Raw genomic sequence first — 43,643 nt, forward strand, 5'->3', positions numbered from 1 at the left:
CCAAGGTGGTCACAATACCTCTGGTGCTGTTGGCCATACCTTCAGTATTTCTTGGCTATTTCACCATCAGCCCAATGCTCTTCGGTGACTGGTTCAAGGATGCACTCTATGTACTGCCAGAACACGATACCCTGGCGGTGATCGGGAAAGATTTTCATGGTGCATTCGGTTTTGTGATTCATGGTATGCAGGGATGGCCTTTTATCCTGGCGATGAGTGGCCTGGCAGTGGCCTTCTACTTGTACATGATCAATCCCTCTCTGGCCGAGAAGATCAAAACCATCTTTGCACCCATCCACAAGATGCTGGATAAAAAATATTGGTTCGATGAGGTCTATCAGATCGTGTTCGCTGCCGGCAGCCGGGGACTGGGTAAGATCCTCTGGTTAGTTGGTGACCGCGGCCTGATCGACGGTCTGGCAGTGAATGGTTCGGCTTACTCCGTGGGTTGGCTGGCATCTGTCGTACGTCATGTACAGACCGGCTACCTCTATCACTACGCTATTGCCATGATTCTAGGTCTGCTATTGCTGCTGACCTGGTTTGTTTTTGTTTAAAGGACGTTGAGCATGATTGCCGATTGGCCCATCCTAAGTCTTACGGTCTGGCTGCCTATAGTAGGTGGCTTTATGGTACTCGCCAGTGGCGACCGGGAGGCGAATGCCACCAAGTGGACCGCATTGACCATTGCCATTTTGACCTTCATTGTCAGTCTGCCTCTCTGGTTTGCTTTTGATAGCACCACTGCTGATATGCAGTTTGTTGAACGTGTGCCCTGGATACCTGGTTTCAATATCGAGTACTACATGGGTGTTGATGGCATCTCCATGCCGTTGATCGTTCTCACTACCTTTATCACCCCACTGGTGGTGATTGCCGGCTGGGAAGTGATTCAATACCGTCCCTCTCAGTACATGGCCGCCTTCCTGATTATGGAAGGGGTGATGGTCGGTGTCTTCTCCGCCCTTGATGCGATGCTCTTCTATGTCTTTTGGGAAGCGATGCTGATTCCGATGTTCCTGATCATTGGTGTCTGGGGTGGACCAAACCGGGTCTACGCTACCATCAAGTTTTTCCTATACACATTCTTCGGCTCTGTATTCATGTTGGTCGCTCTGATCTATATGTACTTCCAGTCGGGCAGTTTCGACATTCTGGGTTTCCACACTCTAAAGCTGGGTCTGACCGAGCAGATTCTGATCTTTGTCGCTTTTCTGATGGCGTTTGCAGTCAAGGTACCCATGTGGCCTGTTCATACCTGGTTGCCTGATGCCCATGTAGAGGCGCCAACTGGGGGTTCAGTAATCCTGGCGGCGATCATGCTGAAGATTGGTGGTTACGGTTTTCTCCGTTTCAGTCTACCGATTACCCCTGATGCCAGCCATTCCCTGGATTGGTTGATTATCAGCATGTCCCTCATTGCGGTGGTCTACATTGGCTTTGTGGCGTTGATCCAGCAGGATATGAAGAAGCTGATTGCTTACTCTTCCATCGCCCATATGGGCTTTGTCACCCTTGGTTTCTTCATCGTCTTTATGATCACTCAGAATAATGAAGGCAGTGGTGCAGTATTGGGTATCGAGGGAGGTATGGTGCAGATGGTCTCCCATGGCTTCATCTCTGCCGCCATGTTCCTCTGTGTCGGAGTACTCTACGACCGCTTGCACAGTCGGGAGATCAACGACTATGGTGGGGTAGTACACACCATGCCGATATTCGCCGGTTTCATGGTCTTTTTCGCCATGGCCAATGCAGGGCTACCAGGTACTTCCGGTTTCGTCGGCGAGTTTATGGTGATTCTGGCCAGTTTCCGTGCAGACTTCTGGTATGCCTTCCTTGCAGCGACAACGCTGATTATAGGTGCAGCTTATACCCTATGGATGGTCAAGCGGGTGGTCTTTGGTGATGTAGCCTCAGAGGGCGTGGCATCACTACAAGATATGAACAGACGTGAATTCATTGTGTTGGGCACCCTGGCAGTGGCTGTGCTGCTGTTGGGCTTATGGCCAGCACCCCTGGTTGAAGTGATGGATGCTTCTGTCAACAACCTGATTCAGCATATTGCTGTTTCCAAGTTATAACCTGACGGAGCCCGACTCGGTAGCGAAATCATGCAATTTGATGCAACACAACTGATACCGGTATTACCGGAAATATCCTTGCTGACCCTGGCCTGTCTGGTGCTCGTGGTTGACCTCTTTCTGCGGCAAGAGCAGCGTATCATCAGCTACATCATCAGCCAGATTGGTCTACTGGTTATCGTGGCCATCACCCTGGCGGTTGCCAGTCCAGTGACTCAGATCGTCTTCGATGGCAGCTATATTCGCGACCCGATGAGCGATGTGCTGAAAGTGGGCATCTATTTGGTGACCTTTATGACATTTCTCTACGCCAAGGACTATCTGCGCGAACGAGACCTGTTTAAAGGAGAGTTCTACACCCTGGGTCTGTTCGCTGTTCTGGGGATGAGCATCATGACCTCCGCCAACAGCTTTCTCACCATCTATCTTGGCTTGGAACTACTTGCACTCTGCCTCTATGCTCTGGTGGCGTTCAATCGGGATTCTGCCCATGGTGCCGAGGCAGCGATGAAATATTTCGTTCTGGGTGCCCTGGCCTCGGGAATGCTGCTCTACGGTATCTCGATGATCTATGGCGCCACCGGCACACTCCAATTCGATGAGTTGGCCAAAGTGGTCGACAAAGGCGATATGAACCAGATCGTGATGATCTTCGGTATCGTTTTTCTGGTCATCGGGCTCTCCTTCAAGCTGGGCGCAGTTCCCTTCCATATGTGGGTACCAGATGTCTATCACGGTGCGCCGACTGCAGTGGTCGCCTTTCTCGGCAGCGCACCCAAAATTGCTGCGTTTGCCCTCGCAATGCGTCTGCTTGTAGATGGCCTGGCCGACTTGAATGGTGGTTGGGAGGGGTGGCAAGGGATGCTGATCATTCTCGCCGTACTCTCAATGGGTGTTGGTAACCTGGTTGCCATTGCACAGAGCAACATCAAACGAATGCTTGCCTACTCCACCATCTCTCATGTCGGTTTTATCATGCTCGGCATATTGGCGGGGACTAACGAAGGTTATACCGCAGCAATGTTCTACACCCTGGTCTATGCGCTGATGTCTGCCGGTGCTTTCGGCATTATCATAGCCCTTAGCCGCAAGGGATTCGAAGCCGATAACATTGATGATTTGAAAGGCCTGAATCAGCGCAATCCCTGGTTTGCCGGCATGATGCTGCTGCTTATGTTCTCCATGGCAGGCGTGCCGCCCACGGTGGGATTCTTTGCCAAGCTGTTTGTGCTTGATGCAGTGGTCTCCGTGGATCTGACCTGGCTGGCCCTGGTCGGTGTTGCCTTCTCAATTATCGGTGCCTTCTACTACATCCGCATCGTCAAACTGATCTATTTTGATCAGCCAGTTGATGAAACCCCACTCTCAATAGGGGTGGATACCCAGGTTATGCTCTCCATAAATGGCCTATCCATGTTGGTTCTAGGCCTATTTCCAGCCGGACTGCTGACAATTTGCGCCAATGCCATAGGCGGCTAAGCCCGCCTCCCTGGTCTGTGTAGCCTGGATGAAGCGAAGCGGAATCCGGGATAGGTAACCCCAATACACAGCGACTGTGCTATCCCTTTCACACCCAGCCAGCAAGCCTCTGCCTCGTGGGAACATCGGAGCATCGGAGGGACAACCGCACCATCTTCCCGGATTCCGTTGCACTCCATCCAGGCTACATTGTTAAGCGGTCTGTGTAGCCTGGATGGAGCGAAGCGGAATCCGGGATAGGTAACCCCAATACACAGCGACTGTGCTATCACTTTCACACCCAGCCTACAAGCCTCTCCCTCGTGGGAGCACCGGGGGTACAACCGCACCATCTTCCCGGATTCCGTTGCACTCCATCCAGGCTACATTGCTGTTGACAATCTGCGCCAATGCAATTGATGGACGAATCTCATTCCAGCTGTTTTTTTGTAATAGAACGGGTCTGTTTTTTATTTAAAAACGAATTAAATGTTTTACCTTAAATATATTCTGTAAAGGGGTTGTCATCTAAGCCCATCACAGGTAGTATGCCCCTCCTTGATGCGGGGTGGAGCAGTCTGGTAGCTCGTCGGGCTCATAACCCGAAGGTCGTTGGTTCAAATCCAGCCCCCGCTACCAATCAAAATATTAAAGCCAGGTACTTACGAGTCCCTGGCTTTTTTATTTCTGTCGATCTCTTGCCAGTAGCCAAGCTTACCAATCGGGAAAACCCTCGAACCTAGAAAACTTGCCCAGGTATACAGCAAAACAAGCTCTACCCATGGGTATCCTTATCGGATATCTCGCAATACTTCAGGTAGTGCCCACTAGCCTCGCGATGGGCTTATTTTGTGTTATCAATTGCAAAATCTTCATGAAGCTTGCTCCAATGGGCTTTTAAACCATCTTTATGGGCATCCTCCATCGGTAGTGCTTTGAGTGTTTCAGGCCAAAGTTCCCTTGCCTTATTCAGCGTGTCATCCAAGTGTGGCTTTATTACCCGCCATGGAATGCCTGATTTATCTGCCCACATCTGGAAGTGCGCCATTGATACGACATACCATTCCTTTGTTTTACTGAGATTGAGCGCATACTGGGTTTCATTTTCGATATAGACGTTGGTTGTCACGATATCGTAAGCAGGAGAAAGCCGTGGCGTAATCTTATCGGCGTAAAGAAAGCTCCAGTTCTTTAGATGTGCATCGCCATTCGCCAGCAGAATATTCACCAGTAACCGCCTTGCGAACTGTTGCGCATCGGCCAGCCCGTCGCCAGAAAAGTGATAAATGACTTTGCCGATATTCTCGTAATTAGCGGAAGTGTATTTTTCGTGCGGGTACTTCACCAGAATTTGAGCAAAGTCTTCCATGTGAATACGTTGATCGTCTTCACGATCAAATCGCTTGATGGCAAAGGCTTGCTTTTCATCGGGTAAGTTAATTTGTGGCAGGTTATCGAGCTTATCCAGCTCAACAAGTTTGATCTCAGGAATATCAACACCAACCATCCCCGCCAGCGACATGGCAGTGTATTCGTTCAGTGGTACAAATTTGTGTTTGGTTGATGGCGTTTTAATAATCCAGTCACCCAGCACATCACCTTTGGATAAGTTATAGCGCCCATCCTTTTCCTTCATGGAAAACTTCATTTGCACACCAGCCAAGGAAAACCTGTTTTCTTGAGTGACTTTATCGAATTTTACGGCCTTGGCTTTTCCGTGCGTGTTTAGCACAGAATCTGGAATATCTTTAGGATCCATAGGCGTGGCTTCGATTGCCCCGGGCAAATCTTCGCCAAGATACGAGAGAAGGTGAAATTCGTTATCAACGTGCACCTTCAGGCCTTGTGCGATCAGCTCACGTAATGATCCCTCTGGCAACAAGTTTGAAAGCACTGGAAACAGCCGTTGATTCCGTGCCCATGGTTCAGCCATGAGCTTGGCTGCATTCGGGAACGAGGGGTGAGTAATCAGGCTGAATGTCGGGCGATCAGGATCGTTCTTAAATGAGTCTGCAATGCTCAATACATTGCGGCCATTTTTAAACCCTGCGAGATAACCGATCAGCACGCCATGAATTGAGAGCTGTAGAACATTTACTTCATCATTGCTATCTGTGCTCATTCATTTTCTTCCAGCAACCCCTGCCATGGATCATCGGCCAGTGGGTTACTTTGTTCTTTTCCCGTCTGGCTTGGCTTGGTTGGTGCCCCAGTTGATGGCAGGTTATCGTCGGACAGCACCGCCAGCACAGCATTCAATTTTTCCTGAGGTATCAGCAGTAATTCACTTTTAAGCCCCTTGGCAACAAGTTCAAGGGTATCAAGGCGTGGGTTGCCTTTGGATTCCAAACGCTGATATTGCTGACGCGATATACCAACGCGCAGCATCATATCGTGCTGCTTGAGTTCCAATGCGATACGGCGTTTTTTGATCTGTTCGAGTAGTGAATTCATAATGAAACGTATATGTTGCTATTTACCATTAAGAAACATATTAGTTTCTTTATTTGGTATTGGCAATATATAAGTAGCTTTTTGGTGTGGAAAGCGGTTTTATCATTAAAAGAAGCATATATGTCCTTGTGCTCACTGGCGTCCATGTTGCCGCGCAGGTCGTCGCAAGCTCGAAGCAGCAGGCTTTCGAGTTGGGAGAGTGTGAGTTTAGACATGGTTACTGCTTGTTCCTCTTGTTTTCGGTTGGGTTAAAGTCATAACTCACTGACTCCGATAGCCGTCGATAAAGGCATTGAGTCTTGCCTCGTGTTCTTCGAACTGGTTGCTGTTTTCGCAGCTTTCCCTGACCAGTTCCCTCAGGGGGTAATTCGTGATTTCTTCGCTGAATAGCTGTTGAAGATGTGCGTCCGTTTCTGGAGACGCGATAGCACGAACATCACGGCCCAATAAAAAGGCAGAGCCCTGTTCCAGCACCCAGTCATACTCTTCCATCATGTCCTCCATGCCATAGATCTCGTCTTTGGCATCTGGAATCTCCTGGTAGTTGGAGCAGAGGTACAAGAGATCCTTAGCATCATTCGGCCGTTTTTCACGCTCCCGCTCTGTCCAGGAGACCAGTTTCAACAGGGCTAACCCGACTGGGGATACCACTGGAATGACAGTAGCAGGAGAATCATTGATCCTGACTTGCAGCGCATTCTCGTGGGCCTCATTGAAGCCAAGAATGTTCATCACCACATCACCCTTGGGGGGCCAGGCGACGGCCCTACCGTCGTTCGATATCGGGCCGAAGGGGACTAGGTCAATCCAGCCGCCTTGGGCAGTGTTTAGTCTGTGTAAAGTTCTTGTTTCTGAAAAGCCAGCTTGCAATAGTTCGGCCTTCAACGATTCAAAGGCTGCCCAATCAGGTATTTGAATTGCGAAATCGAGGTCCTGGGTTGCACGGCTGATCCTCGCCCCATAGTAGTGATGCAACACCAGGTCCCTACCGGACGCGCCGATGACGAACAGCGGGATAGCCAGGCGCTGAGCTGCGTCCACAACCGACTGAAGAACAGCAAGGGTGTTGGGATCAATTTTGTTGGTTATGTCGAGCGATGTACTCGTCATAAATCATCCCCGCTGCTTCGATATTACGTGGGTCTGCTGTTGCGATTAGATCAGCGTATGCCAGTATTGGCGGTACCAACCCAGGCTTTGCTATGTCCATAAAGGGTAAGGTCGCATCCCGCCAGAATGGCTGGTAGATCTCAACTCTGCCATCTTCGTTAAACATGGCTTCATTAGCTGCCCTCAGCCTTGTTTTGGCTATAAACTTGGCCTTTGCCTCTTTGGGGAGATAAAGCGTGGCGATAGCAGGTTTTAGGTATTGGGTATAGTGCGCTGCAGCTATCTCTCCTCCCCAGTAGCCATGGAACTTCTGTATATCCAACTTCTTCCACCAGTACGGATCATCCGCAATGAAATCGCCAATGTGTACCTTTGGGCGTAGCTTTTCCGGATAAGTCTCTACCCAACGGTCAAGCAGACGCTTGTAATCGGTGAGTTCACGTCCTTTTTTGTTTCCATATTCGAATATATATCGAGCAGCTTTTAATCCCTGGATGACCCAGCCCACTGTTCCTACGGCAACACCTGCCGTTTCAGCTATCTCCCGATAGGGTGCAGCCACTAATTCTGGTCGGCACAGAAAAGCGAATACAACCTTTAAGCCAGTTCGATCAAAGGCGCGATTGGTGTCACCCTTAGGGCCTACCTCCTGCTTCGGTTTTCGTTTCCCTGTCACCAGAACATATACAGGCGGCATATCTATATAGGCATTTCCGACCGTGTCGATGAACTGTATACCCTGTTCACGCAACTTTTCCGCCATTATGGGATTGACATAGTCGGCGACTAATACGCCCCTCATTGGTAAGGCCTGAACCTGATTTATCAGAGCTCCGAGATTGGCCTGTGGCGCCCAGCGCTTGACCTCAGCAGCCAACCGCTCATTTTGGCCTTCAAGCGTCAGTACCGCATCAAGCATGTGCCGGTCCTGTTTTACCTGAAGTTCGTCTATATGCAGTTTTAGGCCAGTTTCTTGTCCGACAGCATAAATCGCTCGGTTTAATATGTTGGTTTCTGCCTGGCTTTTGTCGCGGTTGTACATGATTATTTCTATAAATCAATAATATACAGTTTTAAATAATGAACAGGAAGTCAATGAAACTAACATACGTACATAATTATAGATTGTACATTATTAATGTACAAGCGATTATTGTGAACGAGTATAGGAAGAATAAACACCCTCTTTCCTCAAGTTCAGCCGTTGTTGACCGCGAATGACGCGCAGTTTAGCCGGTCAGTGGCCCTGAATCCGGCTCGGATTACCACTGAGTCCAGCGAAAGTTCACCTGTTTTCCCCAGCAATCGGTGTTCATCCAGCTATCCGGCATGACCAATCCCTGCCATGGCTGAATTACCGCAGCATCTTGATCGGAACCGTTGGCTTTTGGGATCAGAATAACAGAATAACCGCAATAACCGAGACGCAATAACCGATAACCGAGACATCCATTCTTAGCCGCGCCTGGAACCTCATCACAAGCAAATACTGGCATATATAGAAAAGCATGGCAGTATCAGGCAACGCGAATACGGCAACATATCTTCTCGCAGTCTAGCTTCCAGGAAGCTGGATTTTGATAAGCTGGTTAAGCTAAACCTTATAAAGGCGGAAGGCACGGGACGTGGAACGTATTATGTGCTTTCCACCAGTTATGCGGGCGCCCGACCCAGAGAAGATTCGTGATCTGATACTGCATCCCTATATTGTGCGTTATACCGTGCTATCAGACTCACTACTGATTCTTCGGATCTGGCATCACAAGGTAGAGCGGGAAGATGAGTCAACAACCTGAGTCCGAACCAGATTGGCTGATGATATCAGCCCTTCAGTACTACGCCTACTGTCCGCGCCAGTTTGCGCTGATCCACATCGAACAGGCGTGGGCCGAGAACCAGTTTACCGCTCATGGCAGGTTGCTGCATGAGCGGGTCGATAGCTATGAATCGGAGCAGAGGGGCGATGTGAGTTATGAACGCAGTATCTCTGCGCTCAAGCTCTCTGTCTGGAGGAGATGCGGGAGATCCGTATCGATAGTGGCGCTTTGTGGTAATGGCAGATGAGGAAACGGGTAGCCGTCCCATTCGATGAGGTCTTGCGCGCAGCTACGCAGCAGACCGTCGAGGCGGCGCGTGCCCTGATGGCATCGGGTAAAACCCTAATACTAAGGAGTAGGGCTAGATCCCTATGTGGGTTTTCTGCATCAGGATAGCCCCGGGCGCCTCAGTCTCGCGTTGGATCTGCTGGAGGAGTTTCGCGCTCCCTGGGCAGATCGATTCGTTATTACTCTGATCAACCGTGAACAGATTGCTGTTCAACCCCGACCAACCCTAACGTGGATTGGATGCGCGCCAACCTCATCGCGATTGGATGGTGAACAGGACATCAACCACCCTGGACCTCTGTGTACCCACCTTTCTTTTCTTATGTGTACGGAAATGTGCTGTATAAAGATTTGAATCGCTGCTTATGTTGCATAAGCACATTGTATTGAATGAAAGGTGGTGGATATGACTACATCACGTATAGACATGCGCATTGACGATGAGATCAAGGCGGCGGCGGAGAAGGCAGCGGCGCTTTTAGGTACCAAAAGCCTGACGGAATATATCGTGCGTCTGATAGAAAAAGATGCCCGGCGGGTCATTACCTGCCCATGAAAACCGTGGCTGAGCTGTTTTCCTGATATAGCAGGCTGTTTTTTGCACTAAAATTTAGTTTTTGGCGCGCCTAAGGGCTTATTTCCAGAATCCCTTTCCAGGATGGCGCTCCTCAATGCTCAGACGCAGGGAAAATAGCGTGTGAAGCCAGCCCCCGCTACCAATCAAAAAACAAAAAAGCCAATTGCAGTGATTTCCTGCTGCTTTTGCAACCTCTAATATCGTAATCCGTCTATCATCCAGAATTCCTTCTTTGCCATCATTTCGATTATTTTTTTAATAACATCGTTTGCAAGGCAAGAGGATCAACTACCATCTGGAAATATACATTAGCATTAACAGACGCCTTTTTTCGCAAGTCACACGTTGGTTATTCAGTATCATTTCTGTCGACTTCTTCAATATAAAGCCTGGCATTCTCGATAATTCTCTCAACCCTATCGATTGGGATAGGGCGATTGCCGGATGGCGCCATAATCCTGGCTAGCTCTTCTGGTTCGCGCCGAATAAGTTCAGTTGCGTCGACAATATTTGCAGCACCAAGCCGTAACGCAAAGGTCTCTCCTACGCCACTTATCTCATTAACAGGATACCGTTCGGGTTGACGTCCAGTGTTATCAGGTGGATTTTGGAATTGTGCGTTTGAACAGAGCGGATTTATGTTGCAGCGGCAGTGTTCTTCACAGCTCACAATACCGTTAACATCAACAGAGATAATGGCCAAGGGAGCTTGGTGGTGATCGATTCCATGTGGTGTAACGGCAGCCGGTATGCTGAGGCCATCTGGGCCTATCTCACTAGGCCACAAAACATCACCAATTGTTGAGCGAGCCGGGATAAGCCAAAAGTCACCTGTCTGGTATGTACCGCCAGATTCGAAGTAGACCTGCACCCCATCCTCCAGGTCTATCCATTTAGCCGGCTCGAGAGGAATTGCGTCTGATCCCTGATCCCATCTGCGAAGGATCGGATGGGTGGTGCTCTGTTCATCGAAAACGGGTAGAAACGTACCTTCAGGCACCTCAATAGTGACAGTGACCCCGACGCGATCGACAGTCAATACGCGGAAAAGTCCGTAGGAGATTGAGCGCAAGACCGACACGTCATCGACGATCTCTACCCAGTCTCCCTCCTTGATACTGCGCCGATCATCCGGCCCCAACGACTCCAGGGTCAGCATGCTTCCCTGCAGGGACCTTATACCGAATACCACCGAGCCGTTATCACGCGACCATTTATAACTTGCACTCCCACTGGCTGCATTTTCACTTCCATCATCATGGATTTCAACACGATAGAGTTGGTTTTCCGCGCCACGAAAACGCGCTTCCGGCGGTATTATGCAGGGATCGTCAGGGGCTACTTCAACTCGTGCCCTGGCTCTCAGGCAAGGCGCTTCTCTCTCTGGCAGCAGGGAACTTTCAAGTTCAGGACAGCTGATTAAATACAGTAAGTCTTCAGGTATCTCCACAGTTTTTACCTGGCAGATAACCTGGGCACGGCTTGCCGTATCGGGTCCGCCTAATGCCGGTTCGCGAATATGGTTGGCCTGAAGGTGGTTCAAGTGTCGCTCCCAGACATCGAGGTATACAAGATAGGATGTATCCCCGGTCAACCTTGCTTCATCTTCTACAAAAAGCGGAAAATCGGGCTGACTTGTGTATGTTAAGGGTTCAGGACTCTCACCAGCAGGGCAAAAGAAATGGGGTTCGTTCTCACAAAGAATGCCATCCACATAGTAGTGACCATAGGCTATCTCGAAATCGTAGGAGTAGTCGTCACTGCAGCTAATAGAGAACCCATTACCTGGCCCACCGTGATGTCCAATCAGGTCTGAGGCAAGCGTTCTGATGTAGTGCAACAGGATTGAAGTTTGTTCATTCCAGTCGGCATCAATCAGAACACGGCCTTGCTGCATCAGCACGCGGGCGAAGTGATGGCGTTGTTCGAATGTATTGCGGCTGAAGTCGCCTTTCATGGTTCCTTCTCCTAATTTGAAAAGATGATTTCAATGTCCATACCCGCCGGCACAAACTCCTCGAGCCTGGTCTCCAGGTTACTCCTACGCTGAGGTTGGAACAGGTCGTGGAATACGCCCATCTCGGATTCATCGTCCGCGCCCTGGGTGATTTCACTGCAACAGTCGAGCACCAACTGGGCGTAGCCCGGGTTTCCGTAGCGAGTACTTGTAAAACGAGGCTTGACCCGCACGCGGGCTCGTTCGACCAGACTGGCGATGTAATCCTGACCGTCATCCAGCCAGGTGTAGGCAGTGATGGCGGCCCCCACTTCGGGAGGAGCACACTCGCCAATGACCTCGACAGGAACACTAAACACGGCATGCTTGCCTGCCTCCAGGTCTCCCACTAGCCAGATCGGTTGGTCGTTAATTTCTTGGATCTCTCCTTGACTGAACGAGAAATCTTCACCTTGTATACACTCCGCTAACTCATTTGAGGCAAGCACAGGCGGTTCTATAGTGATTTCTATCCCGCTCACGTTTCGGGGGCCGTTGTTATGGATTGTCAGCGTATAGATCACAATATCGTTGATATCGGGAGTCGGATTACTTGTATGGAGCTCCAGTTGCAGGTTGAAGGCACCCTCAGACTCCGCACAGCTGATGGGTGTCACACCCGGATCAGCGTTACCGATTACCACAGGCACGTTTGCGGGTGGGCCTATTGCCTCCTTGGGTATTGCAGCTTTCAGTGCTTGCTCCACCAAGTCGGGCTGGCAACGGTAACGGCGGGGAGTGCGTGAACCGGGCGTGACATAGCAGAAGCGGATACAGCCGCGCTGGCGCCGGGCCACCTTTATCCTGCCTAGGAAGATGCTGTTCTCCGCCAGGTCAATGGCGTGTGTCTCGATGGTGCCAAAGACAGTTGTTCGCTCGATGACCAGAACCGCATGGGCCAGTGGCCAGGTTGGGGCGCCGATGGCCTCCCGTTCCGCACTGGTTGCATCGAGGATGGAGTCGTGGATATGGATATTGATCGGATCGCTGGTCACCTCATCCTGGCTCACCTGAATGGAGCCGAGGATGGTGTGGTCGATAGTGATCTGTGCCTGCGTGTCGATCAGTTGCAGACTCGACTCGGCGGGACGCAGTGGATCACAGTCGGGATCGATGGTCCAGCCCGGCACCAGTGTGCAGTGGCGGAGAGTGACCTCAGCGAGCTCGCCTCGACACAGCACGCTTCGCCCTGCCACCACCAGACCGTCGAGCTTGAAGCGGCTGTCGACAGCCCCGAGTACCGAGAGGGCATCGGGACGCGCTGTGTGCCAGTCCATCAGGCGCAGCAGCGCACGTCTGCCGTTCACGCTGCGGAGTTGGAGGCTCTGTCCCTCATTCAGATCGATATTGATCTGTTCGGTGTAGACACCGCCATCGGTGATCTCCACCACCGCGTGCTCAGGTGCTTCATCGCGCCAGCGTACCAGGGCATCGTTGATTCGCTCAAAGGCTTGATCGCGGCCTACCTGGTAGATGACCGCCCCATCCGGTTGGGTTGGTGAGCGATTGTACTCACCGCCACCCATGTCAGCGCTGAAACCGTAGTGGTAACTTACCCAGACCCCGTTTGTCGGTAGTTGCCGGGGCGGAAAAACAATCCGCCCCAGTTCTGGGTCTATAGCTACCTGATCCTGTTGTGGCCGATAGCGCCAGTGGCTCAGGTCTGCCACCACCAGCGCCTCGCAGGGTATTGGGGTTGAGAGATCCTGACCGTCCCAGCCGTCTGCCCAGATGGTAAAGCTCCCCTCGCTGCCATAATAGTCTTCCAGGTGGTGTCGCAGGGCCTGGCGGCTGATGGGTATGGGTAGGTTCAAAGGTCCGGCAATATGATACGGCGAGGGTTCCGGACTCGGTTTGGTATAGAGAGGGGCATCATTGCCCAGCACACTGAAGGTGTAGCAGTGCGAGCCTAGGTCTTCGTGACAGTAGGCAGGTTCCCAGCTGATGGGGTAGGCCTTCAGGCGCCAGACGAAGAGCCCCACATTGGGGATGTTGTAACGTCCCCGGGTACGGCAGGAACTCAGACTGCGTACATCCACCGTATGGGCGACACTGTCGAATGGCCCATCGATTCGCTCGAGGGCTAGCGGGTCACGCAACTCCACCGATCTCCCGCGATTGAGACGCTGGTGGTTGAGGGGTTGCATCCAGGCCAGCAGTTGGTAGAACTCCACTGCTCGGGCTGGCCAGTCGGCTATATCATGGGCCAGCAGTTCGAGCAGAGCCAGTGTGCCTTTGCGGCGTCGGTTACGGATGGTATTTGCCACTTCACGGCGCGGGATGAGGATCTTGTTCAGGGCTCGATGCTGTTCCGTTCCGATCTCGCCCGGCTGCCCCGCCTCATGGACGGCTTCATAGCCGATCAGATCGGCCAGGTATGGGACAACCCAATCTTCGCAGGTCTCGATGAACCAGTTTTCGTAGAGCTGATCGATGTCATCCTCGACAATCTCGACCTGTTCACCAATCACCTGCAGCAGTGCGCGTAGCGGATAGCCCTGTTCCGCATCGCGCTGACGATGGACGACAGGCAGCAGGTTAAAGAGTCGGTCCGGGTGGCGTTTCATCATCTCACCTCCGTCAGAATGAGTGTGTCAGGGAGCTCGGGATTCAGGTAGGCGAGCTGTGCCGGACGAATACCCAGGATCGGATCGGTGTGTGCCAGGTCGACAAGAATGCGCTGTTTTGGTTGGGTGGTGGTGTCACAGAGCCTCCCGCCCGCTGACCCGGGCGTCTGCGAAGTGGCCAGATCTGCCAGTTTCTGCGCCAGCACCTCTGGGTCTTCGGCCTCACTTTCAGCGATCGCATCCAGCAGATCGACGTCGACATAATCGACACCTTCAACGCCCTGTATGACACCGATCACCTCACTCAGCAGAAGGTCCTGCCCCAGTTCTCGTAGATCAAAACTGAAATGCGCCAGCACAGCGACGCGGATGGCGGGCTCGACCTTTTCCCACAGATACGCCTCATGGATCCTCACTCGCGCACTAATGAAGAGAAAGAGCACCTCTCTGAGCGCTACCTGCAGCGGCAGATGGGGGTCACCGAAGCGATCGAGGGAGCGCAACAGATTCCGATAGAGATCCGATTGCAGCTCAATGGGCTGGTCATCTTCACCGGCAATGGTGAGATGGATCAGATTGACGCGCCCGTCGGAAAGATTGACGGAATGGGCTTTGCCGATGCCGGCATAGGTGCGGGTGAAACTGGCGTAATCCTCCACCGATACGAGACGGTCGAGGGCGAGCACAGCCAATGGGGCGTTGCGGCGGGCCTGGTTACGACTCTCAGCGTCGGCGCCGCCGGAGGCCATCTGGGGATTGACCACCTCTTTGACTCCGAGTGGCGGGGAACCCAGCGCGCTGATCTTAGCTGCCTCCACATTGCCCGCCTTACCGATGCCCGCGCGGTAGACAGCGGTGATATTTTCAACCCCGGTGGGCAGACGGGAACCCCGCTTACCGTCACCAAATATGAGGCTGGTGTTGCCTTCGTTATCCCGCTTGGTCTGGTAACCCCGCGCTGTGTCGTCCAGGTAGAGCAGGGTCTTTTCCTCCGGCCAGAGGATATCGTTGACGCGTACCTCGAGGCTGCTCTCAACGCCCTCAGGAGTGGGGGCTGCGGTGTGGGTGAGCGGGCTCTTTCCCAGAGTAAATGACTGGAAAGGTTGCGCAGCATTGCCGCTGCCCAGGGTCTCTCTCTGAGTCTCACCGTGGCTGGCCTTGACCAGGTTGGCGTTGATCTTGACGCTGTTGCGTCGATAGCGATAGGCCAGCTCTTCGGCCAGGAGCAGTCTTGTGTGCAGGGTGTCGGTCGGTAGCTCCATCGGGTTGCCATTGGGGGCAGTGACGATCTGCACCTTGTGCTCCACGCCGGCCAACATGGCTATTTCACTGGCTTCGATCCCTTCGATGATCTGTTCGTTCTCATCCAGAACATCGCTACGTTCACCTGCAACCACCACCCAGCGTCCCGCCTCGAGCGCTTCATAGAGACCATCGAGTTCGATCTCGTCGCCGCCCACATCCTCCTCAATGGGCGCCTCGGCCAGATCCTGAATCTCGCTCTGCGCATAGACGGTAGTTGAGCGGAGCAAAGAGAGGGAGCTGTCCATATGATCGAGCCATTCACCGTCAAGCAGGAGTTGCGTCACCTTCGCAGAGATGCCGTAATCGACTCGTGACAGGACATTTACCTGTTGCACCCGGTGTAGCTCGGGCTCTCTGTCGGGCCGATCGATCAGCACCCAACTGCCAACTGTGATGTCATCGTAGGTGGCATCGAGAGAGAGCAGACGGAAGGTTGTGTTGTTAACTGCGAAGTTCGATTCATCGAGGGTGGTCTGCAAGCGTGAGCGGGCACTGTCCAGTGAGATGGTGACTTGCCGGCTCTCCCCAGGTATGGGTTTGGAGATAGTCTGGCCGCTGGTTATTGGAATAGCGCTCATGCCAGTGACAATCACTTCGAAGAAGCTGACACCACTGGGTATTGTCCCCATCACCGTCGCTCCTACATGAGGTCTCCCTTGAATCTGGATAGTTCGTTGCTGACTATCGTTCTCGAATTGCACAGCAATTCCAAGAAGAGTCCAGTCTGTTCCTTCACCACCATAGGCGACGCGGACGTGAACCCTGGTTGTGGTATGCGCAATCTGGTATGTGCGTTCGTAGATAGTGTTGTCGGGATCTATTAAATCCAATTCGTCCAGAGACACCACCAGTTCCGGTAGGGTGTTGATTCCATCCGCATTGGAGATGTGAAGTTGCAGTGGAGGGAACTCATCATTGATATCAAAGGGTGTAACAAAGGCGGTATCCACCGCTATGTCTGGATCAGAGGAACTCAAGCTCAATCCGAGCGCTGACTTGAACTCAGCCAGGCTCCACTCCTCTCTTCCCACCAGGACATTGTCTTCATAAACCAGGTCGAGCGGTGCGTTGTGGCCGAAGGGGGCGGTCTTGACGCGAAACGCCTCGACCTGTGCCAAATCGTCGGGGTTCACGCCTGTCACTGGCGCGTTGGCGTAGGCGGTGTAGAGGGTCTCCCGCAGGCGTGGACTGAAGCGGGTCAGCAGACGGGGACCGAGATCGGAGCTGGCACCGTAGGTCAGCTGTGCTGAACGGGGGAGCTGAAAGCGGCTGGGCGGTTGCAGGGAGGGCGCTTTACGCAACCCCCTCACCACTTCGGCCAGCCGGGTCAAGGCCGGTTCCAGGGTGGTGGTGCCGGGCGTGGGGGAGCCTCCGGGAAGGGCAGTAACGGTGCCATAGGGCAGATAGCTCAGTGTTGTCAGCTCGGCGGCACTATCCATCTCTACCGCTTGTACAGCGTAGGCCTCGGCCAGATTGTCTTGCACTATCACCAGGGCATCGCTGACCTTGAGGTCGGTGGCTGAGCCGGAGAGGTAGAGGTCTCGCGCCTCGGTAAATCCGCTCTCTGGCAAGAGGTAGAGGGGGCGTGACAGGCGTGGGGAGATGGCATTCCATGCGCTGCGGGCCTGCAGCGGCTCATCGGTCTCGAAGGGTTGCGGCAGTTCACCGGGACCCGGCAGGCTGCGGGCCAGGGTGCCGGCCGGGATCTCGATCTCGAACTCATCCTCCAGCGTGAAGGCGAGGAAGACAGTGGCGGAGACTCCCGGACGCAAGCGATAACCCACCAGCCGCGCCAGCTCAAGAATCGAGCGCCGCTCGGTAGCAGTCAGCAGGTAGCCCTCATTCGCGATACGCTCCTGGTAGAAGGTCAAAACATCGGCGATGCTGGCCCAGGCGTCGAGCAGGGCCAGGGAGGGGTCGTCCCGTTGGCGGGTTTTCAACTGCAGCAGGGGACGCCTGCCATCCGCCAGGCGGTGGCTGGTGAGACGTGCCACCATCGATTCGAAAAAGCTCCCATGGGTCCCCACCCTATAACTCAAGGCAGTGAGACCGGGACGGTTGGCGGTCGACTGGGGAGTCAGGGATTCGGTGCCTTGGCAGCAGCCACAGGTCGGGTCTTTCATCGTCCACCTCGCAGCTCAAACTGAATACGTCCGTGTTCCGGAAAGTTGGGATTATTGTCGAGCCGTGCAATCTCTAACGGCCCGATGGGTAGCACCCCCTGCTCGATCTCGCCGTTGGGCCCCTCGAAGAGCCGCTGCAGTCTCGTTACCCTGATGCTCTCCACACCGGGGATGGTTTGTGCTGCTGCCACCAGTCGACTCAAAGAGATGCTTTGACCAAAGCTCAGTGCGTCCGGATGGAAGAAGCCCAGAGTGCCATCGGGCAGAGAGTCGCTACTAAAACGTTTCAGAAGGGCTAGCCGCACATCGCCGCGCAGAAAACCGGCCTTGATGCAGATCGTCAGCACCAGATCGATCGCCACATAGTGTGCCGGCAGGACGGCCAAGTCGTGTCCGATGCGGCGGAAGCGATAGAGGTGCTGTTCGACCTCGTTGAGGAGTTCACTGTCGGCTACCGTCTCTCCCAGCGGATCGATGGCGACACGCATCTCGTACCAGCTGCCGTTCCAGCGCAGCTCAGCGGCGGCACGCTGTACCGCTGGATGCTGGGCAGCCAGTTCGGCGTAATCTTCCGGGGTGATGGCGCGCTCAAGTTGCTGACGAAAGGCGTGTGGGGCGAACAGCTTGACATCAGACACCGTCTCCGCAGCGGTACCACCACTTGCCGGCAGGGGATTACGGGGGCTTAGGCTGAGACCGCTGACAGTGGTATCGGAGACAACCAGCAGAAGCTTGTCCGCACCGATGTTGCCCTGGGGTCCATTACCGATGCGGTAGATGGCTTCGAAGCGGTGATTGCTTTGCGGCTGGTTGCCCAACTCGCCCTCTCCAAAGCGAAGATGGGCACGGCGTCGGTCGTCCATCTCGACGACGAAGTGATTCTCATTGTCATGGCTTGCCAGCAGATCCCGCCGGGTCTGCCAGGGTGTTGTCTCTATGTCTGCGGGTTGGGCGATTGAATCATCAGGTCCATCGTTGTGGCAGTCGGGATCCGGCCAGCTGGAGAGTCTGATCCAGGGCAGTGCCAGACGTGGTTCCTGATGCAGCATCTCCGTGGCCGGGATCTCGGTTAGCAACGGCTGACTGAAGGTAAGCGGGCTCTCACTGAGGATGGGGCTGAAGCGTCCAGGATGGGGGACAGGATCAGAAGGGCGTCCCTCACGAACACAACTCGTGGTCTCACTCTCTGTCGGCACACAGCCGAGGGCTTCAGGTTCGTCGAGGCGACGTCCGTGATCGCTGAGCACCAGGTTGCCCCGGACCACCGTGACATGCTCGATCAACGCACATTCCGGGGCTGGCCCCACAACGGAGAGACAGAGGGGGAAGGGCAGGGCGTCCTCCTCCGACCAGGTGATCGCCAGCAGCGGCAAGCCGTTGAGCGGGTCGATGACCGGGTCGACCCTGATGAGTCGCACCGGGTGACGATGGGTGGGGTCGGCATCGTCGGGGTCGCCGGTTTTCGGGCCAATGACCTCTTCAAAGATCAACACATCACCGGGTTGCAGATGGAGTCTGCGTGTGGCTGGGGGTGGCTCGTCTGGCGTGGTATCGTCCTCGCAGGGTTGCTCGTCACTCGCCTCCGGTTCATCTGCTGATGCACCGTTTGGGGTAGTGGTGGTTGGTGTCTCTGCAGGCTGTTCCGTCCCCGCGGGGGATTGTGGTGCAGCTGTGCCGTCGATGAGCCAGGCGCTAGTGGCGCCTCGCATCAAACAACACTCCCTGTTCCCCCAGGTGTAGAAGTGAATCTCGTTGTGGGATTGATAGAGATGGATCTCCCCGTCTGGCGTTTCGAGCAGGGGTTCGAAAACATCATAATGGTGGTCGGGCACTGCTTTCAGGTCATCCCAGGTCAACAGACGATCTTCAACCTCTGGTGCGCGGGCGAAGGTGGTGATAAATGAGATCTGATCTGCGGGCAATGTGCAGTCCATAGAGGTATCGATGTGGACCCAGGTGCGAGCATTGCACCCTTCGTGCATCAGGTAGTCGACCAGGCGGGCATGTCGTCGCACTGATATACGCTGGCGGGCGGTATCGAGATAGGCTTCGGTGGCGACAGCGTCCTGGTAGTAGCTGAGATAGTCTCCGACATAGGCGAGGATCTCCACCAGAGTAATGCCGAGGTCGGGGGTATGGCGCTCGCTCCAATCCGGCATGACCACGGAGAGCCGGTCGAGAATCAGTTGCCGAAAACTCGCGTAATCTTTTGACAGGTAGTCGAGATCTGGTTTTGGATAGATCTCAGGAGGACAGATTTTCTGCTGCTTGCAGTCCAGCTCGCTGGGACATGAGAGCTTGAAATTGAACGAGAGGCAGAGATAGCGCGGGTCGAATAGGCTCTCCTGCGGCAGATTGACCAGACAGAGCTGATAGGTGGAGAAGTCTCCCGGCCTGTCGAGTGTTAGAACAATACAATTGTCCAGCTCCGGGTCGTGTTGCGGGCAGACCACCAAATCGACTATCTGAATGTCACGGATGCGTTCACCACCGCTGATCTCGAAGTTATCAATCGTCAGATTCTCCGGCGCCGGTCCGAGAAAGTAGACCGTCAGCATCAGTTGATCGTCGCTGACCTCGAGATAGTCGAGCCCGTTGTAATTCTGCTGCCGAACCTGATGGCGGCGCTGCTCGGTCTGGCAGACCATATTCGTAATTGTCATGATGCCACCCGCTCGAAGCTTGCCGTGTGTGCCTCACCATTACGCTGCACGATGTAGCGGACGTTGACCCGCAGCGTCGACTCCTCGGTGGAGGCGACCAACACCTGCACCGTGATCAGGTCGCCCAAGTAGCGCTGCAGTCCCGCCTGGGCGGTGCGCTGCAGTGTCGAGACGAGCGCTTCGCTGTTGGGCTCGAAGAGGACATTAAGCAGACCGCCGCCGAACTCGGGTCGGTTGACCCGCTCGCCAGGGTTGGTGAAGAGAAACTGCTCGATCATGTCGCGGATATGGTCGTCATCGTCGGTGAGGGCCGTGCGACCGCGATCGTCGAAATGGAAGGGGTAGTCGATGTTGATCATGTCGCTTTCACTCGCAGTTGGGTGGCGATCACATTGAGGCCGGTGCCTGTGGGTGTGCAGATCGCCTGACTGTTCTGCAATAGCAGCGGTGTCCCGCTGGCCTTAACCCGTGTGGCTGCGCTGACCCACTGCGCAGTGACACAGGGCCCGTTCCCATTGGGCGGCGGAGGCATTGTGCAACCGGCGACGGTGTGTATCGTCGTTTGGGTAACGATTGGCTGCCCGCTGACCTTGACCCGTGGATTGGTCACGGTCGGCTGCGCCTGCCCAGCGTGCAGGCAGAGCACGGTGGCTCCCTGGTGGAGAATGAAACCGGGCATCAGGTCACCTCCAGTGCTGTGCCGTTGATGGCGGTCTTGGGGCCTTGCAGCTTGATCGTCGCACCCTGCCCGTTATCGATCTCCAGGCCCTGGGCGTTGAGCAAGATCTTCATGCCCGCTGTTGTCTCGATGGTGATACCGCCAGCCCCCGGCGTGTCATCGAGAGAGACGGTCGCCGTATCGGTCTTGATGATCTTCTTCTCTGCCAGCGGCGGACTGGCCGGTATGTCGCTCGACTGATCCCAGAATCCACCGACCCAGATCGGATAGTCGGGATTACCACCCTCGAATTCGACCCAGATTCGTGCATCGACCGGTGGCAGCATAAAGAAACCCACTCCTGGACCGGCATAGGGCACACAGGGCATGGCCCAACTGAGACGGCTGCTTCCCAGCACCTGCGGCACCATGACCTGCAACCGTCCCAACTGCTGTGGGTCCAGGTTGTTGACGACAGTGCCTCGATATTTGCCGTAGAACATGGGTCAGGTGCTCACAAATGGGGTGGTGGTGCCGACGCCTTCGCGGGTCAGCGCGAAGGTCTGCTTGTATTCGCCTTTACGCACATCGATCTTATGGGTCACGCTCTTTACGTAGTAGGTGCCATCGTAGTGCTCCCCGGCACCGCGCACGTCGACCAGACCGCGGGGCTTGAGGATGCGGCCGTAACGCAGCGCGTCAAGAGTGCCGTTAGCTTTCACCACCTGGTCGAACGATTTGTCGACCTCCCCTTGCGCTTTGGCTCTCGCTCCCGTGTCGCTCATGCCGTCCGGGCGGGTGAGGAAGTCACGCTTGCGGGCAGTGGGAATACGGCTGGCCAGCGGTGGTGTTCGTGAGTAGCGATCAAGGGTCTCCTCATTACCGTTCTCCAGGGTGAAGGTCATCTTCTTGGGGGTTATTTCGTCGTATTTGAAACTGATCGATTCCACATTGGTGTTCGGGCCCATGTTGACCGAGAGTGCTCCCTGGGTTCTGCCGCGGCGAGAAGGCGATCCCCAGTAGGCTACGTTGGTGCCAGGCACGGGACCTGGATCGACATAGAAGACGAAGCCGTGTTTGCCGGCAAGCTCGGTCAGATACTCCAGATCGGTCTTGTTATTGGGCTGGGTGGTCGTCTGCTGCGCGACGGTTCGCGTCTCAGAGCTTGCTGGCGACTCTACATCAGGGCGCATGCCATAGGGGACGAGGTAGTCGAGCAGAATGAAAAAGACGATCAGCTCATCGGAGAGATTCGGATAGGCTCGCGATTGCTTTTCCAGGTCCATCATCACACTCACATCTTCGCCAGTCAGGGTCAGTTTCGACGTGCCCGGATCGTTGCCGGGTGCCAGTTGATGGTTGGTGATGATGCCGTCCATGATCGGCTGGGGTGTGACACCGAACAGGACATTCAACAGCAACCGGTTGAAGGGTTTGATGCGGTTCTCCTTGAGTAACGAATAGTCCCTGAGATCGAAAGCGCCGCGGCCGATTTGAAACACCAACTGAAAACCGGAGCGGCCTTCGTCCTTATGGGTCACCTCGACACTGTCCAGCGCCTCATTGACCTTTAGCGGTGCCGGTGTCGGCACCGTCTCGCCAATAAGCAGTTGCAGATGCAGGCCGAGGAGATTCATGGCGTTATTGATCCTGGCAACAATGAGATGCTCAGCTTGCGCCCGATCTCGGCAACAAGCGCTTCTGCCTGCATGGCGTTGTTGATGTCAGCAAGTTGCCAGAAGAGTTCTGGATCACCCAGATAGCGGGCCGTGATGTGGTCGAGTCGCTCTCCTTCGGTTACGGTGTGTTCGACAAAGACCGTCCCGCTTGCCAGCGGCGGCAGAAAGCGTCGGCGCACATAGCGCACCTCGCGCCCGTTTGGCAGTGTCAGGGTGGTGGTCTCAAGTTCAAAGTAGCGGCTGCTGGGTTCAAACATGGTGAGTGTCCTTTGTCAGGCAAAGAGGTCGTCAAGATTGCTCATGTTGCCGATACTGCCCATGGTGGCGAAGACCTCTTTCGCGATCTGATGTCCTACGAAGATCGTATAGCCCGGATGTATCAATGAAAGATCGTTGTAGCTGAGCACCTTGAGATTGAGTGTGGCCTTGGCCTTGATCGGATTGAGGTTGGAGTCATAGGTCTGTTCCTCGATGCTGAACTCCTTGATCTGTACCGGCAGGATCCGCTGCGGGCCCCAGACGAAGAGGGTGAGTGGTCCTGTCGGTGGGATGACCTCAATAGTTCCCGTAGCCAGCAGTACCGTGTTGGTGATGACCAGCGCGCTCTTGGGGTAGATCAGCATCTCCAGCGCAGAGAGCTGCGGATAGAGTCCGAGGGACTCGGTGGTGCCGTCACCTTCGGCGAGCGCATCGGCGGCGTCGAAGAGCAGCTCCATACGGATGCTCTCTTCGGGCGCGCCCTTCAATCGTTGGGTCTCGAAGATGGAGCCGGAGCTGCCGGAAGTCTGCGGCGTCAGCGTGCGCGTCAGCTTCTCCGGATTGAACTGGAAGACCACCACGCTTGCGACGGGGTTGAAGATATCTAGTCCAATGATGGCGCCTTTACGCATAACTTGCCTCTAGGATACGTGGTCAGTAAGCGGAAAATCCCTCGTTGCCTTCGACCATGTCTAAAGCTGATGCTTCAACCGCCGCGGCAAAGAGTTTTTGTACTTCACGACATCTGCTGTTTGGGATGCTGACGATTAGACGGTTCCGGATTCCCGGCCATCCCATGGAGCTGGGTCGTTCGATGTTGAAGGAAATTCCCTGCGATGAGAGTAGGTTGTCGATTATTCGTTCGTTCTCCTTGGTGTCGCGAATATCAGCAATCTCGCAGGTATCCGATAGCGACTCCGTTTGTCGAAGACTGGGTCCTGCATAGTGAAGCAAAGCGCCGATGTCATAAGACGCCGGGGGGGGTGGCGAATTGTCTTGATCATTCATGGCTGCCTCCCGATGAGAGAATTGGTTCCACTCGGAAATGTAAGCGGTTGCACTTGCGACTTCACCAACGCTGTATGCATACGTATTGCCAAAGAGACAGCTTGCAAGAATCAGTAGATTCACAGGCATGGGTGAGCAACTCTCGATTGTGGAATGATTAACTCCATTCATGTGCATGTTTTACCTACGACATCGGCAGGGACAGGTCCGCCTTGGACGAATCGCGGTGAACCATCACCGTTTGCTTCGGTTACATTGTTGACATTGGATCCGGCGGCACAAACCGTACCAGCTATTGGGACGGTTACGCAGCCAGCGGACCAGTTCAGATTCCAATCCACATGATGAAGCGAATGTACGCAGCCGCTTGGAATATGCCGGACAAGAACCCAAATTCGGAACTCGTCCCGCATAGTCATGGTACTCAATGTCGATGGGGTACGGAGCGGCGAGCACGATGGATTGTTCAATAAATCGATGAATGCACCATCGGCTGGTGCATCCGGCCAGTCTAGATTGACGGTGTCGCCATTCGCGGTAAAGTTTTCCAGGAGGCTGGCATGGGGGCCTGAAACGAATATGGGATTGTAGCTGCCACCAGGCGCACCATCTTTTATCGGTACATTCGGTAGGGTGGTTCGTATTGTGGTTCCGGACAGATAACTGGCAACACGGTTGGTCGATAGCACATTCTGGGCGAAACCGACTTGAAACTCGCGTGCTTTTGGATCGTTCGGCGCCTGAATAGTTATCTCTGGATCATAGTTTATCGGGGTGGTTCCCTGCATGAACAAGAAATCATGCCCATGGTTTGAGGCGACACGGATATTCGCGGCAGGACTGCTTCCGGTGGCATTCTGATTTGCAAGCGAGAAAGTTACACCGGAAAATGGTGCGTTGCATGTTGCAAGTGCAGGCGCGGGTGCGGGAATTGGTCCTGTGGTGGCTGGGGGATGCCCGGCGCCGGTTGTATCGTGTCGGTCCAAGAGTTCCATCGTTTCTGGTCCAACGATACCGTCGATGAGAACTGCGCCGGCGTCTGTTTGAAACCGCTTTACGGCCGCTACGGTTTCGTCGCCAAATACCCCGTCTGCGCGACGAAATGGAAGCGGGTAACCTTGGTCTATCAAGGATTGCTGGATGAGAGTGACGGAAAGGCCAGTGTCTCCTTTTCTAATAAGTCTTTCATCGTCATAAGCTGCTTCCAGCACGACATTACCGCGAAAGCGGGTAGCCGTCAGGTCATGGCCATCGCCAATGGTGCGTTGCAAGATTCCTGTTGGTGCGGTGTTCGTTCCGGATTGCTGCAACACATGAGTCAATTCATGAGCCAACAGCCGTTTACCGGCGGTTGAACGGGGATTGTAATTTCCAGACCCGAAAACGATATGATTGCCGACCGTATAGGCTTTAGCGTTCATTGCCCTGGCAGATTTCGCGGCGTGATATCCCGTATGCAGCCGCACACCCTCGAAGTTGATTGCGTGCTGGAATTCTGTGGGTGACTCGATGTTGCGGGGCGACTGCATGACTGCCGATGCCACTCTGTCCGCTTCACTCTCGTATCCGCTGTCTGGTCGATCCGTTACCAGACTGGCGCTCGATACCTGTGGTTTTGCTTGGTTTAGCTGGACATGCGCGAAGCTATGCGCAAATCCGGACTCCATGTTTATTCTCGTGGTCGCATCCAATGGTTTCGCTGATGAGCGTAATACTTTACCGACGATGGAGGGTACAGCGGGAGGTGCATCATGGTTCGCTGCGCGTCTTTGCAAAAAGCTGCTTTTCTTCTGGCGCCTGACCTGATCATCTTCTCCCGATTGCCGGGCGCATGAACACTTGCGCTGTAGTAGTCCTCTATGGGTGTCGATTTTCGCTGTAGTAAGCGTTTGACTTTGCGATTTGATGCCTTGATTCATCTGCTTAACCCCCTGTAGACCGCCCAGCTGATGTGTTGACCCAGGTCGTGTGGAGTTGCAGCATCGACCAGATTGATGTTTTGGACAGGTACGCAAGCACTAACATTCCGGTTGCGGAGGTTCGGCGTAAGCATTCCATTCGATAGTAACTGCTTCAACTCTACTTCGAAGGCAGCCTGGACGGTGTCTATATCTCTGTCTCCGACCGTGAGTCCTTCAAGCACCAGTTGATCGATATACAAGTGGATCTTCATGTAATGGCCTCAGTGTTGGGCTTGGTGTCAGATCGCTGTCCTGCTTGCGGTTGAGCTAGACCTGCCCAGGAGAAGTCGCACTCGTTGATGGGTCGCTCGAGCTTCTGGTACTCGGCCCTGGCCGCATCGAGCATCAGCGGCATGCTCACCGGCACCTTCTGCTGCGCCGCCATGAAGGCAGCGTTGAGGGCGATGTTGGCGATGTTGCCACCAGCGAGACTGAATCGGGCCAGATGGTCGTAATCAAGTTCACCCAATGGCGTCTCAGCGGGCCAAGCCCGTTTCCAGATCGCCTTACGCTGCTGTGGTCCAGGGAAGGGAAAGGTCACCACGAATCGCAGCCGGCGCATAAAGGCATCATCGAGTGCACTGCGCATATTAGTGGCGAGGATGGCCAGACCACGATAGGACTCAATCCGCTGCAGCAGGTAGCTGGTCTCGATGTTGGCGTAGCGGTCGTGGCTGTCGCGTACTTCACTGCGCTTGCCGAACAGGGCATCGGCCTCGTCGAAGAAGAGGATGGCGCCACCGTCCTCCGCGGCGTCGAAGAGTCGGCGCAGATTCTTCTCGGTCTCGCCGATGTATTTGGAGACAACCGCCGACAGGTCGATGCGGTAGAGATGCAGGCCCAGCTCATTGGCGATCACCTCAGCGGCCATGGTCTTGCCAGTGCCGCTCTCGCCGGCGAACAGGGCACTGATCCCCAGTCCCCGGTTCATACGCTTGCGGAAGCCCCAGCCGTCATAGACCTGGCTGCGTTGAGCCACCTGTACAGCGACCTGACGCAGCAGCTCCATCTCTTCAGGGGGCAGCACGATATCATCCCAGGTGGCGACGGGATTGAGCCTCTGCGCCAGTTGTTCCATACGTGGGCTGGTGTTGGCGAGACAGGCTTGCCACAGGCTTTTGTGAATGTCGCTATGCACCGCTTCCTGAGCGGCTGATTGAACGATCTGATGGATGGCGGTTATATTCAGGTCGAATTGGCCGGCAAGCAGTTTGGGGCTCTCGCTGGATGCACCGTTCAGGGCTTTCGTCCACGCCGCCTCTTGTTCGGCAGGCGTCGGTTTATTGATTTCGACCGCTTGGATAGATGCACTCAGATCAGCACGGACCTCGCGGACACTGAGCAGAAATACCCCCCGACTGCGTGAGAGAAAGCGCTGCAACGGTGTTGCAGCATTACTCTTCTCTTTGTCGTCAGCCCCTTCGTGTTCGTGGGTATCCAGAAAGAGGGCAATAGGCAACAGAATGCTCTCGCGCTGCCACAGCCGGGCCAGGGATTCGAGGTCAGCCGCCTGTTGTGGCAGCAGTTCCACAGGTAGCCGATAGAGGTTGAGATTGAGTAACTGGGCGGCCTGCTGCGCCACCAGCTGTTTGCTCAGCGGATCGCTGCCGATGATTTGTATGGGCTGTGTAGTACCGTTGCCGGAAGCCAGTTGTAGGCTCTGCACCACCCTTTTACAGGCGGCTTCCTGGGAGGGTGTGAGGGAGTGGTGAGGTGCTGCATCAAAGGGAACCAGCAGCGGTGTCAGGCGATCATCGAGATAGTTGAGCCCTTTGATGTAGTTGACCACACGCTCATCGGCACGCAGCGGGCTGGTGGTTAACGGTTGCGCTCCGGGCTGGTTTATTTCGATCAGGCGCCACTGTCGCAGTGGGCGCTCGGGTGAGAGCACGTCCCAGGCCGGTTCATCAAAAAGCGCCAATGCCAGGGCGAAGGTGGGATAGCTTTGATTTGGGTTCTGCTGTGCCTGAGCGCAGAGTCCGGCAATGCGGGTGTCTAGCTCGACAGCAGTGCAGAGCAGCAGCACCTCCTGCTCAAAACGGGAGAGGCCCAGACGATTTCCCAGGATGATCAGCGCGGGCGGCGGTTCGACCGACTCCGCCTGTTTCAGATCGCTGCTGGCCTGTTCAAGCTCCGCTTCGTAAGGGGGTGTCGAAGGGAGCGACAAGTGCTTTGTTTCCGACTCACGACGACGGAAAAAACCGCTGCGTGTCGGCTCTGTTGCCGGTTCAGAGACGATGTTCTGGGATAGACTCGCCAGACGCTTCAGCCGCAGGCGCAGCCAGTGCAATGCGGCCTCCAGAGAGGCATTGTTGTTGAGCTGCCACTGCTCTTCACTGCTGGCCGTGCGTTGCTCCAGGTTGGTTTCGATAGCCTGGTCGTTCATGGCGTTATCACCACTGTCTGATTGCTGTCGAACTGCGGCAGGCTGCTTGTAAAATCGATCGGGATGCTGTCGACGCCATCGACCCGCAGGCGGATGACATAGTCACCCGCTTCCAGTCCGTCGATGGGAAAGATCAGCGTCGTGTCGCTGTCTGGATCACCCGGGGTGGTGACGCTGGTAGGGGTGATCTCCTGGTCACCCATGAGCAGCACGGTCCGCTGATCCGAGAGGATCTGTGGTGTGCAGGTCAAGGTCAGATCGAAGGGCTGGGCGCCGACGGCCTGCGTCATAGGCGTTATGCCGGTGATGGTCGGCGCGAGACCGAAGGGCAGTCGGTTGGTGGTCCAGTTCGGTGGGGTCGGCCGCTGGACCTCCAGTTCCACGGTGTAGAAACCTGCCGGCCAGGCCTCCGGAGTGCCGGGGTCAGAAGCATTGGGAAGACGAAATTGTACTTCGGTGTCGCTTTGCTCTGCTTCGAGGGGCAGTGACAGTAGTGTGTCGAGGCGACTGTGTCGCAGGCGTGCGTGCATCTCTTCGTCGCCGAAGTGAGTGCCGCGGAGTAGCACCACATCACCCAGTTCGGCGGCAGGTTTGCCGTGCGTTGGCCGAGTCGGCAGGGTCGGGTCGAAGAACTCCTGGACCTCCAGCAAGGTCGGTGCCGGCGCTGCGACAACGAGTGGCCCTCGATCTTCGCCGCCACGTCGCAACACCGGCAGGGGTGCACGTTGCGGGCGACGGCTCTCGATCAACACCAGGGCCACCTGATAGATGGCGGAGATACGATACTCGGATTGAAAGCCGGCCCAAAGCTTGGAGAGTTCGTCGAGTGAAAAGGGTTGTGGCGTGATGCGCACCCGCTCGATCTGACTGTCGAGTTCACTTAGGGCCAGCGCACTGCCGATTTCTGCACGGCTTAGCAAGGGGTGATCGTGAAGGATCTGCATCGCTGTGCCGAGTATCACCTGGCCGATCAGTTCATTGTCACTCTCGGCGTAGGCGGTGACCAGATAGAAGAGGTTGAGCGGCAGAGGCGGGTATCCGCTTTCGCCGGAACGGACCTGCCTGGGTATATCCATATTGCGCCACGCTGCGCTGATGTCGGTCTGGTAGAGAAACAGATTGAGTCGGTTGCGCGATGCGTCGGGCAGGCGGACGCGATCTGGTGGCAGGGTCGTCACCTCGATCTGGGCGGTCGGTCTTGTATCATTGGGCAGGGTGCTGTAATCGGCGGTCGCTACACTGTTCAGGAGGTTGCGCAGTGTGCGGGTGACAGCAGCGATGGCGAGGGCATTACTCATGGACCTAACCTTTTTTCCCGGTGCGTTGTGCCAGATAGTCGTCTAGGCTCATGACCTCAGGCTTTGATTGCCGCTGCGGAGGGGTTGGCGCGGCGGCCTTCTCAGCGGTGGCACGAACTTCGACTCGGCCGATGCTGATATGAACTTCGGTTGTTTGCGGGACCTCCGGAAATGGCGGTATCTTCGGTGTCAGCGGTTTCAAGGTTTGCGAGGCGGAGGGGACTTTCGGTGGCCTCTGCAATGGGCCACTGTTCGATGCCAGTTCGCCCGACTTATGGTTCTGCAGATGCTTCGTTCTGCGGGGTGTTGTATTTGCTGGGTACGGTGCTGAATGCAAGCTCGTACTCAGCGGCAAAGAGTCAGTCGCCTCCCTTTCAAGATTGTCCCTGGATCTCCTTTGTGGTTCGGAAGCCGGCGACGCAGTGTTGGATGCAGTCTCTGCTGGCTCTAATTCCGACCTCGTCGGCTCCTGGCGTGAGATGGGTTGCAGTACCATCTGTCTCACCATAGCCTGGAGGATATTATGCTGAGGCTGATGAGGCGCTTCATGGGGTATTTCATTGGATCTCTCAGGCGCCTCCTTGGGCTTAGGTGATGCCGCTTCAACCGGTGTTGGTGACAGGTTGGATTTGGGTTGCTTCGAAAGCGTGATCGGATGGTCGGTGTCGCTCTCGGTTGATCCTGGCCTGGTCTCAATAGAGGGTATTTCTGAAGCGGCAGAACCATCCTCATGAATTGGAGACAAAGGAGCAGGATCTGCTGACTCATGTTGTTCGATGCGTTCACTCACAGCTGCCCCAGGCAACTTTGTCACCCCTTCCTGGTATGTAGTGGATCTCTTCACCTGTACCGATGGGGTAGGATGAGAGACGGGAACTTCCGGTGACTCTGGCGCCGTAATCGGTACGCTCTTCTCAGTCAGCAATATTGATGGAGCCTCAAGAGTCTCTGACTTGATTACAGGCTGCGGCTTCTCGAACGAGATATCAGACGGCATCGTCTCACGCTCCGATGTCACTGCAGACGGTGGCGATTCAGATGGCGACATCGGTTCGAACTGGGATGACGGCCGAGGCAGGAGGATTGCCGTCGAGTCGATGGTACGTGTCAGCAAATTGTCGATGAAGTCATTCATTGCTGCACCATCTGGAGGTAGTAGTTTCGCCGCCAGGGGCTCAACGCGAGGATATCGGATTCACGCCAGTTATAAATCGATGCCAGTAAATGAACTTCGCGCAGGGTGCGCTTGATCCAGTTTTCGATCTCCTGCCAGAAAAACGAGACAATATCGAATGCTGCCTCCCAGCGGTGTCCACATTCGGGACAAGAGAGGTCGGTATGAACATCGGCCTGAGGATCTGCAACGCTCATCTGCTCAACGACGGCACTTACGATGTTGGCGGGGAGACGGCTGATGGCCCGCTTCTTACCTCGAAACCAGGCTCCCTCAATGCAACGGCATAGCAGATGCGAGTGTAGGTCGTCTATCCCCTCCAGATTATCCAGGTCGGCGCTGTTTAGGAGGCGGAACTCCACCCGGTAGTCTCCCTGTTCAATAGATAACTGGGACTCTTTCTGCATGGGTGGAGTGACCTGGAGATCAGCAACGCTGAAGCTCAACTCCAGTTCTTCCCGGCATGCAGGGCAGATGGCAAGACTCGTCAGCTCTTTACCGAAAGTCCACTCCCTGAGCTGAAGAAGACGACTGTCACGCTCACCGATCGGGAGTGCCGCAAGCGCATCCCAGCTGAGCTCTGGGTTGGCATAGGAGAGCAGCAGTAATGCCTTGTCTGCAAGTGAGCGTCTCTGCCCAGCCTCCCAAGCTGCCATCATTTCTTGTGGCGTTAATTCACGCATAGCTAATGTGACTGCAGCAATTTGCTGGTCCTTAAGTTGAGTGTTCCAGAGCAGGCGTGATAGGGATCAGCTACTGGATATCGATTCCGTGCGCCAGCTTTCTACTTTCGTTAAGTGATTCCCCATTACACTGACTATGGGGATTCACAAGCCGACTAATCAGCCGGTTCAGTGAAACTCTCTTCCGTCGGCTCGGTGACTGCTTCGTCCCTCTCCCAACCCTCGTTTTCAAGTTTTAAAGTCTGGATAGCCACAGCATTGGCACTGGCGTCCAACTCTGGAAGCGCTTGATATTCGGAAGGCCAGCATCGCAATACGTTGTAGGAGATAGCGAGTTGTCCAGACTCGTTGTAGACCTCGATGATGACATCCTTACGGAAATCGCGTAGCGAGACCTCGGAGCCCAGCCCGGAACCAAGGTTCCAGACCTTGTTCGCCCACTTCTCGAACTCGGTGTCGTGAGTGACACCACGCTCAAGGGTGACGGCTTCGAATTTTGACTGTCCTGGTGATTTCCGAACCGTGCTCGGGTCTCCCCCTTCACGATGCTCGACGACTTCGGTGGTGCGGCTGAGAGCACTGATCTTGCTCACACCTGCCACATATCGTCCATCCCACTTGATACGAAACTTGAAATTTTTATAGGGATCGAATCTCTCTGTATTCACGCTGAATTGGGCCATGCTTGTCTCCTCAGCTCTCGATTTGTCCCGCTATCTGCTGGATCTTGATAATGACGAATTCGGCAGGCTTGAGTGGCGCGAAACCAACCACCACATTGACGATACCCAGGTTGATGTCATTTTGGGTTGTCGTCTCACTGTCCACTTTGACGAAGTAGGCGTCGCGAGGAGAGCTGCCCTGGAAGGCCCCCTGCCGAAACAGGTTACGCATGAAGGCCCCCACATTGAGCCGGATCTGTGACCACAACGGCTCGTCGTTGGGTTCGAATACCACCCATTGGGTACCTCGATAGAGACTATCCTCGATGTACAAAGCGAGACGTCGCACCGGGATATACTTGTATTCGTCCGCCAGCTGGTCGGCTCCGCGCAGAGTTCGACTGCCCCAGACTACACGTCCGATAATGGGAAAGGCACGCAGGCTGTTGATGCCCAATGGATTGATCATACCGTTCTCATCATTGGTCATCGGCACGGAGAGCCCTTGAATACCTCTCAGTGCGGCGTCGGTTCCAGCAGGCGCCTTCCACACGCCACGGGTTACGTCGGTGCGTGCCAGAACGCCAGCGATAATTCCGCAGGGCGCGAAGGTGTCGAGTTGACCATCCAGCAGAGGATCCGCTTGCCTTACGCGAGGAAAATAGATAACCGCGTTGCGCGCCACTGTTCCTGACAGTCCGATGTCGGTGTCGAGATTGTCGCGGGCATCTGCCGCGCTGCTCCAGCCTGAGGGTGAATCGACAATCAACATGGCGCGTCGCGACTGGCAGTATGAGAGAGCGGTTGACCAGACGGCTGTCGGCACATCACCGCCACGGGTGTCGGGTGGGATGCAGAACAGATTGAAGAGATCGGCATCCTCGAGCGCGTAGAGTCCCGTCTTTAGGGACTGGCTGCCCTCATAGGCGCCCTGGTTGAGTGGTGAACTCTCTTCACCATTCGTGGATACCGGGCTGCTAAAGGTGTCATCGGTCCAGACCGGATCGGTGGCCGGGTCAGTGATCGCGCTGTCGGCGCTGGGAATAGCCCCAGGCAATGCTCCGGATAGACGAACGAAGCTCGACGATTTTTCCAAAACCCGGTCGACGCGACGTGGGCTTTCCGCGATGGTCAAGTTGAGCAGTTTCTCCTCACCGCCAGTCATCGTGTCCCGTACAGTCAGGTTGAACAGATCGCTGCTGCTGAGTCCGAAACTGTCCACCCAGGGCAGGGGGTGGGGATCGCCCGGATTGGCTGGTGTTGGCACATCGTGATCGACACGTACACGCAACGTATTAGCCCATGAACCTTCACTGGCAGCATCAAGTGTCAGGCCGTTGGCGTCTATCTGGGCCGTAGAGTCGCCACCCTGTGCAGGTTGGTTGTAGAGACGGACGATGATCGCCGTCACACCGCCATTGATGAAGAAATCGCGCACCGCATAGCTTAGCGGGTAGTCCAGCCCAAGTCCGCCGAAGGCTCGTTCAAAATCTCCGAAATTATTGATCGTGACAGGGCTGTTGACTGGCCCTTTGGCTGCACGGCCGATGAAGGCCGTTATCGAGGTTGCAACGCCAACAATGGTGCGTACACCGCTGGGTACCTCCTCAATGTAGACACCTGGATAGGATACGGTGACAGGCATGATTAGAGCTCCTCAAATAGTGTTGATGGGATATTGAGATACGTGCCCTATATCAGTGACATTTAGCGAGGTAAATGTAACTGATACTGTCTAGTCCAAATATTGATTGGAATTGTATTTTGTTGGAAAACAGGAGTTGAATAACTCCAAAAAAGGGTTTGTTACAAGTCTGAGTCATTCCTTGATCTCCCTTTCCGATTTTGGTCATGCAGTGGGTTATTAATGCGCCGCATACTGATCATCATGCAAACGTATTGTCGTATGGGTTTTGATTCCCTATTTAAAATGACTTACATGAAACTTCATCTAATATCATTTGGCCCTCAGCGAGATCCAACAGGGCCTGAAATCAGACAAGAATTAATATCCTAAAAGTTAGACTAGCTATAAAATATTGTCAATGCGACATGTGAAATATCAGTAATACCCGTTTAAATACCCGTCGGCTATGAGATTCGCATTTCGGAGCAGCATGCCATCATTTAGGCGTAGAGACAGTCCGCAATCCACGCTGCATACCATCAACTCACGTCAGACATCAGTGGTCTACTGCGGAATCCAGGTTCAAGCTTTCGCTAAGCGCTACGCAGCGATAATCGCAATCTGAAATTACCCTAGAGACTACATGTGGACAATAGCTGACTATTTCACTAGGTTATTACTACAGACTCAAAACCATCTTAACGGGGTGCTGATATGCCACAGCGTTGGTTGCAGGTAAAAGGGGATCCTTCTGTGCGTGCGTTTTTGTTTCAGCAGTCACGTCAGACCAGTCTCTTCGATGAAAACCTTGACGAGATACACCGCATCATCTGTGCGATGTGCATTACCAAAGGTGCTTTTCATATAAAAGCCCACTACTCATCTTCGCAGTTGACCTGCTGGTTCTATGATGATCCATATAACTACAGGGTCTATGTTAAGGAGGAGGTTCTAGCCCCAGATTTTCTGGATAGCTTTCCGCCTCTATCTTATGAAGGGCGACAACCGAATATCAATCAGGATCAGCTTGGTCTGACTCTGGCAGAATTTATGCGTCTTCGACTATCAGATGAGCAGGTTTATCTTCGCAGTGCATCAGTAAATCGATTGAATGGAATGATTGCAATGAACTTTTCCTGTGACGGTAGCCACTACATTCAACATGATGAGTTTTTTCAACGGCTAATAGAATTTGGTGTCGCTGATCAAGAAGGGGGCAATTGTTCATTGGCAGTTTGAGCTTCTTTACAAGCGTTGAGCGTGACAAAGCATGAAAGAACTCAACTTTTTTTCTATCACTGGTCGCAACACTTACATAGTGCTCTCTTATGCGCGATCCGCACAATAAATTGCCCAGTTATGATTGACAACCTGTTCTGGCCCTACTTGGTGGTTCCTGAAACTCCCACATATTTAAAATCTTCAATCAAAGACGATATCGGTCTATTTTAAAGGGGTAAAGGTTTCAAAATTGTAATCAGATAATTGCTCATGCTGATTGCCCCGTTTTGCCTGAGAGACGCAGATGGATTTGACGACCGCATTGACTGGGGCGCTACCCTTCATCATCCTGGTAAGCGCAGCTCTGACCATGATCTTCTCTTTTTTACTACTGTGGCTCTACCGTCGTGCAGTGATTCGATCCATGGGGGCCGGTGGAGGGTCGAATACGCCGACTGAGGTTACCAGTACACAGGTGCCTGCTGACAATTTATCACCCCTGACAATAACCACACTTAAAGATAAAGCGCTTCTGCAGGGGCGCGCAAAAGTTTTATTCGATGCGACTTCCGTTTCACTGCAACGGCTTGCTCTGGTGTATGGAGTGGCTGGAGTCATCTATGCCCTGGTGTTAAGCCTGCCCTGGATGATAACAGCCGGGGGTGGCTTTCCTCTGGTCCGTCTGCTCTGGTTGTTTGTCTGTTATGCCTGGCCTGGGGTTATCGTTGTGGCAGTGGTAGCGGCCACCTCGCAAAGTCAAAAACAACTTATTTTCGCGATTTACTTCTCGATTGTTGCACTTATAGGTGCAGTGGTTATCCTGCTGGGGCTTTTTGGTTGGTGGCTACTTGGGCGCTTGGGTTCTGCCTACCGGGCAAAGCGAATGAGTGACCAGTCCCTCAATCTGGATGCGCTTTGGTTGATGTTTGCTCTATTTCAGTCAATCACTCTGGCTTTTGAAGGTTGGTTGTGGATCTTTACCGGTCTGGTGGCATTTATTCTTTATAAGCAGATCACCAGGATAGGTTTCTCTAAATTAAAATCGCAGATCAATTCAGAAAAACCACCTTCAGTGTTGCTGTTGCGCGTGTTCTCTCTAGGGCGCAAAAGCGAACGCATGTTCGACACTCTTTCCAGGCGCTGGCTTCGTGTTGGTAACATCGATATGATCGCTGGGCCAGATCTGGTGACCAGTACTGTAGAGCCTCACGAATTTCTCGATTATATGGGTGGCCATCTGTCACGCAGTTTCATTGATACCCCGTCTGTCTTTGAAAAGCGATTTTCATTTCGGAATTGTCGACCCGATCCGGATGGTCGCTACCGGGTGAATGAGTTTTTCTGTCGCAATGATACCTGGCAGATCTGTATGCAACGGTTGGCCGCAGAGTGTGATGTTGTATTGATGGATCTGCGCAGTTTTTCAAAGCGGAATCAGGGTTGTCTCTGGGAACTTGAACAGTTACTTACCACTGTGTCGCTTGATCGTATCCTTTTTGTGGTTGACGACACTACTGATAAAACATTTTTGGAACAACAGCTTCAAAGACTCTGGAAGCAGCATCCGGGAAGTTCACCTAACCTCGGCTTGGCAAAGCCACAGGTAAAACTGTTCTCAGTACAATCGACAGTACCCAGGGTTGCGGATCAGTTGACGAAAAGATTGTTTGAAGCCTGCTACCCGACTAATTCACCGTAGTGGTTCAGACTTAATCCTCTTTAGAGTTCGATGAAGAATATAATCTTGTATATTCATTTCTCCATCATCAATTGCAAAAGATAAAATAGATCCTTATCTATCTGCTTCTATTTCGCTGGAAGTCTAGAGGTGGTCATATTTCATTTATAATGAATGACTATCAATCCTGATTACTTTTCCAGTTCTCTGATTCACTTCTTCATACATATGCGCAGTTCCTCCAGGGCTGCTTCCACCTTTACCATCCCAGAGACAGAGAAACACCACTCTATCCACACCATAGGCCAATGCGGTGTAGAGCAGCCAAAGGTTGCATCTGACATAGGCGTAACCGTGCCCGGAGTGTTTTGGAGGTTCACCCAGGGCGGCAGGCGCGGACAGGATCGGCGCCGCCAACTGAGGCTTTATCTTTTGGTATCGATTTCGCCAGACCTCTCCGCCAGGCAAAACGGATCTCTGGATGAAATCCGGCTCATCGTATGGCTGCAACCAATGCACCTTAACATGCCGTTGCAGGCAGGCCTCTGTGAAAAGAATATCACCACCACAAGCACCTTGGGTTAACGCCAGATCATCCGCTCCGACATCGAGATGTTCGAGTTCTGTACTGATTCGTTGGGCTGCAACTTCTCTCTTCTCGGGTGGGAAGCGTGGCGTTTCTCGCCCTGGAGTATCGATCATGTGGCCACTGAACAGTATGACTTTGCGCGGTCTCCACTGTTCAGGCGAGGCTGTTGGATGCACGGTGTTTTGAATATGATGCTGTTTACTTTGCAATCTGTTTTCAGGGTTACCCGCCATGGCCAGTGCCTGCATGCAGTCGCTTTTTTCGCGTAAACCTTGAAGATCGGAAGGGGTAATTGCCAGGCCCTTCTCCAGTTGCTCCAGTGCAAAGTCAAACTGCCCGGCTTTGCGCAATGCGCTTCCAGCAGTGATATAGGCTTCAGCTTTGAATGGTGAGGCAGGGGCTTCCTCTGCCAGAAGCAGCATATCACCTATGCGGGAGTTTTTACTGGCTAACGCCATCCTCTCATTCGGTTTCGTGGCGGAAGGGATGGCAATGAAGGCGCGTGGCTTTAACAATTTTTTCTCCTCTTCAGACTAAAATTCATATATCCGATGACTGCAAGTGCCATGTCGACCTCTCACTGAAAAGTCTGTTTCCTGAAAGCCTCAGCGACTCACTATTAACCTGGGCCTACATAGGCCAAGATCAGGCGTCAAGTTAATACTATTAAGATTCCTTATCTCACCATGATATCCACGATTTTACACCTAAAGTATAGGGATGAGGCTGTAAAACGGTGTAGAGTATTCGGTATTCATAGGTGAACAGGGGAAAAAAGTTGCTGACCCTCGCTGATATACTTACAGCCCAAGTCGCCACAATTGAGTCTGATTGTATGGTGCGCAATGCACTGGAGTTGATGCGGGAGAGAAAAGTCTCTGCATTGGTGGTGATGGAAGGTGAACAGCCGGTTGGTATTTTCACTGAGCGCGACGCTGTTCTGCTCGCTTATAAACGCTATAGCATGGACGATACCCAGATTAAAGAGGTTATGGGTAAACCGCTGCTGACTGCGTTACCGGAGATGGGATATCAGGATGGCTACCTTCTGATTACCGAACAACGTGTACGCCACCTGGTTGTGGTTAACGAGTCTGGGGGGCTTGTCGGTATCGTCACTGAGGGCGACTTTCTTCAGCATATTGGGAACGAGTTTCTGGTTCGATTTAAGGAAGTTGGCGCAGTGATGATTCACAATGTGCTTACTCTTCCAAGCGATGCCTGGGTGGAAGATGCCGTGCGGATGATGACACGGGATCATATTTCCTGTGTGGTTATAGAGGAGCGGGGCGAGCCGGTGGGGATGTTCACTGAGCGGGATCTGGTTCGTATAGAGTCGCAGGCAGGTGTTGTTTTTGAGGCTCCCCTAAGCAAACACATGACCAAGCCTGTTACTACTGTAACTGAATATACCCCACTGCCTGAAGCCATGCACATCATGGATAGCTCCAAAATTCGTCGTCTGGTCGTGGTAAATGGGGCGAATACTGTTATCGGTCTGGTAACACGCCACGATATTGTGAAACAGCTTTACAATCGCCATGTCGAACATTTACGTGAAACGCTGGATCAACGGGAATCAGATCTGGACAAGTTGCGCACTGATCTGCAGACCGAGAGAGAGCTACGCCGTACTGAGGAGCGACTGGCGGAAATACAGCGCTTGGCACACATTGGCAGTTGGGAACTGAATCTCGCCAAAAACTCGATATGGTGGTCAGATGAGGCGTATAGAATTTTCGAGGTCGACGCGCAACGTTTTAGCAAAACGTTCGAAGCCTTTCTTAAGCTGGTTCATCCTGACGACCGTAAAAACGTCAGTCGTGCTTATAACAAGTCGTTAATCAAACGAAAGCCATTCGATAGCGTACATCGCCTGCAATTCGAAGAAGGACGGGTGAAGTACATCAACATGCGTTGTGAGACCCACTTTGATCAGGCAGGTAAGCCGTTACGCTCTGCTGGAACGGTACAGGATGTTACCGAAAAACACCTGCACCAACAGCAGCAGAATCGACTTCACGGCATGTTGGATGCACTGGTCGAGGGCTCCTCTGATGCCATCTTTGTGAAGAACAGGGAGGGACTCTATCTACTGGGTAACCAGGCCTTGGCCAACCTTATAGGAAAGCCCAGGGATGAGGTGACCGGGGTGGATGATTTTGCTCTTTTTCCCAGCGATTTGGCAGAGCAGTTTCGTGAGGACGACCGCCGCATCATAGAAACCGGTAACACTGAGACTTATGAAGAGTCTGTGGTCGCTGGTGATAGTGCTATTCCCTATCTGACTACCAAGGGGCCTGTGGTCATTGATGGGGAAGTGACAGGTGTTTTTGGAATTGCCAGGGATATCACTGTAATCAAAAAGGCTGAGGAGGATCTGGCTCACAGTGAAGCGCTGTTCCGGAGTATCTTTGAGCAGGCGGCTATTGGCGTTGCGCTGATCGATTCGCGTACAAGACGTTATCTGCGTATCAACCGTCGCTATTGCGAGATGATAGGTTATAGCGCAAAGCAGATGTCCGAGGGCATGACCTTTAAGGATATTACCCACCCTGACGATCTGCAGTCCGATCTGGATAACATGAGTAGGTTATTGGCAGGTGAGGTTCGGGCATTCTCAAAGAAAAAACGCTATTACCATCAAGATGGCTCGGTGGTGTGGGTGAACCTTACTGTGTCGCCGAACTGGGCGCTTGGTGAGAAACCAGATACCTATATCGAGGTTGTGGAAGAGATCACCGAAGCCCATGAAAATGAGTTAAGACTGCACTACCGCCTTAAATTGGAATCAACTCTTGCAGCGATTTCGACAGATCTGGCTCAAGTGGATAGCAGTGAATTGGATAGCAAGATCAACTCATCTTTGCAGCAACTTGGTGAGGCTGTGGAGGCAGGGCGTAGCTATCTGTTCCTGGTTGATCGTCAGCGCGGTCTCTTCTCCAATACACATGAGTGGTGTGCGGATGGGATGTTGCCACAGAAATCACTGTTACAAGATCTTCAAATCGACTCATTCCAGGATCTGCTCGATTTCTTAAGCACAGGAAAGGTATTGACGATCTCTCTTGCTGACAGCGGCAGTGATATGCCGGCTCTGCGAAAACATATGCAGGAGACTGGAATCGCATCGGCTATAAATGTTCCGTTGCAGGGATCGGGGAATATTGAAGGTTTTATCGGATTCGATGCTGAAACGGAGGCCAAGGTTTGGCAGGAGGAGGATATCAGTGTTTTTCTTACAGCAGCGGAGACATTCTGCACTGTGATGGAGCGCCAGAAAACACTCGAGCAGATTGAGCAGCATACCTGGTACCTGGAGAGTCTTGATAGCGTATCTCGGCTAATGAGTGAACATCAGTTTTCAGGTAGCCTGATGAATAGTTTGATGGATTTGATGCTGAATATATTTAAGGCTGATCGAGTATGGATGATCGATCCCTGCGATCCTGATGCCTCTTTTTACCAAGTCATACATGAATCCTCCAGGCCAGAATATCGGAGTGTGCGTGCCACGGATGAGAAGCTGAAGATGAACCGATATTTTTCGGAGATAATGAGATCTACCCTCTCGCAAGCCTTGCCCTATCTGCGATATCAAGGTGAGGTTGCATTAGGGGATGAGCAATACCATGAATTGGCTATTCAGAGTGAGATGGTGATGGTACTGCATCTGGAAGATGCGGCGCCAAGGCTGTTGGTGATTCACCAATGTCGAAACGCATACCGCTGGAATTCAGTTGAGCAAGCCCTGTTTCGAGCTATCTCCGAGCGTATAGCCATGGCGTTGTCCGGCTATCTGTTACTGGAACGGATTCGCAAGAGTGAAAAGCGCCTGCTTGAGGCAGAACATACCGCCTCCATGGGACATTGGGAACTGGATGTTGCAACGGGTCTGGCCAAGTGGTCGGGTGAGATTCACGCCATACTCGGTACCGATCCCAGACAGCCTGTTGGGTCAGTGTTACTCTCTTCCCTGATTGATCCTGATGATTGGCCTGCAGTCAATAATTCGCTTAAGAGTACAATCAAAGAAGGCTCAAAACATGAGATGGAGTACCGCGTAAACAGCCTGGATGGAGAGCAACACTGGCTATACTGCAAGGCGTCAAGGGAGTTGGATGAGCAGGGCAATCCAGTCCGGCTGATCGGTATCGTTCAGGATATAACCGGTCGTAAAAAGGTAGAGCATGAACTGGACCGTGCTGGCGCAGAGTGGACCCAGGCAATGGATCAACTCGACGATGTGGTCTACATGCTTGATACAGAGAGGTGTCTGCGACGGGCCAATAAGGCGTTCTACAAGATGGTGAATGCCAAACCAGAACAGTGCAAGGGACGTCATATTGCTGAGCTGATACATCCACAGGATAAATGTCGACAATGCCCAATCTGCGAAGCTCAGGAAAAGATGCAGGAGGGCACAATTACGCTGGAAGCTGATGACCCTGCAAACCTACATGGCCATCCTATCGATATGACCATTAATCTGATTCGTGATAAAACCGGTAAGCCTACTGGCATACTTACCAGTATTCATGATCTGACAAGTGCACGACAGATAAACGAACGTCTGAGATTATCAGCGAACGTGTTCGACAACACGGCTGAGGCGATCGTGGTTACCGGAGCTGATGGGCTGATCGTTGAAGTCAACCAGGCTTTTCTGGATATCATGGGGTTTTCTCGAGAAGAGGTGATTGGCAAAAATCCCAGTCTGTGGAAGTCAGGTCGGCATGATCGAGATTTCTTTCAAAGCATGTGGAAATCCCTTGATGAAACAGGTCGCTGGCGAGGTGAAATCTGGAACCGACGCAAGGATGGATCGATATTTCCTGAATGGCAGAACATAAGTGTAGTTACTGACAGCAAGGGATCAGTCACACACTACCTGTCAGTCTCTTCCGATATCAGCCAGATTAAGCAGTCTCAAGAACAACTGGATCACTTGGCCCACTATGACGCATTGACTGACCTGCCAAATCGTTTGTTACTTACAGAACGTCTGGAGCAGGCAATTAAACATGCGGAGCGTCATCAACGTAATCTGGCCGTCTTCTTTATTGATATCGACCGTTTCAAACATATCAACGACAGTCTGGGTCACCCCGTGGGAGACATGCTGTTACAGGAGGTGTCAAAAAAGCTGTTGGAGGTGGTGCGTCAGGAGGATACGGTCTCCCGTATCGGTGGTGATGAGTTTGTCATTGTGCTGGAAGAGATCGATGAGCCGGAACATGCCACTAATGTGGCACAAAAACTTCTGCAGTCATTCGAGCAACCTTTTTTGCTTGAAGGGAGGGAGGTTTCAGTGACAACGAGTCTCGGAATATGTCTCTATCCAAGTGACGGTCAAGATGCGGATACGCTGCTTCGAAATGCGGATGCCGCCATGTATCGTGCGAAGGATGAGGGACGCAATAACTACCAGTTCTATACCGAAGAGTTAACTCGGGATGCATTCGAACGGGTGTTGCTGGAGGCCGGTCTGCGTCGTGCTATAGATAACGATGAATTACGTCTCTTTTTTCAACCACAGATCGATTTAAAGAGTGGTACGCTGATTGGTCTTGAGGCCCTGGTTCGCTGGTGGCACCCTGATCTCGGGATGATTTCACCGGCGCGTTTCATTCCACTGGCTGAAGAGACAGGTTTTATCTTTCCACTGGGAAGGTGGGTGCTTCAGAACGCCTGCAAGCAAGGCGCGGCGTGGTTAAAGCGGGGTATTAATTTTGGCCGAATTGCTGTTAACGTGGCCGGCCCGCAGATCCAAAGGGGAGGTCTGGTCGATGAAGTCCGGAGTGCATTGAATGAATCAGGCCTTCCTGCAGAATATTTAGAACTGGAAGTCACTGAGGGTTTTATCATGCAGCAGGCAGAGGCGGCTATCAGTCAGCTTGAGGCGCTGCAGGAGTTGGGCGTTTTACTATCCATCGACGATTTTGGAACCGGCTATTCGTCCCTCAGCTATCTTAAACGTCTACCGATCAATAAGCTCAAAATCGATAAATCGTTCGTAAGAGATATCCCTGAGGATGCCAACGATCTGGCGATAGCTGGTGCTGTGATTGCACTCGGTAAGAGTCTTAACCTGATGGTTATCGCTGAAGGTGTAGAGACTCAGGAACAGGCGACTCACCTAAAGGATATTGGCTGTGAAGCTGCACAAGGATATCTCTACTGTAGACCTGCGCCAAGTGATGAGCTGGATGATGTTTTCTTAGCCTACGGTCTAGGGCGAATGGCACTTACTTAAGCCGTTTTGGTGGGGCAGGGCCCCACCCTACCGTTCAATTCAGGGCGTAGGGTGGGGCCCTGCCCC

General features: G+C 53.4%; 39 protein-coding genes, 1 tRNA gene and 3 pseudogenes (1 of these 43 only partly in view). 16 read left to right on the forward strand and 27 right to left on the reverse strand.

All coding sequences use genetic code 11. The annotated features are described in order from the left end of the window. From nuoL to AC4IE7_RS12155, 4 genes are all read left to right on the forward strand, one after another. On the forward strand, positions 1 to 557 hold the end of the coding sequence (gene nuoL, locus AC4IE7_RS12140) for an NADH-quinone oxidoreductase subunit L (protein WP_490777113.1). Its footprint begins 1,432 nt before the window's first position; 557 of the gene's 1,989 nt are visible here — the last part of the coding sequence; the start codon falls outside the window, past its left edge; the stop codon is at positions 555 to 557. Between the two features lie 12 nt (positions 558 to 569). Continuing rightward, positions 570 to 2,081 carry an NADH-quinone oxidoreductase subunit M gene (locus AC4IE7_RS12145; RefSeq protein ID WP_490777114.1) on the forward strand — a complete coding sequence of 504 codons (1,512 nt, stop codon included), beginning with the start codon at positions 570 to 572 and terminating at the stop codon, positions 2,079 to 2,081. A 30-nt stretch (positions 2,082 to 2,111) separates the two neighbouring features. Beyond that, the gene (nuoN, locus tag AC4IE7_RS12150) at positions 2,112 to 3,560 is read left to right on the forward strand and encodes an NADH-quinone oxidoreductase subunit NuoN (protein WP_490777115.1); all 1,449 of its coding nucleotides are present in this window, start codon (positions 2,112 to 2,114) and stop codon (positions 3,558 to 3,560) included. 541 nt (positions 3,561 to 4,101) lie between these two features. Continuing rightward, positions 4,102 to 4,178: transfer RNA gene (locus tag AC4IE7_RS12155), tRNA-Met, on the forward strand. Between the two features lie 205 nt (positions 4,179 to 4,383). Here the strand turns inward: AC4IE7_RS12155 and AC4IE7_RS12160 are convergent. The 5 genes from AC4IE7_RS12160 to AC4IE7_RS12180 form a co-directional block, all read right to left on the reverse strand. Then, the gene (locus AC4IE7_RS12160; protein ID WP_490777116.1) at positions 4,384 to 5,661 is read right to left on the reverse strand and encodes a type II toxin-antitoxin system HipA family toxin; all 1,278 of its coding nucleotides are present in this window, start codon (positions 5,659 to 5,661) and stop codon (positions 4,384 to 4,386) included. Next, a complete protein-coding gene (locus AC4IE7_RS12165; RefSeq protein WP_490777117.1) occupies positions 5,658 to 5,993 on the reverse strand; it encodes a helix-turn-helix domain-containing protein in 336 nt (111 codons plus the stop codon). The genes AC4IE7_RS12160 and AC4IE7_RS12165 overlap by 4 nt, the downstream gene beginning before the upstream one ends. A 261-nt stretch (positions 5,994 to 6,254) precedes the next feature. Next, entirely contained in the window at positions 6,255 to 7,103 is an 849-nt protein-coding gene (locus tag AC4IE7_RS12170; protein ID WP_490777118.1) for a nucleotidyl transferase AbiEii/AbiGii toxin family protein, read from the reverse strand. Then, a complete protein-coding gene (locus AC4IE7_RS12175; protein WP_490777119.1) occupies positions 7,066 to 8,145 on the reverse strand; it encodes a type IV toxin-antitoxin system AbiEi family antitoxin in 1,080 nt (359 codons plus the stop codon). The genes AC4IE7_RS12170 and AC4IE7_RS12175 overlap by 38 nt, the downstream gene beginning before the upstream one ends. Before the next feature lie 220 nt (positions 8,146 to 8,365). Beyond that, a complete protein-coding gene (locus AC4IE7_RS12180) occupies positions 8,366 to 8,599 on the reverse strand; it encodes a hypothetical protein (protein ID WP_490777120.1) in 234 nt (77 codons plus the stop codon). Between the two features lie 129 nt (positions 8,600 to 8,728). Between AC4IE7_RS12180 and AC4IE7_RS12185 the strand changes: the two genes are divergently transcribed. From AC4IE7_RS12185 to AC4IE7_RS12200, 4 genes and pseudogenes are all read left to right on the forward strand, one after another. Continuing rightward, positions 8,729 to 8,899, forward strand: a complete 171-nt coding sequence (locus AC4IE7_RS12185) for a type II toxin-antitoxin system RelE/ParE family toxin (RefSeq protein ID WP_490777121.1) — start codon at positions 8,729 to 8,731, stop codon at positions 8,897 to 8,899. A gap of 19 nt (positions 8,900 to 8,918) precedes the next feature. Further along, entirely contained in the window at positions 8,919 to 9,167 is a 249-nt protein-coding gene (locus AC4IE7_RS12190) for a CRISPR-associated protein Cas4 (RefSeq protein WP_490777147.1), read from the forward strand. Between the two features lie 120 nt (positions 9,168 to 9,287). After that, positions 9,288 to 9,563 (forward strand): annotated as a pseudogene (locus AC4IE7_RS12195) (CRISPR-associated endonuclease Cas1); the annotation flags it as partial. A 51-nt stretch (positions 9,564 to 9,614) separates the two neighbouring features. Beyond that, a complete protein-coding gene (locus AC4IE7_RS12200; protein ID WP_490777122.1) occupies positions 9,615 to 9,764 on the forward strand; it encodes a type II toxin -antitoxin system TacA 1-like antitoxin in 150 nt (49 codons plus the stop codon). Positions 9,765 to 10,134: 370 nt separating this feature from the next. Here AC4IE7_RS12200 and AC4IE7_RS12205 read toward each other — a convergent pair whose 3' ends face one another. Then, on the reverse strand, positions 10,135 to 11,742 hold the full coding sequence (locus tag AC4IE7_RS12205; protein ID WP_490777123.1) for a DUF6519 domain-containing protein: 1,608 nt from the start codon (positions 11,740 to 11,742) through the stop codon (positions 10,135 to 10,137). An 11-nt stretch (positions 11,743 to 11,753) separates the two neighbouring features. Beyond that, positions 11,754 to 14,048, reverse strand: coding sequence for a hypothetical protein (locus AC4IE7_RS12210; protein WP_490777124.1), 2,295 nt, complete (start codon positions 14,046 to 14,048; stop codon positions 11,754 to 11,756). 36 nt (positions 14,049 to 14,084) lie between these two features. Here AC4IE7_RS12210 and AC4IE7_RS12215 point away from each other — a divergent pair, with 36 nt between their 5' ends. Beyond that, positions 14,085 to 14,270 carry a hypothetical protein gene (locus AC4IE7_RS12215; RefSeq protein ID WP_490777125.1) on the forward strand — a complete coding sequence of 62 codons (186 nt, stop codon included), beginning with the start codon at positions 14,085 to 14,087 and terminating at the stop codon, positions 14,268 to 14,270. Between the two features lie 77 nt (positions 14,271 to 14,347). Here AC4IE7_RS12215 and AC4IE7_RS12220 read toward each other — a convergent pair whose 3' ends face one another. Next, positions 14,348 to 16,954, reverse strand: coding sequence for a putative baseplate assembly protein (locus AC4IE7_RS12220; protein ID WP_490777148.1), 2,607 nt, complete (start codon positions 16,952 to 16,954; stop codon positions 14,348 to 14,350). Between AC4IE7_RS12220 and AC4IE7_RS12225 the strand changes: the two genes are divergently transcribed. Then, on the forward strand, positions 16,931 to 17,176 hold the full coding sequence (locus tag AC4IE7_RS12225; protein WP_490777149.1) for a hypothetical protein: 246 nt from the start codon (positions 16,931 to 16,933) through the stop codon (positions 17,174 to 17,176). The genes AC4IE7_RS12220 and AC4IE7_RS12225 overlap by 24 nt on opposite strands. A gap of 321 nt (positions 17,177 to 17,497) precedes the next feature. Here AC4IE7_RS12225 and AC4IE7_RS12230 read toward each other — a convergent pair. Further along, a pseudogene (locus tag AC4IE7_RS12230) lies at positions 17,498 to 17,650 on the reverse strand (hypothetical protein); the annotation flags it as partial. Here AC4IE7_RS12230 and AC4IE7_RS12235 point away from each other — a divergent pair. Continuing rightward, positions 17,579 to 17,800, forward strand: a complete 222-nt coding sequence (locus tag AC4IE7_RS12235) for a hypothetical protein (RefSeq protein WP_490777150.1) — start codon at positions 17,579 to 17,581, stop codon at positions 17,798 to 17,800. The pseudogene AC4IE7_RS12230 and the gene AC4IE7_RS12235 overlap by 72 nt on opposite strands. Here AC4IE7_RS12235 and AC4IE7_RS12240 read toward each other — a convergent pair. The 10 genes and pseudogenes from AC4IE7_RS12240 to AC4IE7_RS12285 form a co-directional block, all read right to left on the reverse strand. Then, positions 17,773 to 20,439, reverse strand: a complete 2,667-nt coding sequence (locus tag AC4IE7_RS12240) for a putative baseplate assembly protein (protein WP_490777126.1) — start codon at positions 20,437 to 20,439, stop codon at positions 17,773 to 17,775. The two genes, AC4IE7_RS12235 and AC4IE7_RS12240, sit on opposite strands and share 28 nt — an antisense overlap. After that, entirely contained in the window at positions 20,436 to 20,798 is a 363-nt protein-coding gene (locus AC4IE7_RS12245; RefSeq protein ID WP_490777127.1) for a GPW/gp25 family protein, read from the reverse strand. The genes AC4IE7_RS12240 and AC4IE7_RS12245 overlap by 4 nt, the downstream gene beginning before the upstream one ends. Continuing rightward, positions 20,795 to 21,118 carry a PAAR-like protein gene (locus AC4IE7_RS12250; RefSeq protein WP_490777128.1) on the reverse strand — a complete coding sequence of 108 codons (324 nt, stop codon included), beginning with the start codon at positions 21,116 to 21,118 and terminating at the stop codon, positions 20,795 to 20,797. The genes AC4IE7_RS12245 and AC4IE7_RS12250 overlap by 4 nt, the downstream gene beginning before the upstream one ends. Continuing rightward, positions 21,118 to 21,600, reverse strand: a complete 483-nt coding sequence (locus tag AC4IE7_RS12255) for a phage baseplate assembly protein V (protein ID WP_490777129.1) — start codon at positions 21,598 to 21,600, stop codon at positions 21,118 to 21,120. The genes AC4IE7_RS12250 and AC4IE7_RS12255 overlap by 1 nt, the downstream gene beginning before the upstream one ends. A 3-nt stretch (positions 21,601 to 21,603) precedes the next feature. Further along, entirely contained in the window at positions 21,604 to 22,734 is a 1,131-nt protein-coding gene (locus tag AC4IE7_RS12260; RefSeq protein ID WP_490777130.1) for a hypothetical protein, read from the reverse strand. Beyond that, positions 22,731 to 23,033: a hypothetical protein gene (locus AC4IE7_RS12265; RefSeq protein WP_490777131.1), complete on the reverse strand. Its 303-nt coding sequence runs from the start codon at positions 23,031 to 23,033 to the stop codon at positions 22,731 to 22,733. Before AC4IE7_RS12265 ends, AC4IE7_RS12260 begins: the two co-directional genes overlap by 4 nt. 15 nt (positions 23,034 to 23,048) lie before the next feature. Then, entirely contained in the window at positions 23,049 to 23,666 is a 618-nt protein-coding gene (locus AC4IE7_RS12270; protein WP_490777132.1) for a hypothetical protein, read from the reverse strand. Positions 23,667 to 23,688: 22 nt separating this feature from the next. Continuing rightward, positions 23,689 to 24,042 carry a hypothetical protein gene (locus AC4IE7_RS12275; RefSeq protein WP_490777133.1) on the reverse strand — a complete coding sequence of 118 codons (354 nt, stop codon included), beginning with the start codon at positions 24,040 to 24,042 and terminating at the stop codon, positions 23,689 to 23,691. A gap of 167 nt (positions 24,043 to 24,209) precedes the next feature. Further along, positions 24,210 to 25,037, reverse strand: a complete 828-nt coding sequence (locus AC4IE7_RS12280; protein ID WP_490777151.1) for a hypothetical protein — start codon at positions 25,035 to 25,037, stop codon at positions 24,210 to 24,212. A 48-nt stretch (positions 25,038 to 25,085) separates the two neighbouring features. Continuing rightward, positions 25,086 to 25,571, reverse strand: a pseudogene (locus AC4IE7_RS12285) (eCIS core domain-containing protein); the annotation flags it as partial. Between AC4IE7_RS12285 and AC4IE7_RS12290 the strand changes: the two are divergent. Further along, a complete protein-coding gene (locus AC4IE7_RS12290) occupies positions 25,570 to 25,848 on the forward strand; it encodes a hypothetical protein (protein WP_490777152.1) in 279 nt (92 codons plus the stop codon). The pseudogene AC4IE7_RS12285 and the gene AC4IE7_RS12290 overlap by 2 nt on opposite strands. 109 nt (positions 25,849 to 25,957) lie before the next feature. Here AC4IE7_RS12290 and AC4IE7_RS12295 read toward each other — a convergent pair whose 3' ends face one another. From AC4IE7_RS12295 to AC4IE7_RS12325, 7 genes are all read right to left on the reverse strand, one after another. Then, complete coding sequence (locus AC4IE7_RS12295; RefSeq protein ID WP_490777134.1) at positions 25,958 to 26,215, reverse strand: hypothetical protein; 258 nt, start codon at positions 26,213 to 26,215, stop codon at positions 25,958 to 25,960. After that, on the reverse strand, positions 26,212 to 28,389 hold the full coding sequence (locus AC4IE7_RS12300) for an ATP-binding protein (protein ID WP_490777135.1): 2,178 nt from the start codon (positions 28,387 to 28,389) through the stop codon (positions 26,212 to 26,214). Before AC4IE7_RS12300 ends, AC4IE7_RS12295 begins: the two co-directional genes overlap by 4 nt. Beyond that, positions 28,386 to 29,687 (reverse strand): Pvc16 family protein, encoded by a 1,302-nt coding sequence (locus AC4IE7_RS12305; protein WP_490777136.1) that lies wholly within the window; start codon positions 29,685 to 29,687, stop codon positions 28,386 to 28,388. Before AC4IE7_RS12305 ends, AC4IE7_RS12300 begins: the two co-directional genes overlap by 4 nt. Positions 29,688 to 29,691: 4 nt before the next feature. Further along, positions 29,692 to 30,822 carry a hypothetical protein gene (locus AC4IE7_RS12310; protein WP_490777137.1) on the reverse strand — a complete coding sequence of 377 codons (1,131 nt, stop codon included), beginning with the start codon at positions 30,820 to 30,822 and terminating at the stop codon, positions 29,692 to 29,694. Further along, positions 30,819 to 31,544, reverse strand: coding sequence for a T4 family baseplate hub assembly chaperone (locus AC4IE7_RS12315; RefSeq protein ID WP_490777138.1), 726 nt, complete (start codon positions 31,542 to 31,544; stop codon positions 30,819 to 30,821). Before AC4IE7_RS12315 ends, AC4IE7_RS12310 begins: the two co-directional genes overlap by 4 nt. A 155-nt stretch (positions 31,545 to 31,699) precedes the next feature. Beyond that, positions 31,700 to 32,227 (reverse strand): phage tail protein, encoded by a 528-nt coding sequence (locus AC4IE7_RS12320; protein WP_490777139.1) that lies wholly within the window; start codon positions 32,225 to 32,227, stop codon positions 31,700 to 31,702. 10 nt (positions 32,228 to 32,237) lie between these two features. Continuing rightward, on the reverse strand, positions 32,238 to 33,851 hold the full coding sequence (locus tag AC4IE7_RS12325) for a phage tail sheath family protein (RefSeq protein ID WP_490777140.1): 1,614 nt from the start codon (positions 33,849 to 33,851) through the stop codon (positions 32,238 to 32,240). 472 nt (positions 33,852 to 34,323) lie between these two features. Here AC4IE7_RS12325 and AC4IE7_RS12330 point away from each other — a divergent pair, with 472 nt between their 5' ends. The 3 genes from AC4IE7_RS12330 to AC4IE7_RS12340 all read left to right on the forward strand — a co-directional run bounded on the left by AC4IE7_RS12330 (position 34,324) and on the right by AC4IE7_RS12340 (position 36,753). Continuing rightward, positions 34,324 to 34,458: a hypothetical protein gene (locus AC4IE7_RS12330; protein ID WP_490777141.1), complete on the forward strand. Its 135-nt coding sequence runs from the start codon at positions 34,324 to 34,326 to the stop codon at positions 34,456 to 34,458. Between the two features lie 89 nt (positions 34,459 to 34,547). Then, positions 34,548 to 35,072, forward strand: coding sequence for a hypothetical protein (locus tag AC4IE7_RS12335; protein WP_490777142.1), 525 nt, complete (start codon positions 34,548 to 34,550; stop codon positions 35,070 to 35,072). A gap of 286 nt (positions 35,073 to 35,358) precedes the next feature. Continuing rightward, positions 35,359 to 36,753 (forward strand): hypothetical protein, encoded by a 1,395-nt coding sequence (locus AC4IE7_RS12340; RefSeq protein ID WP_490777143.1) that lies wholly within the window; start codon positions 35,359 to 35,361, stop codon positions 36,751 to 36,753. A 144-nt stretch (positions 36,754 to 36,897) separates the two neighbouring features. Here the strand turns inward: AC4IE7_RS12340 and AC4IE7_RS12345 are convergent, their stop codons facing one another. Continuing rightward, positions 36,898 to 37,836, reverse strand: coding sequence for a tetratricopeptide repeat protein (locus AC4IE7_RS12345; protein WP_490777144.1), 939 nt, complete (start codon positions 37,834 to 37,836; stop codon positions 36,898 to 36,900). Between the two features lie 263 nt (positions 37,837 to 38,099). Here AC4IE7_RS12345 and AC4IE7_RS12350 point away from each other — a divergent pair, with 263 nt between their 5' ends. After that, on the forward strand, positions 38,100 to 43,577 hold the full coding sequence (locus tag AC4IE7_RS12350; protein WP_490777145.1) for a PAS domain S-box protein: 5,478 nt from the start codon (positions 38,100 to 38,102) through the stop codon (positions 43,575 to 43,577). Positions 43,578 to 43,643: the final 66 nt, after the last annotated feature.

It is taken from the genome of Candidatus Thiodiazotropha sp. AKAK3 (assembly GCF_058244645.1).

What these genes read in the sequence shown, in the direction of transcription:
- AC4IE7_RS12330 (WP_490777141.1), top strand. Translation starts at nt 34,324, where the DNA reads ATGCCATCATTTAGGCGTAGAGACAGTCCGCAATCCACGCTGCATACC.
- AC4IE7_RS12240 (WP_490777126.1), bottom strand. Translation starts at nt 20,439, where the DNA reads ATGACAATTACGAATATGGTCTGCCAGACCGAGCAGCGCCGCCATCAG.
- AC4IE7_RS12295 (WP_490777134.1), bottom strand. Translation starts at nt 26,215, where the DNA reads ATGAAGATCCACTTGTATATCGATCAACTGGTGCTTGAAGGACTCACG.
- AC4IE7_RS12320 (WP_490777139.1), bottom strand. Translation starts at nt 32,227, where the DNA reads ATGGCCCAATTCAGCGTGAATACAGAGAGATTCGATCCCTATAAAAAT.
- AC4IE7_RS12250 (WP_490777128.1), bottom strand. Translation starts at nt 21,118, where the DNA reads ATGCCCGGTTTCATTCTCCACCAGGGAGCCACCGTGCTCTGCCTGCAC.
- AC4IE7_RS12200 (WP_490777122.1), top strand. Translation starts at nt 9,615, where the DNA reads ATGACTACATCACGTATAGACATGCGCATTGACGATGAGATCAAGGCG.
- AC4IE7_RS12260 (WP_490777130.1), bottom strand. Translation starts at nt 22,734, where the DNA reads ATGAATCTCCTCGGCCTGCATCTGCAACTGCTTATTGGCGAGACGGTG.
- AC4IE7_RS12215 (WP_490777125.1), top strand. Translation starts at nt 14,085, where the DNA reads ATGCTGTTCCGTTCCGATCTCGCCCGGCTGCCCCGCCTCATGGACGGC.
- AC4IE7_RS12340 (WP_490777143.1), top strand. Translation starts at nt 35,359, where the DNA reads ATGGATTTGACGACCGCATTGACTGGGGCGCTACCCTTCATCATCCTG.
- AC4IE7_RS12190 (WP_490777147.1), top strand. Translation starts at nt 8,919, where the DNA reads ATGATATCAGCCCTTCAGTACTACGCCTACTGTCCGCGCCAGTTTGCG.
- AC4IE7_RS12325 (WP_490777140.1), bottom strand. Translation starts at nt 33,851, where the DNA reads ATGCCTGTCACCGTATCCTATCCAGGTGTCTACATTGAGGAGGTACCC.
- AC4IE7_RS12290 (WP_490777152.1), top strand. Translation starts at nt 25,570, where the DNA reads ATGACTGCCGATGCCACTCTGTCCGCTTCACTCTCGTATCCGCTGTCT.
- AC4IE7_RS12145 (WP_490777114.1), top strand. Translation starts at nt 570, where the DNA reads ATGATTGCCGATTGGCCCATCCTAAGTCTTACGGTCTGGCTGCCTATA.
- AC4IE7_RS12170 (WP_490777118.1), bottom strand. Translation starts at nt 7,103, where the DNA reads ATGACGAGTACATCGCTCGACATAACCAACAAAATTGATCCCAACACC.
- AC4IE7_RS12300 (WP_490777135.1), bottom strand. Translation starts at nt 28,389, where the DNA reads ATGAACGACCAGGCTATCGAAACCAACCTGGAGCAACGCACGGCCAGC.
- AC4IE7_RS12255 (WP_490777129.1), bottom strand. Translation starts at nt 21,600, where the DNA reads ATGTTCTACGGCAAATATCGAGGCACTGTCGTCAACAACCTGGACCCA.
- AC4IE7_RS12265 (WP_490777131.1), bottom strand. Translation starts at nt 23,033, where the DNA reads ATGTTTGAACCCAGCAGCCGCTACTTTGAACTTGAGACCACCACCCTG.
- AC4IE7_RS12275 (WP_490777133.1), bottom strand. Translation starts at nt 24,042, where the DNA reads ATGAATGATCAAGACAATTCGCCACCCCCCCCGGCGTCTTATGACATC.
- AC4IE7_RS12310 (WP_490777137.1), bottom strand. Translation starts at nt 30,822, where the DNA reads ATGAATGACTTCATCGACAATTTGCTGACACGTACCATCGACTCGACG.
- AC4IE7_RS12160 (WP_490777116.1), bottom strand. Translation starts at nt 5,661, where the DNA reads ATGAGCACAGATAGCAATGATGAAGTAAATGTTCTACAGCTCTCAATT.
- AC4IE7_RS12175 (WP_490777119.1), bottom strand. Translation starts at nt 8,145, where the DNA reads ATGTACAACCGCGACAAAAGCCAGGCAGAAACCAACATATTAAACCGA.
- nuoN (WP_490777115.1), top strand. Translation starts at nt 2,112, where the DNA reads ATGCAATTTGATGCAACACAACTGATACCGGTATTACCGGAAATATCC.
- AC4IE7_RS12315 (WP_490777138.1), bottom strand. Translation starts at nt 31,544, where the DNA reads ATGCGTGAATTAACGCCACAAGAAATGATGGCAGCTTGGGAGGCTGGG.
- AC4IE7_RS12245 (WP_490777127.1), bottom strand. Translation starts at nt 20,798, where the DNA reads ATGATCAACATCGACTACCCCTTCCATTTCGACGATCGCGGTCGCACG.
- AC4IE7_RS12335 (WP_490777142.1), top strand. Translation starts at nt 34,548, where the DNA reads ATGCCACAGCGTTGGTTGCAGGTAAAAGGGGATCCTTCTGTGCGTGCG.
- AC4IE7_RS12205 (WP_490777123.1), bottom strand. Translation starts at nt 11,742, where the DNA reads ATGAAAGGCGACTTCAGCCGCAATACATTCGAACAACGCCATCACTTC.
- AC4IE7_RS12180 (WP_490777120.1), bottom strand. Translation starts at nt 8,599, where the DNA reads ATGCCAGTATTTGCTTGTGATGAGGTTCCAGGCGCGGCTAAGAATGGA.
- AC4IE7_RS12305 (WP_490777136.1), bottom strand. Translation starts at nt 29,687, where the DNA reads ATGAGTAATGCCCTCGCCATCGCTGCTGTCACCCGCACACTGCGCAAC.
- AC4IE7_RS12270 (WP_490777132.1), bottom strand. Translation starts at nt 23,666, where the DNA reads ATGCGTAAAGGCGCCATCATTGGACTAGATATCTTCAACCCCGTCGCA.
- AC4IE7_RS12165 (WP_490777117.1), bottom strand. Translation starts at nt 5,993, where the DNA reads ATGAATTCACTACTCGAACAGATCAAAAAACGCCGTATCGCATTGGAA.
- AC4IE7_RS12280 (WP_490777151.1), bottom strand. Translation starts at nt 25,037, where the DNA reads ATGGAACTCTTGGACCGACACGATACAACCGGCGCCGGGCATCCCCCA.